Genomic DNA, 57156 nt, shown 5'->3' with positions numbered 1-57156 from the left:
TGGCCATGAGGCCCCCCGCGAAAATGTGCTGTCGCCTTCCACCCTTTCCCTGGAACGGCACCGCCTGCTCTGGCTCTACCTGCAACGGGAAACGGATTTTTTCAGCCGGCCGCTCCGCGTCTTGCATTTTGCCCCGGAACAGGCGTTCTATCACCGTTTCAGGGCCAGCAAAAACCTTGAATACACCACCACAGACCTGAATTCCCCCCTGGCCGAAGTCCATGCCGATATTTGCGACCTCCCTTTTGAAGACCACTCCTTCGATGTGATCCTTTGCAACCACGTCCTGGAACATATCCCCGACGACCGCAGGGCGCTGGCCGAATTGCGGCGGGTCATGAAGCCGGGGGGCTGGGGCATCTTCCAGGTCCCCCAGGACCTCGGGCGGGCAGAAACCCTGGAAGACCCCGGCATCACCGACCGGGAGGAACGCCGCAAAATCTTTGGGCAATACGACCACGTTCGGGTCTACGGGAGGGATTATTTCGACCTCCTCAGGGAGGCCGGCTTCCAGGTGCAGGCCATAGACTACACGAAAAAGTTCAGCCCTGAAGAAGTGGACCGGTACCGCCTGGCCCCGGGAGAGCTTATCCCCCTGGTGGTTAAACCCCCGGCAACAAATCCTTAGCGCAACAGGGCCTCGAAGCCCGGGGTCATGAATTCGCGGGTTTCCCCCTCCCCATCCAGATAGATGAGATACCCCTCCAGTTCGGGGCTTTCCGACAGGAGTTGGCGGGAAGCCTCCAGGTCCATGGCCATAAAGGCGGTGGCGTAGCCATCGGCCACCATGCAGGTTGGCGCCAGTACTGTGGCCGCCAGGATGTTGGCGTTTCGGGTAAAGCCCGTATGGGGGTCCACGGTGTGTACGTACTTCTGCCCGGTAAGGGAATCGATCCGAAATTTTCGGTAATTGCCCGAGGAAGCCATCGACTGGTCTGCAAGCACAATAATCCGCTTGATGGCACGGCCCTGTTCCACCTGCGGGTCATCAATGCCCACCCTCCAGTCCTGTCCTTTGTCCAGGTTGCCGCCCCGCGCCCTTAGCTCCCCCCCAACTTCCACCAGGTAATCGCGAATGCCCTGCTTCTCGATCATAGCGGCCAGGCGGTCAATGGCATACCCTTTGGCGATGGCGTTAAAATCGAGGCGGATGCCATGGCGCTGCTTCACTACCCGATGGTCGGGGGTAAGGCGGACCTTGTCGAACCCGACGTACTGCAACAGGCTGTCTGCCCGGAGGCTGTCCATCTCAAGGGCCGGCCCCGGCCCAAAGCCCCAGGCGTCCACCAGCACCCCCACGGTAGGGTCAAAATAGCCGCCGGTGCGCCGGTAAATGAGTCCGGAGGCCTCAAAGACTTCCCGGAACTGGGCGTCCACGGCCACAGTCGTATCGCCCCGGTTGATGCGGCTGATGTCGGAATCGGGGAGGTAGGTGGAAAGCGACTGGTTGATCACCCGGAAGACGGAATCGATTCCGGGCTGGAGGTCCATGGTGCCGGGGGCATACAATTTTATGGCATAGGAAGTGCCCAGGGCACCTCCCTGATAGACCTGTTCCCTGAGGAGATCCCCGGGGCGGCACCCCAAAAGGAGCCCCGTTGCGATAAAGGCAAGGAAAAGCCTAAATTTCGATAAGGCCGGCATATTCTACAAGGTATTCCTCGTTGAGGTAAACAGGCAGGCGGCGGTCACGGGCATTGGACAACCCGACTCCGGCGTAGTAGGTACGCGCTTCAAATTTCCCGGCATGTCCCTTTACCCGTTCCATCAGGGAGGCGTCAAACTTCGTGGGGTCCTCAGGAAAGGCTACGGATCGCACCACGATAAAATGCAACTGCTTCTCCCGGAGGCATACAAACTGAGGGTTTTTACCAGGTTTGCTATTCACCCCCATGAACTCAAACCCCTCCTCCTGCAATTGCCTCCCCACGATATTCATGGCCAGGTTATGCAATTCTTGTTCTGTCAGGGGTTTCATAGGATTGCTTTGGATAAAAAAACCGATAGTAAACTACCGGTTTTTGAATTTATTAGGGCAGGTTACCCGCCAAAGTCGTCGAATCGGATATTTTCATCGGGGATTCCAAAGTCCTCGCCCATTTTCTGGACCGCCTTGTTCATCAGGGGCGGGCCGCAGAAATACAGTTCGATATCTTCGGGGGTATCGTGGTGGTTCAGGTAATTTTCGATGACGCAATTGTGGATGAAGCCCACAAACCCGTCGCCGGGCGCATCGATGTTTTCCTTAACCTTCCAGTTATCCTCCTCAAGGGGCTCCGAAAGGGCCATGTAGAATTTGAAATTCGGGAACTCCCTTTCGAGCTCCTTGAAATGGTCTATGTAGAACAGCTCCCTCTTGGAACGCCCCCCATACCAGAAAGTCACCTTCCGGTCGGTCCTGAGGGTTTTAAAGAGGTGGTAGAGGTGGGAACGCATCGGTGCCATCCCGGCCCCTCCGCCCACATAGAGCATTTCCGCCTGGGACTCATTGATAAAGAATTCCCCGAAAGGCCCTGAAATGGTTACTTTGTCGCCAGGCTTGCAGGCGAAGATGTACGAGGAGGCGATTCCGGGGTTAACATTCATCCAGGCGTTCTTGCTCCGGTCCCAGGGCGGGGTGGCAATACGCACGTTCAGCATGATCTCCCGTCCTTCAGCGGGGTACGAGGCCATGGAATAGGCCCGTTCCACGGTTTCGGTATTCTTCATCACCAACGGCCAGAGGTTGAATTTGTCCCACTCGTTGCGAAACTTCTCCGGGTCGTTGTGTTCCTTGGGGTGGGCGGTGATGTCGATATCCTGGTAGCGGATTTCGCAGGGCGGGATTTCGATCTGAATATAGCCGCCCGCCTTGTAGTTCATGTCCTCAGGGATCTCCACCACGAATTCCTTGATAAAGGAGGCCACGTTGAAATTCCTGACCACTGTGGCTTCCCACTTCTTGATCCCGAAGACCTCCTCTGGGATGGTGATGTCCATATCCTGTTTAACCTTCACCTGGCAGGCCAGGCGGGCCCCTTCACTGAGTTCGCGCTTGGAAAAATGTGGCGTCTCGGTGGGCAAAGCTTCCCCGCCCCCGGAAATCACGTGGCACTCACACTGGATGCAGGTCCCCCCGCCCCCGCAAGCGGAAGGAAGGAATATCTTTTGGTTTCCCAGGGTTGCCAACAGGGAATTCCCGGAAGGCACCTGGATTTTTTTCTCCCCATTGATGGTAATGGTCACCGGCCCGGACGGGGCCAGTTTTTCTTTGGTGAACAACAAAAGGGCCACCAGGGCCATGACCAGCACCAGGAAGGCAATGATCGTGATTACAATGGTACCAACCGTAGTTGTAGCTAAAATCATTACTGCTTGTTTAATGCGTCGTTATAGGAAAGGACGGTTTCCTTTGCCTCTTCTTTTTCTTCCTTCATTTCGGGTTTGGCCCCGGCGATAGTGGCTTCTTTCGGTTGCAGCGCTGTTTCAGGAGCCGCCTCGGAACCGCCTTCATCCCCTCCGGTCAGCATCCCCCCGAAACTCTGGAAACCGATGCCCATCAGGCCCGTGATGATAAAGGTGATACCCAGTCCGCGCAGGGGGGGCGGCACATTGGAATACCGGATTTTTTCGCGAATGGCTGCGATAGCCAGGATGGCCAGGAACCAGCCGATACCCGAGCTGATCCCGTAGTTCAGGGCAAGCCCCAGGGTAGCGATTTCCCGGGCCTGCATGAACAGGGAGCCCCCAAGGATCGCGCAGTTTACCGCGATCAGAGGCAGGAAGATCCCGAGGCTGTTGTAAAGGGCCGGGGAAAAGCGCTCCACCACAATTTCCACCAATTGAACCATGGTGGCTATGGTGGCGATAAACATGATAAAGGACAGGAAGCTCAGGTCGTACTCTGCGTACTCCGGGCCCAGCCAGGAGAGCGCTCCCGCCTGCAGGATGTACTGGTCGAGCAACCAGTTCAGGGGCACGGTTACCCCGAGGACAAAAATCACGGCAGCCCCAAGGCCCACCGCGGTCGCCACCTTCTTGGAAACGGCCAGGTAGGAGCACATCCCCAGGAATACGGCGAACACCATATTGTCTATGAAGATCGACTTAAAGAATAATTCTATATGTTCCAACATAATCCGAGGTTTCGTTTAATTCGACTGGTGCTAATTTTCCTCAATCAGGGCCTGGTTGCGTGAACGTTGCACCCAGATGATGAGCCCCACGACAATCAGTGCTGCCGGGGGAAGGATCATAAATCCATTATTTTCGTAGCCTGTGGCGTACAGGCCTGTCCTGGCGATGGGGTCCCCAAGGACCTTGATGCCAAAAAGGGAGCCGGAGCCGAGGAGTTCCCTGAAGAACCCGACGATAATCAGGATGACCCCATAACCGAGGGCATTCCCGATGCCATCCAGGAACGATTTCCAGGGGCCGTTGCCCAGGGCAAAGGCCTCAAAGCGGCCCATGATGATACAGTTGGTGATAATCAGCCCCACGAAGACTGCCAGGGTCTTGCTCAGCTCATAGGCGAAGGCCTTGAGGACCTGGTCGACGATGATCACCAGGGTGGCAACCACCACCAGTTGAACAATAATCCGTATTTTGGAGGGGATGATGTTCCGCATCAGGGAAATCACCACGTTCCCCAGGCCCAGTACAAAGACCACCGACAGGGCCATCACCACGGAGGCCTTCAGTTCAGCTGTAATGGCCAGGGCGGAGCAAATCCCCAGCACCTGTATGGTGATGGGGTTATTGTCCGCAAGGGGATCCAGGATCAGGTTTGCGTCTTTCTTGGATAACAGTCCCATATTATTTCGTGCTTATTGATTGTAGATAGTCCTTGTAGAGGTTCAGGCTTTCGGAAATCATGGCCGTGACCCCGTTTCCGGTAATGGTGGCTCCTGCCAGGGCATCGACCTGGTTGTCCTGCTTGTCGTTGTTCACCGGGTCGTTGTTTCCCTTGACCACCCCGATACCCACAAGGCGTCCGTTGTTGACAATGGATTCCCCAATGAAGTCATCCATAAAAAAGCGTTCCTTGATGTTGGACCCGAGCCCCGGGGTCTCCCCCTTGTGGTCAAAATAAACCCCCTGGACCACCATGTTCTCATCAAGGGCCATAAAGCCCCAGATAGCGTCCCATAGGCCCTTGCCGTACATGGGCAGGATATGGTAGGTCTTCCCGTCCTTCTCCCCGATAAATACCGGCAACCTGGGGGTTTGACCGCTTTTCTTCGCAGCCAGCTCCTTTTTAATGTCGATCAGGTACGCCTGGTCGTCGCGGGTGATCTGGTCGCCACTGATTACCAGCTGTTCCCTGATGTGCTGGGAGAACACCTCTTCAACCCGGTCGGTAGGGATAAAATCCACGGAACCCGGGCCCTCGTTTTCATTCACACCAAGGGCATAGAGGATGTTCTGCTGCTTTTCAAACCGCTCGTTCTCGCGAATCAGCGGTTTCAGGCCGGAGGCCAGGTACGCCAGGATGGAACCCACCACGACTACCATGAGGGTGGCAAATAGTACCGTATAAACGTTCTTATCCGTATTGACAGCCATAATTAAACGGTTTCTGCTTTGAGTTGTTCAGCTTTGTCATCCGTAGCCTGCGGGTATACCGTGGCTGTTTTGAATCGCTTCAGCCGCTTCTTTACGTTGGCCCGGATCACATAATGGTCGATGGTCGGGGCAAATACGTTCATCAGCAGGATGGCCAGGAACACCCCTTCCGGGTAGGCGGGGTTGAAGACCCGGATCATCACGGAAAGGAACCCGATTAAAAACCCGTAAATCCATTTCCCGCGGTGGGTCTGGGATCCCGTGACCGGGTCGGTGGCCATATAAACGATCCCGAAGGCAAGACCGCCGGCAATCAGGTGCTTCCAGTATTCAAAACTCATAAGGCCGTAAAAGCGGCTGCTTTCGCCCACCCAGCCCAGGTCGACCACCCAGTTAAAGATCAACCCCATGGCCAGGGACCCGAGGACTGCGCTGACCATGATGCGCCAGCTGGCGATTTTGCTGAAGATCATAAACAAGCCGCCCAGGAGGATCAGGAAGGCTGAGGTCTCTCCCACCGAACCGGGTATAAAGCCAAAAAACATGTCGGCGGTGCTGTACTCAAAGGTATTGTTCTGTGCGAGGTAGCCCAACACGGTTTCCCCGGAGATGGCATCAGGGGTCCCGGCCCGGTCCACGGCCCCGTGGACCCAAACCTTGTCACCGCTCATCCAGGTCGGATAGGCGAAAAACAGGAATGCCCGGATCGTCAGGGCGGGGTTGAGGATGTTCATCCCCGTGCCACCAAACACTTCCTTTCCGATAACCACACCGAACACCACGGCCACCACCAGCATCCACAGGGGAGTATCCACAGGGATGATCAGGGGGACGAGCATCCCAGTCACCAGGTATCCTTCCTCCACTTCATGGCCCTTGATAATGGCAAAAATGAATTCCACCCCAAGGCCCACGGCGTAGGAGATGATCACCAGGGGCATAACCTGGACAAAGCCGAGCCAGAAGTTCTCCCAGGTGAGGAAGTTCCCAAAAAGGTCAAGGGTACGGGGAGCGCCGCTGGCGGCATCGATAGCAGCAAAGTGCTGGTAGCCCGTGTTGAAAAAAGAAAACAGCAATACCGGCAACAGCGCCAGGATTACCATGTTCATGGTCCGTTTCAGGTCATCCGCAGCCCGGACATGGCTTCCGCTGTGGGTGGTCTCGTCCGGGGTGTACAGGAAGGTATGGAAGGCGCCAAAGGCCGGCGCAATCTTTTTGCCCTTTAACCGGTGCTTGATTTCGTGCAGGCGCTTTTTCAGGGTGAGTTTATTCTCGCTCATAGCTTATCCTATTTCTTTTTGAAGCAAATCCAGTCCTTCACGGATAATCTGCTGGTGTGGTTGCTTGGAAATACAAATGAATTCTGTAAGGGAAAAATCCTCCGGGGCCACCTCGTAAAGGCCCAGTTGTTCCATTTCATCGAGGTCCTTATACATACAGGCTTTCAGCAGCTGCATGGGGTAGATATCCAGGGGGAAGACCTCCTCATAAAGCCCTGTGACCACAAAGGCCCGGTGCTCTCCGTTGGTATTGGTGTCCAAATCGTACTTCTTCTTCGGGTTGAGCCACGAAAACGTAAGGGAACGGGTCGAGGAGATTTTGTTAAATACCGGCCTGGTCCAGCCGAAGAGCTCATAATCATCTCCTTCGGGGATGACCGAAACGGTGGTGTTATAAAACCCGAGGTGCCCGTCAGGGGACGTTTTGCTACCGGTTAGCACATCGCCGTTGATCACGCGGATATTCTTCTGTTCCACCCCGCTGGCATAGAGAAAGGTGGAGATCTCTGCCCCGATCCGGGTAAGGTAGTACTTCGGGGATTTCACACAGGAACCCGCCAGGGCCACCACCCGCTCCGGGTTGAATTTCCCAGTCAGCAGGGTTTCGCCGAGGATCACAAGGTCCTGGGGGGACAGGGTCCACACGCGCTCCCCTTTGCTGATCGGGTCTACCCGGTTGATCAGGGTGCCCACCAGGCCAGCCGGGTGCGGGCCGCTCACCTGGTGGCGGGTAATGCCTTCCAGGCCCGAAAAGGGTGAATTTTCCCCTTTTCCCACCCCAACATGGATGGGGCCGGGAGTCAGTTTGGAGAGGGCGTCGATGGCAGCCTGCAGCTGTTTTTCCTTTCCCTTAAGGGTGTAGTTGATATCGGCCGCCAGGGGGGCGGTGCTATAGGCCGAAATGAAAATGGCCTTGGGGACGTCGTCGGGATTGGCGATTACGTCGTAAGGGCGTTGTTTGATAAACGGCCAGCACCCCGACTCCAACAGGAAGGCCCGCACCCGGGCTGCATCAGCCTTTTTGAGGTCCGGGGGCTGGTGCTCAAGGGTTTTCTGTTCTTTGTCGGCCAGGATCTTTATGCTTAGGATTTTCCTGCGGGCACCCCTCTGGATTTCCACCAGCTCCCCGCTGGCGGGGGAGACGAACTTCATCTCGGGATAATTCTTGTTGCAGAAAAGGGGTTCCCCGACTTTCACCTCAGCGCCTTCCCTGACGATCATTTTGGGGACCAGGCCGTGGAAATCACTCAGATTAATCGCGTAAACATTACTCGAAACGGCCCTGGAAGTGGTGGGTTCTGCAGCTCCGACAAGGTTGATATTCAATCCTTTTTTGATCCGGATGTCAGTGGACATAATAGGGTAGACCTTAGGTTAAAAATACGGCCAAAAATAGCACTTAAAAGAAAGTTTTCATAATTATTAACCCTTTTTTTGGACGGTACATCGATGGGAATTCCGGGGGGTCGGTTTTTGTTTACCTTTGCATCCGATAACCGGAGGAGAATGCGTCTGAAACTTAAACAACTGCCTGTATTCCTTTGGGTGCTTGGCACCATGGCCCAGGTTCAGTATGAAGTCGCCCCCCCGGAATACATCCGCAGCGTGATCTTTCGCGGCCCCACGGAAGACCAGTTTCCCCTGGTCCGCCTCGGGGAATCCATGACCCTCGAATTCGACGACCTCTCCGCCAGCGAACAGGATTACTACTACCGCATCGTGCATTGCGACTATACCTGGGAACCTTCCCAATTACTCAAGTCCCAGTACCTGAGCGGCATGGACAACCAGCGCATCATTTTTTACGAGAACAGTTACACCACCCTCCAGCCGTACTCCAATTACCAGCTCACCCTGCCCAATGCGCAGGTAGGGCTGCGGGTAAGCGGAAACTATATGCTGGAAATCTATACGGCCGGAAACGAATTGCTGTTTTCGCGCAGGTTCGTGGTGTACCAGGACCTGGTGCAGGTGGCTGCCACGGTACGCCGCTCCCGCGACTTTGAATTCCTGGAGCAAAAGCAATCGGTACAGTTCAGCATCCGCCCTTCCGGGATCCAGCTGATCAACCCCAAACAGGAGGTCAAGGTGGCCCTGCTTCAAAACCACCACTGGCCCACCGCCCTGTACAACATCCCCCCTCAGTTCACCCTGGGCACCGAACTGGTATACCGTTATGACCAGGAAACCGCCTTTTTCGGGGGCAACGAATTCCTGAACTTCGACACCAGCGACCTGAGGGCGCCCACGGCAGCCATCTCCCGGATCGAATTCGGCGACCTGTACCACCACTACCTCTTCCCCAACCGCTACCGGGACAGGGAAGCCTACACCTACTTCCCCGACATCAACGGGGATTTTGTCATCCGCACCCTGCAGGGCCGGGAAGAATCCCGGGAAGCGGAGTATACCTGGGTGCATTTCAGCCTTCCCTACACCGAGCGACTGGGGCTCGACAGGGTATATGTTTTTGGCAAATTCAACAACTACGAACTGGAGGACCAGAACCGCATGGCCTTTAACCGGGAAACCGGCAACATGGAAGCGCGCATCCTTTTGAAGCAGGGATTCTACAATTTCAAATACGCCGTGGAACAGGAAGACGGCACGGTGGAACTGAACACGGTTTGCGGCAACTTCCACTTTACGGAAAACAACTATACCATTCTGGTATATTATCGGGATTTTGGCGACCTTTACGACAAGGTCATCGGCATTGGCAGCGTAAATTCAAGGAATATCAGCAATTAGGTCATTCCCCGGGGCATGGAACAAACACCGGTCAAACACGGCGGCAGGTACCAGGTAAAGTACAGGGGGAACGAATGCCTGAACTGCGGGCATCCCCTGGAACTCAGCGACCGGTACTGCCCGAACTGCTCCCAGGCCAACAGCACAAAACACCTTACCATAAGGGACTACTTCGAGGAGTACTTTTCTGACCTGGTTAACCTCGATACCCGGCTGATGCGCACCCTGCGCGTTATGCTTTGGCAACCCGGAAAAATCACCCTGGACTTTATCGCCGGGAAAAGGCTTTCGTACGCCAACCCCTTCCGGTTGCTGCTCAGCCTGGCCATCGTATATTTCCTGATGTTGAACTTTACCAAGGATTTCGACCGGCTTGACCGTTATGGCAGCAGCCCTTCTGAACGGATCAACCTGATTCCGGACCTCAACCTGGATCCTGACGACCCGCAGCAGCAGGAAGCCATTGCCCAACTCGACAGCCTCCCCAAAGGCGTACTGGACAGCCTGGGGGTAAAGCTTCCCGACAGCCTCGGCCTTAAGGGCCAGGAGGGCCTTGGGTTCAAGGAAACGATCAAGGAGACCAAAAGACAGAAGGATTCCACCATCCTTTCAAATCCGTTGGCCTACCTCGAAAACATTAAAGAAACAGGGCGGCTGAACCGCATGCTGAAAAAAGCTGATTTCTTCCTGACCTTAATCGACAAAGACAGCGTGTACACCTATGAGGATGCCGTTGAAAAACACGGGCTTCCTTACCGGCAGGAAGACCGGTTTTCGTTTGGGTTCGCCGACAGCATCGACCACCTGAACCGGCAGCCGGGGAGCTTTGTAAGCCAGTTGATCTCCACGATCCCATTCGCCATTTTCCTCTTCCTGCCGCTGTTCACGATCTTCCTGCGGTTGGTCTACATCAGGAAAACCTACACCTACACCGATAATCTGATCTTTTCCTTTCACAGTCAGTCGCTCTTCTTTATCTTGCTGATCATTAGCTTTTTGGTGGACGCGGCATTTGGGGTAACCTCCATTGGCTGGTTCCTCCTGGTTTTTTTGGTCTACCTCTACCTTTCCATGAGGCGCTTTTATGGGCAGGGATGGCTGAAAACCACGATTAAGTATCTGTTTCTGAACACTATTTTTGTAATTTTAGCGAGTGTGGCGGCCGCTATTTTTCTGATCGGCAACGCCCTTACCTACTAGGGAATGAAAATGATAACGCAAGTCACCAAAGGGATCAAGGTCTCGGTTAAGACCAGTTTTGAAGGCACCTTCTTCAAGAACTACAAGATGCACTTCGCCTTCGGGTACACGATTACGATCGAAAACCAGAGTAAGGATTCGGTGCAGCTCACCTCCCGCCACTGGGACATCTACGACGCCCTGAACGACATGGAGGTCCTCGATGGGGAAGGCGTGATAGGCAAGAAACCCGTCATCCGCCCGGGGGAATCGCATACCTACAGTTCCGGATGCCTGCTGGCTTCGCCCATCGGGGCCATGAAAGGGTACTATAACATGGTGAATTTTTCGTCTACCGAAAAATTCAGGGTCTACGTCCCCACTTTCCGCCTGAATGCGCCCTTTGCCCTGAACTGAGGGCACTCCCTGCAAACGCTTCCATTTTTTTAAGGCAGGGGCATTTCGTACCTTTGGCAGAACATTCGTAACGCCATAAATCTTCGTCATGGGTAAAGGATTTTTTCAAGTCCCCCCGGCCGTAAATGAGCCGGTAAAAAGCTATGCCCCGGGTTCCCCGGAGCGCGATGCTGTGTTAAAGCAATACCGGGCCTACTACCAGGGGTCCGAAGACATTCCGATGGTGATCGGCGGGAAAGAAGTTCGCACCGGGAATACCCGGCGCATCGCCCCTCCCCACGACCACCGGCATCAGGTAGGCCAGTACCACCTGGCTACCCAAAAAGAGGTGGACCTGGCCATCAGCACTGCCCTGGAAGCCCGTAAGGCCTGGGCAGCCCTGGCGTGGGAGCAACGCGCTGCCGTGTTCCTGAAGGCAGCCGACCTGCTTGCCGGGCCCTACCGGTCCAAAATCAATGCGGCCACCATGATGGCCCAGTCCAAGACCATCCACCAGGCCGAGATTGATGCGGCCTGTGAGCTGATCGATTTCCTCCGTTTCAATGTGGAATTCATGGCGCGCATCTACCAGGAGCAACCCGAATCTTCGGAAGGCATCTGGAACCGGGTGGAGTACCGCCCCCTGGAGGGGTTTGTCTACGCCATAACCCCCTTCAATTTTACCGCCATTGCGGGCAATTTACCCGCTTCGGCAGCCATGATGGGCAATGTGGTGGTCTGGAAACCCAGTGACCACCAGATTTTCTCAGCCAGGGTGATCCTCGACGTTTTCCGCGAAGCAGGGGTGCCCGGGGGCGTCATCAACGCCATTTACGGCGACCCGGTGATGATCACCGAGACCCTGTTGTCGCATCCTGACTTCTCGGGCATCCATTTCACCGGCTCCACCGATGTGTTCAAAGGGTTATGGAAACAGATCGGGGAAAACATCGGGCGCTACAAAACCTATCCCCGCATCGTGGGCGAAACCGGGGGAAAAGATTTTATCATCGCCCACCCCACCGCCAGGCCCAGGCAGGTAGCCACCGCCATCACCCGCGGGGCTTTTGAACTGCAGGGGCAAAAATGCAGTGCGGCCTCACGGGTCTACCTCCCGAAATCCACGGCCGATGAAATCCTTAGTCTCGTAAAGGAAGACCTGGCCTCGTTCAACAAGCCCGGGTCGCCTGAAGACATGGGTAATTTTGTTACCGCCGTGATCCACGAAGGGGCTTTTGACAAGCTGGCCGGGTACATCGACCGGGCCCGGGAAGCCAGAGATGCCGAAATTATCGCAGGGGGCGGGTATGACAAGTCGAAGGGGTATTTCATCGAACCCACAGTGATCCTTACCACCAACCCGAAATACACCACCATGGAGGTGGAGCTCTTTGGCCCCGTGGTGACGGTTTACATCTATGAGGACGCCGAATGGACCAATACCCTCCGGCTGGTGGACGAAACCTCTGAATACGCCCTTACCGGGGCCGTAATGGCCACTGATCGCTATGCCCTGGAAGAGGCCACAAGGGCCCTGGAAAACTGTGCCGGGAATTTCTATATCAACGACAAGCCCACCGGGGCCGTAGTGGGCCAGCAACCCTTCGGAGGCGCCAGGGCATCGGGCACCAACGACAAGGCAGGCTCTGCCCAGAACCTCATGCGGTGGGTTTCACCCCGGTTGATCAAGGAGACCTTTGTCCCGCCGGAAGACTACCGCTACCCCTTCCTTGGATAGTAGTTAAAAGGCCCCGCGTGCGGGGCTTTTTTTACGGGCGTTTCCGATGGGGGTCAGGCAGGTAGACGACCTTTTTCGTCTCAAAAAAAGGTTCTGAAAAGTACTGGTCCAATGGGTAGACCCGGGCTTCCGGGAAGTCGGCCAACTCTTCCGACAGATCGCCCCCCTTCAGGTAAAAGATCCCGTTGGGGACGCTGCCTTTGGATTGCGCCTTCAGGCGGCCCCGGGTCCAGTGGACAAAAGTGGGCATGGCTGCCACGGCACGGCTGACGATAAAATCGAATTGCCGGTCCATCTCCTCCACCCGGGTTTGCCGGGCCAGGGCATTTTCCAGCCCCAGGCCCTGGATGACCTCTTCCACCACCCTGATCTTCTTGCCGATGGAATCGACCAGGGTGAACTGGACGTCGGGAAACAGGATGGCCAGGGGGATCCCCGGAAAGCCGCCCCCGGTACCCACGTCGAGTACCTCAGCCCCGGCCCCAAAGGTGTAGACCCGCGCTATCCCCAGTGAATGCAGCACATGCCGCAGGTAGAGGTCTTCAATATCCTTTCGGGAAACCACGTTGACTTTGGTGTTCCAATCGTGGTAAAGCGCCCCAAGGGCAAGGAAGCGCTGTCGCTGGCGGTCGGATAAATTGGGAAAATATTGGAATACTGTTTCGGCCTGCATGCGTATCTTTGTACTTTGCCCGCAAAAATAGTACTTTTAAAACGCAGGCATTCAACCCGGAACCCGGTGTTCCATTAGTTTTATCAAGTTATTTTTCTATGCAACAACAAGCTATTCGATTTTCCAGGACGGAATCCGTTCACTTCTTCAGGACCCTCAACAAACGCGTCAACGATTATTTCAAGGAGAACGGGATCAAAAAAACCGGAAACTGGAAACTATACCTGAAATCAGCCCTGATGTTTTCCATGTTTTTTGCCCCCTATTTCCTGATCCTGACCATGGGTCTTCCGAACTGGGCAAACCTGCTGCTGACCATGCTCATGGGCGTGGGGATGGCCGGGGTGGGCATGAACGTCATGCACGACGGGAACCACGGGACCTTTTCTTCCAAAAAATGGGTCAACAAACTCATGGGAGGAAGCATTTACATCCTGGCCGGAAACGTCTATAACTGGCAGGTACAGCACAACGTGCTGCACCATACCTACACAAACATACAGGACCACGACGAGGACCTTGAAGCGGGCCGCATCCTGAGGTTTTCACCCCATGCGAAATGGCACCGCTTCCATCGCTTCCAGCACTATTACTCCATCTTCCTCTACGGGTTGCTGACCTTCAACTGGGCCATCACCACAGACTTCGCCCAAATGTACCGGTATACGAAGCGCAAGCTCTCCTATGGAAAATTCCCCAACCCGGTGATCAACTGGAGTGTACTGGTAATCACCAAACTGATCTATGCCACGGTGTGGATCGTGGTACCCATGCTCGTCCTCGACATCGCCTGGTGGAAGGTCCTTCTGGGCTTCTTTGTGATGCACTACGTGGCCGGGGTAATCCTGAGCGTGGTATTCCAGCTGGCCCACGTGGTGGACCATGCGGAAATGCCCCTTCCCCAGGAAGACGGCACTATGGAAGACAGCTGGGCGATACACCAGCTGCGCACCACGGTGAATTTCGGGACCCGAAACCGGATCGTCAACTGGTTCACCGGGGGGCTCAACCACCAGGTAGAGCATCACATCTTCCCGAACATCAGCCACATCCATTACACAAAAATTGCCAAAATTGTGAAACAGACGGCCCGGGAATTCAATTTGCCCTACAACGAGTATAAAACTACCCGAAAAGCCATAATTTCGCATTTCCGTCACCTGAAGGAGCTGGGGAAAAAACCTGCCCTGCAGGTCCAGTAACCCGTTTTTCACATGAAGGAATATTTGTCTGACCGGATCAACAGCATGGCCACTTCGGCTACCCTGGCCATGGCGGCCAAGGCCCGGGAATTGAGGAATGAAGGCAGGGACATCATCGGCCTGAGCCTGGGGGAGCCCGATTTCAACGTCCCCGATTTTATCAAGGTGGCCGCCAAGCAGGCCATCGACGACAACTACAGCAGCTACTCCCCAGTAGACGGCTATGGCGACCTGAAGGAAGCGATCTCCCGAAAGTTCCGGCGCGATAACGGGTTGGAGTACTCCCCCGAACAGGTCGTGGTCTCCACAGGGGCCAAACAATCATTGGCCAATGTGGCCATGGTATTGCTCAACCCCGGGGATGAGGTCATCCTTCCCGCCCCTTACTGGGTGAGTTACCGCGATATCGTGAAACTGGCCGAAGGGGTTCCGGTGGAGGTCCCCACCGGCATCGAATCGGATTTCAAAATGACCCCCGCCCAGCTACGGGCGGCCATCACCCCAAAAACCAAGATGCTGTGGTACAGTTCCCCCTGCAACCCGAGCGGGTCGGTTTACAGCCAGCAGGAACTCGAGGGGCTGGCAGCAGTCCTGAGGGAACACCCGGGGATCTTCGTGGTCTCCGATGAAATCTACGAACACATCAATTTCCGCAGCCGCCATGCCAGCATCGCTTCCATACCGGGCATGTACGACCGGACCATCACCGTCAACGGGGTTTCCAAGGCCTTTGCCATGACAGGGTGGCGGATTGGGTATATCGGGGCTCCGGCATGGATTGCCAAAGCCTGCACCAAGTTCCAGGGACAAATTACCAGCGGGGCCAACGCGATCGCCCAGCGGGCGACCATTGCCGCCCTGGACGCCCCGGTGGAGAACATCCGCTACATGATTGACGAATTCCATAAAAGGAGGGACCTCATCCTGCAACTGCTCGGCGAGGTGGAAGGGTTCCGGGTAAATGTGCCCGAAGGGGCCTTCTATGTATTTCCCGACGTTTCCTATTTCTTCGGGAAGGAATTGAGGGGAAAGACGATCGGAAACGCCTCTGACTTTGCCCTGTACCTGCTCGAAGAAGCCGGGGTGGCGACAGTGACCGGGGAGGCTTTCGGCAGCCCCGACTGTATCCGCCTGTCGTATGCGGCCTCAGAATCGGAGATCCGCGAGGCGATCCGCCGCATCAGGGAAGTCCTCTGATCCCCCGGGGAAATCCCGTCCATCTCAGGTACGCTTCCAGAAATACGGGGTCAGTAAAATGAGGACCGTAAAAAGCTCCAGCCTTCCGGCCAGCATCAGGAAGGCACACCACCACTTCCCTATAGCCGGCAGGCTGTTGAAATTGCTCAACGGGCTCAGGGTGCCGAAGGCAGGGCCCACATTGCCGAGTGAAGAAGCTGCCCCGCCTATGGCCGAGACAAAATCGAGCCCCAGCAGCCCCAGGACCAGTGCCCCGATGATAAAAAGGAGCATGTAGAGGACGAAGAAGGCGATGATGTTATACACGATGTGCTCGGTAACCGTTTTGCGGTTGTACCTCACCGGGATGATGGCACTGGGGTGGAGGGTCCGCTTGAACTCCAGCAGGCCGTTTTTGATGATCAGGATATGCCGCATTACCTTGATGCCCCCTGCTGTGGAACCGGCTGAACCCCCGGCAAACATGAGGCCAAAGAAGAAAATGGTCAGGAAGGGGGTCCAGGCCGTAAAATCGGCGGTGACAAACCCGGTGGTGGTCACCACGGCCAGCACCTGGAACAGGGCATGCCTGAAAGCGCTCTCGGCCGGACCGAGTACCATGGGATGGTAATCCGAAACCGGCACATCTGCCCTGAAATAGACCACCACGGCTACCAAAACCGCGAAAATGGCCAAAAACGCGGCATAGAATTTGAACTCCTCGTCCATGAGCACCTTTTGGACCTTCCCCTTAAACGCGAAATAGCTCAGCACGAAATTGGCCCCGGCCAGGAACATAAACAGCATGATGATGTACTGGATCAGGGGCTGGTCATTCCAGTACGCGATACTGGCATTTTTGGTGGAAAAGCCCCCGGTCGACAACGTGGCAAGGGCATGGTTAAGGGCATCGAAAAACGACATGCCGGCCAGCTTCAGCAGGAGGGTTTCCGCGGCGGTATAGCCCACATAGATGAACCACAGCCGCTTGGCCGTATCCGTAATCCGCGGGTGGAGCTTGTCCCCTGCAGGGCCCGGGGCTTCAGCTGCAAAGAGCTGCATGCCGCCAATCCCGAGTAAAGGCAGGATGGCGATGGCCAGCACAATGATCCCCATCCCCCCAATCCAGTGGGTCATGCTCCTCCAGAACAGGATGCCTTCCGGAAGGCTTTCGATATCGTCCAGGATAGAGGCCCCCGTGGTGGTGTACCCCGACATGGTCTCGAAAAAGGCATTGGTCAGCCCCGGGATGGCCCCGGTGAGGATATAGGGCAATACGCCCGAGGCCGACATGACGATCCAGCCGCAGGTTACAATGATATACCCTTCCTTTCGCTTGACCTCCTTTTTGTGGCCCCGGGTAAGGAGCATCGCTGCAAACCCCACGAAAAGGGTGAGAAGGGCCGCCATCCCAATCCCGTAGGTTGCCCCGTCGGAATAGAGCCCGCTAACCAGGGTGGCCAGCAGCATGAACCCGCCATTGAAGAGCAGGAGCAGGCCCATGAGGTGGATGATTATTCTGGAATTCAGCGCCATCTTACAAAAAAAGCTTTTCTACCCGTTTTATGGCGCTGGGCAGGCAGCAAACCACCACGCGGTCCCCTTCGAGGATCGTAAAATCGCCCAGGGCGATGATCCCCTTGTTCTCGCGGATCACCCCGCCGATGATGGCTTCCCTCGGAAAATTCAGCTCCCGGATCAGTTCCCCATTGACCTCGGAGGTGGGCTTTACCACAAATTCCAGGATTTCCGCATTCAGGTTGTTCAGGCGGGTGAGGGCCACCACCTCCCCCCTGCGGATGTACCGGAAGATGTTGTTGGCCGCCAGCAGCTTTTTGTTGATCAGGGTATCGACCCCTATAGACTGTGAAATCTGGAAATAGTCCATGTTTTCCACCAGGGCGATCGTCTTTTTCACATGCCTGGATTTGGCCACCAGGCACGACATGATGTTGGTCTCTGAATTCCCGGTCACGGCGATAAAGGCGTCCATGGATTCCAGGCTTTCCTCTTCAAGGACTTCGACATTGCGGCAATCGCCGTTGATCACCAGGGCATTGGGCAGCATTTCGGCGATTTCGAACGCCTTGTTCTTATCCTTCTCGATGATCTTAACGTTAAACCGCAACTCACAGAGATCCCTGGCCGCTTTGGTACCCACCTTGCTCCCGCCCAGGATCATCACGTTGCGGATCTGCTCCTTCTTCTTCCCGGTTAGCTTATAAAGTTCTTCCATCCCCTCCGCGTCGGTGATGAAGTAAACCTGGTCTTCCTCTTTGAACGGGGTATCGCCCCGGGGGATAATGGTATACTGGGTGCCCCTGCGCTGCATGGCCACGGGCATGAAGTGCAGCCCCGGAAAAACCTCGGCGGCTTCCCGCACCAGTTTCCCCACAAACGGAGCACCCTTGGGCAGGGATACCCCTACCATGATCAGGCGCCCGCCTTCGAACTCATAGGTGTCGTTGAAAGCCGATTGCCCCAGCAGCAGCTTGATTTCCGTGGCGGCCAGTTCTTCCGGAGAGATCAGTTCGTCAATCCCCAGCTCATGGAACTTGATCACGTCGCGGTGCTCCACGAATTCGGTGTTCGAAATCCGCGCTATGGTCCGTTTGGACCCCAGCTGTTTGGCCAGCAGGCAAAGGGTGATGTTGGTGGTTTCAGACGAGGTAACCCCGATAACCAGGTCGGAGTTGGCCACCCGTGCATCCTTTAACAGGGAAATGCTGGTAGCATCGCCCCGAAGTACCCGGATGTCGAGGTGGCTTTCGGCATAGGCCAGGCTCTCTTTATTGGTATCGATCAGGGTAATGTCCTGGGATTCGTAGGACAGCAGTTTGGCCAGGTGAAACCCCACCTCCCCTGCCCCGGCAATGATGATTTTCATGCAGTATCTTATTGATTCGGGGCAACGAAGGCGGTGGCATTTCGCGGTTTCCCGCAGACTTTCCCCGGTTGCGGCCCATTACAGAAAGGGCGGCGCGACAAAATTACGGAAATTTATGCTTCCCTATGTCCGCACCGGCCAAATAGCGCCACCCCTGCCGACAACCGGTTTCCTTTGGCCGGGAAAGTGCTATCTTTGCGCCCTAATCCAGCATCCCATGGACAGGGAGGTCCTTCCTTACAAAGATTCGAAGTTGAACAAAAAAGCCCAGGTACGGCAGATGTTCGACTCCATTTCCGGACGTTACGACGGGTTGAACCGGGTGATCACCCTGGGGGCCGACCTGCGGTGGCGCAAACGGCTGATCCGCATGGTGGCGGAACGCCGGCCCGAATCCATCCTGGATATCGCGACCGGTACCGGAGACCTTGCCCTGGCCTTTGCCCGTACCCCTGCGCAGCGGATTGTAGGCCTGGACCTTTCCCCGGGTATGCTGGAAGTGGGCCGGCGCAAGGTGGCCCAACAGGGATGGGAGCAAAAAATCGAAATGGTGGAAGGCGACAGCGAGGCGCTGCAATTCCCCGACAGTAGTTTCGACGCCGTTACCGTGGCTTTTGGGGTGAGGAACTTCGAGCACCTCGAGCAGGGGCTTTCGGAAATTTACCGGGTGCTCAAACCCGGGGGGATCCTGGCGATCCTCGAAACCTCCGTCCCGGGGAAACAGCCCTTCAAATGGGGGTACCACCTTTATGGGAAATACCTCCTCCCGGTACTCGGGAAGGTGTTTTCAAAAGAGGCGTCGGCCTATGCCTACCTTTCCGAATCGGCAGCCGCCTTTCCCTATGGCGAACGCTTCAACAATATTTTGGGCAAAATCGGGTTTATAGGTATGGATCACAAACCCCAGACATTCGGGGTGGCCACTATTTATACCGCCACAAAATAGGCCTATGAGACAGTTCTGGTTGCTTTGTATTGCCATGGCCGCGGCATCTTCCGCAGTGGCCCAATTCAATGAAAAGCCTGTCCTGAACCTGCAAACCGAAGACCAGAAACTGGTGAACTGGGGCTACTTCCTGGGATTTAACCAGTACGATTTCAAGTTCGAATACAAAAACGACCTCCCTGACGTGCTGGTCAGCAAATCCTTTGGGTTCAATGTGGGCCTGATCGGGGAATTGCGGCTGAACGAATTCCTGGACCTGCGGTTCGAACCCGGCCTGTTCTACACCGGGAGGGAATTGGGGTTCCCCGGATTCGCCACGGAAAACGAAGCCATTCGGGAAGTCCGCTCCACCTATATCAGCTTTCCCCTGTTGCTGAAGGTAAGTGCCCGCCGGCTGGGGAACTGGAAGCCCTATGTCATCGGAGGCGCAGGGATGGCCCTGAACCTGGGAAGCAACGAAAATTCCCCGGATGACAACAGCAGTGGCACCTTCCGTATGAAGCGGCAGGTTTACAATTACGAAGTGGGCTTCGGCATCGATTTCTACCTGGAATACTTTAAGTTTTCCCCTTCCATCCGCGGGGTTTTTGCCCTGACCGATGAACTCGTCCGCGATGAGGATCCGGCAAGCCCCTGGACCAGCAATATCGCCTCCATGAAAACCCGCGGGATCTTCGTGAACTTTACTTTTGAATAGTCGGGCCGGGGGTCCCCCTCCGGATTTCATAGAGGAAAATGCCCGCAGCGGTGCCTACGTTCAGGCTTTCTGCGCCCGCATCCCCCCAGGTTGGAATAGCCAAGGTGGCCCGGAGTAACGCCCGTACCGGAGCGCTGACTCCATGCGATTCGCTGCCCAGCACCAGGACCCCTTCTGCGGGAAGGGACGCCCCAGGAAGGGGATTTCCCTCCATGCTCGCCCCGTAAACGGGCAGCCCGCAGGCAGGAAGGACCTCCTCAAGGGGCAGGTAGTGGACCCGCACCCTGGCGATGGAGCCCATGGTAGCCATCAGGGTCTTGGGGTTATAGCAATCGACCGTATCGGGGGAACAGAGCAGGTCCCTGACCCCGAACCAGTCGCAAAGCCTGATGATGGTACCCAGGTTCCCGGGGTCCCTGACCCCGTCGAGCGCCAGCAGCCATCCATTGAACCGGGGCGGGGCGGCTTCCGGGACTTCGAAGACCCCCAGTACCTTATTGGGTTGCACTAGGGTGCTTACCTTTTTCAGTTCTCCAGGGGAAATCGGGGTTGTCTGAATCCCGGGGGGGCCCGGGTCGGTACTGTAAAGGCTGTGTACCCCGAACCCGGCACCGAGGAGTTCCCCAACCAGCTTCACCCCTTCCGCCAGGAACAACCCGTGCCGGGCCCGGTTTTTTTTTTGGTGAAGGCTTTTTATAAATTTTAAATCTTTTTTAGCAACCATCCAAATAGTGTAATTTTGAGCCTTATGAAGGCCCGAAGGCACGTTTTGCAACTCCCCGCAAAAATAGGATTAATCCTGGTGGGGCTCAGTTTTTTCTCCTGCAACGTGCTGAAACGGGTGGAACCGGACGAGCTGTTGCTGACCGATTTCGAGGTGATTGCCGACAGTGCAAAAGTTTCGGATGAAACGGTCAACAGCCTGGTGGCCCAAAAGCCCAACAGCAAATTGCTCGGCATCCCCCTGAAACTCCACCTCTACAACCTGGCCAAACCCAATCCGGATTCCTCCTACCAGGCCTGGTTGTATCGCAAAGAAGGCCGGTACGAGCGCCTGGAAGCCCTCCTGTCTGACAAGCAGGTAAGCCGGTTGGGCGAATCCTTCCTGGTGGCTGGGCTTAGCAATTGGTTGAAAAAAGCCGGGGAAGCCCCGGTGGTCATCGACAGCGCCCGGACGGAAAAAACCCTGGAGCGGCTGCAGGCCTATTACAAAACCAAGGGATATTTCAACAACACCGGAACCTACCACTTCGATTCCACCGGGAACCAGCGGGCCACAGTACGCTATTCCCTGGAGCTGGGTGAGCCCTACCTCATCGACACGCTCACCTTCGAGATCGCCTCCCCTGAAATCGACTCGATCTTACGGCTTCACCGCAAGGAATCCCTGGTGCACCAGGGCGACCAGTTCGACCTGGAGCGCTTCACCCGGGAGCGGGAACGTCTCACTCAACTCTTCCGGAATTCGGGGATCTGGAATTTCCAGGAAAGCTCCATCACCTACGACATCCTCCGCGATACCCTCCCCTCCCACGACGACCAGCTGATGGACGTGGAACTCAACATCGACAACCCGCGCAGCCGGGCTGAGGGGGAGCAGGACCGCCCCTACAGGGTACACCGCCTCGATTCGGTGAACATCTTTGCCGGGATTACCCCGGGCACCCCCCCGGAAGAACTGGAAAAACTTTCCTATGAGGACTTCACCATTTTTTACAGGGGAACCCTGGACTACAAACCCAAGGCCCTGACGGATGCCGTCTTCCTGAGGAAAGGCAACGTCTACCGGGACCTCGACCGCATCAGGACCTACCGGCAAATCAACAACCTGAACACCTTCAGGTACCCGAACATCCAGCTGGTGGAAACAGGGGAAGACCAGTTGGTATCGAACATCTACCTCTCCCCGAGGCCGAGCAACTCCCTGAACCTCGACTTCGACGTGACCCACTCGAACATCCAACGCATAGGGATCGGCCTGGGGGCCTCCCTCATTACCCGGAACGTGTTCGGGGGGGCGGAAACCCTGAGCCTTTCGGGCCGGGGGACTTTCGGCCTGTTGAGCGATGAATCGCTTCCGGAGGATTTCTTCACTGAAATCACCGCCGACATCAACCTGACCTTTCCCCGGATTTGGGGCCTTCCTTTTGTAAATGACCAGAAGATTATCCCAAATTATATGCTCCCCCAAACAAGGGTTTCCCTGGGGACGAGCTTCCAGAAAAACATCGGGCTCGACAAACAAACCTTCAACTCCATCCTATCCTATAACTGGACGCCTAACGATTTTTCCAGGAACATCCTGGAACTACTCAATGTGCAGTTTGTCAGGAACCTGAACCCTGACCGGTATTACAACGTATACCAGAGCTCTTACGAGCAGCTTGACGAGCAGGCGGACCCCTTCCAGGACGACCCGGCCCTGCAGGAGTTCTTCCAGCCCACGGACAACCCGGACGACCCGTTGCGCCTGATCATTCCCGAGGGGACAACCGGGTTTACCGAAGCCGTGCTCACCGGGGGGCTCGTCCCCGGGGATTCCGATACCTTTACCCAGGTATTCCGGATCGAGGAGCGCAGGCAGCGGCTCACTGAAAACGACCTGATCTTTGCCACCAACTACACCTTTGTTGAAAACAACAAGGAAAACATCAATGACAACAATTTCCACCAGTTTCGCTGGAGGCTCGAAAGTGCAGGCAACCTCCTTTCCCTGGCATCCCGCGTCATCCCTTTCATCGAAAATGAGCGCGGGCAGGGGTTGGTGTTCGGGGTGCCCTATTCCCAGTATGTCAAGACCGAACTGGAATACATCAAGCACTGGCAGCTGCCCGGCTCGAATGTGCTCGCCTTCCGGTCCTTCGTGGGGATTGCCGTACCCTATGGAAATGCCGACAACATCCCCTTTGTGCGAAGCTATTTTGCCGGTGGGGCCAACGACAACCGGGCCTGGTTCCCGTATTCCCTCGGGCCGGGGAGTACGCGGAACATAAATGACTTCAACGAGGCCAACTTCAAGCTCGCCTTCAACCTGGAGCACCGGTTCCCCCTCTTCGGGGACCTCAGGGGCGCCCTCTTTGCCGATGTGGGCAATATCTGGAACGTCTGGGACCGGGAAACCGACCCCGACGCCATCTTCCAGGGGTTCCGTTCCCTGGAGGACATCGCCCTTGGGACAGGGTTTGGGCTTAGGTATGATTTCTCCTTTTTCGTCTTCCGGGCCGACCTCGGATTCAAGACTTACAACCCCGCGGAAATCCCCGGGGAAAGATGGTTCCGCGACTACAATTTCGCCAATTCCGTGTTGCAGATCGGGATAAATTATCCGTTTTAACGGGGATTATTTATTACTTTTGCCACAACCATTCAACAACTCAACACCATCGAACCTATGGCCCATTCAATCAAACCGGGGGTTGCCACCGCGGATGAAGTACAGGAAATCTTCAGGCATGCCAAACAACACGGTTACGCCCTGCCGGCAGTTAATGTAATCGGTTCAAACAGCATAAATGCCGTCCTGGAAACTGCTGCTTCCCTGAGGGCGCCCGTGATCGTGCAATTCTCCAATGGGGGGGCTCATTTTAACGCGGGCAAGGGCCTTTCCAACGAAGGACAGCAGGCGGCCATTGCCGGGGCCATCGCAGGGGCCAAACACGTCCACCAGCTGGCTGCCGCCTATGGGGCCACCGTCATCCTGCATACCGACCACTGCGCCAAGAAACTCCTCCCCTGGATCGACGGCCTGCTCGAAGCCAGCGAAGCCCATTACCGGGAACACGGGAAATCGCTGTTCAGCTCGCATATGATCGACCTTTCCGAAGAACCCCTGGAAGAAAACATCGAAATCTGCAAACAGTATATGGAGCGGATGCACCGCATGGGGATGACCCTGGAGATCGAACTGGGCATTACCGGGGGCGAAGAAGACGGGGTTGATAATACCGATGTCGATGACTCCCGCCTGTATACCCAGCCGGAGGAAGTGGCCTATGCCTATGAGGAACTCTCCAAGGTGAGCCATCGGTTTACCATTGCTGCGGCCTTCGGGAACGTCCACGGGGTGTACAAGCCGGGGAATGTGAAGCTCACCCCGAAAATCCTCAAAAACTCCCAGGAATTCGTCAGGGGGAAATTCGGTTTGGGGGAAAACCCCATTGATTTTGTCTTCCACGGCGGGTCGGGTTCCACCGTAGAGGAAATACGGGAAGCCATCGGTTATGGCGTCATCAAGATGAATATCGATACCGACCTGCAATACGCCTTTATGGAAGGGGTTCGGGATTATGTCCAGAAGAAGGGGCCTTACCTGCAGTCCCAGATCGGGAACCCGGAAGGGGACGACCAGCCCAACAAAAAACACTACGACCCGCGCGTATGGCTCCGGGAAGGCGAAAAAACCTTTATCCAACGGCTTACAAAGGCCTTCGAGGACCTCAACAACGTGAACACGTTATAGCCCCCCACTGTTTTGAATAATCCTAACCCCAACAGTATGTCTTCCTGGTTCAAGAGAAAAGAGAAGGGAATCCAGACCGCTACCGATCAGAAAAAGGACACCCCGAAAGGATTATGGTACAAGTCTCCCACGGGAAAAATCGTGGAGTCCGAGGAACTGGCCAGGAACTACTGGGTGAGCCCTGAAGACGATTACCACGTGCGCATTGGGAGCAAGGAATATTTCCAGATCCTCTTCGACGAAAACCAGTTCAGGGAACTGGACCCGAACCTTACTTCCCGGGACCCCCTTAAGTTTACAGACACCAAGAAATACACCGACCGGCTGAAAGAGGCGGAGAAAAAGACCGGGCTTAAAGATGCCGTTCGCACGGCCGTAGGCCCTTCCATGGGAAAAGACGTGGTGATCGCCTGCATGGATTTCGCCTTTATCGGCGGGTCCATGGGAAGCGTGGTCGGGGAAAAAATCGCCCGGGCCATCGATTACGCCATCAGCAAGAAACTCCCCTTTGTGATGATCTCCAAATCGGGGGGGGCACGCATGATGGAAGCGGCCCTTTCGCTGATGCAACTGGCTAAAACCTCAGCGAAGCTGGCCCAGCTGGCAGAGGCCAAACTACCCTATATCTCCCTTTGCACCGACCCCACCACCGGGGGGACCACCGCGTCCTACGCCATGCTGGGGGACATCAACATCGCCGAACCAGGTGCCCTGATCGGGTTTGCAGGCCCCCGGGTGGTAAAGGAAGCCACGGGAAAGGACCTTCCGCCCGACTTCCAGACCTCGGAATTCGTGCTGGAACACGGGTTCCTCGATTTTATAGTCCACCGGAGCGAATTGAAAAAGAAAATCAACCTCTATCTGGACCTGATCCAGAACCAGCCCCTGCGGAAATAGACGGGAACCCGAAAGGTACCGGGGAACGGATTTGCGCTGCCTGAGCCCGGCAGGGTTTCATTTAATGGTTCGCCGCCCTGCTTTGAGGAATAAATTTATCGGCTGGTATTAAATGGGAAAATAATTCTTATCTTTGCGCCCTGGTTGAAAACCAACCGGATACATAAAAATCATTTACAACAATATTGGCATGTATTTAACCAAAGAAATCAAGACCGAGCTCTTCAAGAAGCACGGCGGCTCGGAAACCAACACCGGGTCCACAGAAGGGCAGATTGCGCTCTTCACCCACAGGATCAACCACCTGACCGGGCACCTGAAAAATAATCACAAAGATTACAACACGGAGCGTTCCCTGGTAAAGCTGGTAGGAAAGCGGCGCAGCCTGCTCGATTACCTGAAAAAGAAGGATATCGAAAAATATCGTAGCCTGATTAAAGAACTCAATATCAGAAAGTAATGGATTCAGGGGAGCTCGGCTCCCCTGTTTTTATATAGCCCGGCCCTGCCGGGCCACCCAAAAGCCCCTGCCCCGGCAGGGCAACATAAAAAGCTCACTTCCGGTTTTTCATTGGTCGACCTGCACAACAACACAACCCAGACCGCCCGACCGGGCGGCCGGCCATTGTTTAATCCCCTGCCCCTGGCAGGTTTTAATTCCATTGTATGATTCCAAAGACTTTTAAAGAGGTCATCGACCTCGGTGACGGTAGGCAGATTTCTATCGAAACGGGTAAACTGGCAAAACAAGCCCATGGTTCCGTAGTGGTCCAATCGGGCAAATGCATGCTGCTGTGCACTGTGGTTTCCAACTACAAGGCCAGCGACGTGGATTTCCTGCCCCTCACGGTGGATTATCGTGAGAAATTTGCCGCTTCGGGGCGTTATCCCGGAGGGTTCTTCAAAAGGGAAGCGCGCCCCAGTGACGGGGAGGTGCTGACTATGAGGCTGGTAGACCGGGTGCTGCGTCCGCTTTTCCCCAAGGACTACCATTGCGAGACCCAGGTGATGATTCAGCTGATGTCTCACGACGAAAATGTTATGCCCGATGCTATGGCAGGCCTGGCGGCCTCAGCGGCCATCCAGCTGTCTGACTTCCCTTTTGAGTGCCCCATTTCGGAGGTACGCGTAGGACGGGTCGACGGGGAATTCATCATCAACCCAACCCGCAGCCAGCTGGGGGAATCCGATATCGACATGGTCGTGGGGGCCTCAGCAGACTCCGTGATGATGGTTGAAGGGGAAATGGGCGAGATTTCCGAGGAAGAAATGGCCGATGCCATCCGTTTTGCCCATGACGCCATCAAGGACCAGATCGCTGCCCAGAACCGCCTTGCCGATGCGGTGGGCCGCAAGCCGGTTCGGGAATACGAAACTGCCCCGTCCGATGGGGAACTGGAACAACAAGTGCGAGACATGGCCTACGACAAAGTGTACGCCATTGCCCGGGCAGGTTCCTCCAAACAGGAACGCAGTGAAGCCTTTGCCGCACTGAAAGAGGAAATCCTCGCGTCCTTCGGGGAAGAAGAACTGGCAGAAAAGTCAGACCTGATCAAATCCTATTACTACAAGGCAGAAAAAGACGCTGTTCGCAACCTGATCCTGGATGAAGGATTGCGCCTGGACGGCCGGAAGACCGATGAGATCCGCCCGATCTGGTGCGAGGTGGAATACCTCCCCTCCACCCATGGCTCGGCCATTTTTACCCGTGGGGAAACCCAGGCCCTGGCCACGGTAACCCTGGGCACCTCCAGGGAAGCCAACATCATCGACATGCCCTCCTTTGAAGGGGAGGAAACGTTTTACCTCCATTATAACTTCCCGCCCTTTTCCACCGGGGAGGCACGCCCCATCCGGGGTACCTCCCGCAGGGAAATCGGCCACGGGAACCTGGCGCAACGCGCCCTGAAACGGATGATCCCCAGTGACTGGCCCTACACCATCAGGGTGGTTTCGGAAGTGTTGGAGAGCAACGGGTCTTCTTCCATGGCCACGGTTTGCGCCGGGACCATGGCGCTGATGGATGCCGGGGTAACCCTGAAAAAACCGGTTTCCGGGATCGCCATGGGGCTGATCACCGACACCGGGACCGGCAAATTCGCCGTGCTGTCCGATATCCTGGGGGATGAAGACCACCTGGGCGATATGGATTTCAAGGTAACGGGCACTGCAGACGGGATTACCGCCTGCCAGATGGACATCAAGGTAAAGGGCCTGTCTTACGAAATCCTGGTAAAAGCCCTGCAACAAGCCCGCGCGGGGAGGTTGCATATCCTCGGAAAACTGACCGAGACCATCCCGGCGCCGAACCCGGATGTAAAACCGCACGCGCCGAAAATGGTGAACGCCGTGATCCCGAACGAATTTATCGGGGCGCTGATCGGGCCTGGCGGCAAAGTGATCCAGGAACTCCAGAAGGAGACCAAAACCACCATTGTCATCAATGAGGACCCGATAACCGGGGAAGGCATCGTGGAAATCCTCGGTACCGACCAGGAAGGGATCGACAAGGTCCTGCGCAAGATCGATTCCATTACCTTCAAGCCGGAGGAAGGGAACATCTATGAAGTCAAGGTGATCAAAATCCTGGAATTCGGGGCCGTGGTGGAATACCTGGATGCTCCCGGAAACGAGGTACTGCTCCATATTTCAGAGCTGGCCTGGGAACGCACCGACCAGGTGACCGATGTGGTCAAGATGGGCGAAGTGTTCGAGGTGAAATACATCGGGGTGGACCCGCGCACCAAGAAAGACAAAGTCTCCCGCAGGGCGCTGATCCCAAAACCGGAAGGTTATGTGGAACGCCCGCCGAGAAGGAGGGATGACGGCAATGGCCGGGGTCGCGACCGCGACCGCGACCGGGGACGTGACCGCGACCGTAGGCCTCCTCGGCGTGATCGTGACTAATTTCTCTATATTTTGTAGGAAAAACCCCTGTTTCAGGGGTTTTTTTATGCATTTTAACCAAAAGGGAGCGTTTTTTTAACCCCCTTGTAACTTTTCCCCAAATACTACGTATAACTAAAGGCAGTGCCCAAACTGCCATAACTTAACATGAGGAAAGGAAATCAATGAGACAGTTAAAAATCACCAAACAGGTAACCAACCGGGAAACCGCTTCCCTGGACAAATACCTCCAGGAAATCGGCAAGGTGGACCTGATTACTGCAGATGAGGAAGTGGAACTCGCCCAACGGATCAAAGCCGGGGACCAGGCAGCTTTGGAGAAACTTACCAAGGCCAACCTCCGCTTTGTGGTTTCGGTAGCCAAACAGTACCAGAACCAGGGGCTTACCCTGCCCGATTTGATCAACGAGGGGAACCTGGGACTCATTAAGGCCGCACAGCGCTTTGATGAAACCCGCGGGTTCAAATTCATTTCCTATGCCGTTTGGTGGATCCGGCAATCCATCCTGCAGGCCCTGGCGGAACAGTCGCGTATCGTGCGCCTGCCGCTGAACAAGATTGGCTCCATCAACAAGATCAACAAAACCTTCGCCTATTTGGAACAGGCCCATGAGCGGGTGCCTTCGGCCGAAGAAATTGCCCAGGAGCTCGACATGACCGTGGAAGATGTAAAGCAGTCGCTGAAAAACTCAGGGCGCCACGTTTCCATGGATGCCCCCCTGATCGACGGGGAAGATTCCAACCTTTACGATGTGCTTCGCAGCGGGGAATCCCCAAACCCCGACAAGGACCTGCTCCACGAGTCGCTGCGCACGGAAATCGAACGTGCCCTGGAAACCCTGACCCCGAGGGAAGCGGATGTGATCCGGTTGTATTTCGGGTTGGCCGGGCAGCATTCCATGACCCTGGAAGAGATCGGCGAAACCTTTGACCTTACGCGGGAACGGGTGCGGCAGATCAAGGAAAAGGCCATCCGCAGGCTGAAGCATACCTCCCGAAGCAAGATCCTGAAGACCTATCTCGGGTAAGCCGGGGTACGCCCCCTGCATTTTTGTATTGCAATTTTGGTATACTTATTGTATATTGTTCCCTGACAGCAGTTATCATGACTGTTCGTTTTTTGATTGATGAATAAACTCCGGCTGATTACCGGAGTTTTTTCATTTCAGGCACCCTGTCATCCCTTTACTATTCGGGGGCATTCCCTACCTTTGCAGTACCAAAGCCTCCCGAGATGCGCACCGCGAAAATTGCCCCTTCCCTTCTGTCCGCTGATTTCGGAAACCTCCAAAGGGATGTCGAAATGGTCGAAAACAGCCAGGCCGCCTGGCACCACCTGGACGTGATGGACGGCGTATTTGTCCCCAACATTTCCTATGGGATGCCTGTGATCAGGGCAATACGAAAGCACGCCAGCAAACCCCTGGACGTGCACCTGATGATCGTGGACCCTGACCGGTACATCGAGGCCTTTGCGGAATTGGGCTGCGACCACCTGACGGTGCACCTGGAAGCATGTACCCACCTTCACCGTTCCCTGCAGACCATCCGCGGATGCGGGATGAAATCCGGCGTGGCCCTGAACCCCCATTCCCCCGTATCCCTGCTGGAAGATTGCCTCGATATGGCGGACCTGGTGTGCCTGATGGGGGTAAACCCCGGGTTTGGCGGGCAGAGCTTTATACGCAATACCTATAAAAAAATAATGGAACTCCGTACCATGATCGACTCGCGGGGGCTGGAAACCCTGATTGAGGTAGACGGGGGGGTCAACCTGGACAATACCGCCCACCTCCTCGAAGCAGGGGCAGACGTACTGGTAGCCGGGAGTTTTGTTTTCGGGTCAGAAGACCCGGTTGCAACCATCGCCCGCCTGGCCGCCGTAGAGGCCTGTTAATACTGGCTCAGGAGGTACCGGATCAGGTCCGTGGTAGTGACGATCCCCACCAGGTCACCGTCCTGTACTACAGGCAGGGCGTGGAATTCTTCTTTTGCCAGTAGTTCGGCCACCTCCCTGATGGTCGTTTTCGGGGAAACCGATTTGACGTTCTTGGCCATCACCTGGGGGAGGGTAAACATATCGTAGATCACGGTTTCGATGTCCTCCTCATCCTCGTAGGCCCCGTCGGCAAAACTAATTCGCAACAGGTCTGTCAGGCTGAGCATCCCCACGATTTTTTTGTTCCTTTCGATCACCGGGATATGCCTGATGCGGTGCTTTTTGAATAACCGTTCTGCCTTCTCCAGGCCATCGGTGGTGTTGAGCACTACCAGCTGGGTACTCATAATCGTGGATACGGGGATGTTTGCGGGGAGGTTCATGGCTCGGCGTATTAGAAATTCTCAGGATTAAAGTTCTCGATTCCTCCGCCGAAAAAGTATGATATATATCATTCTGCCCGCAGATCCTTTCACTTCCCGGGGGCCGCTGTTTAGGGATTATTGGCTAGTTTTGCAGCAAAGGCGGAAGATGCAAACGGAAACTGGCATGGAACTGATGATCATAGGGGGAGGGCCCATAGGGATCGCCTGCGGGCTGGAAGCCCATAAGGCCGGTATTTCCTACCTCATCCTGGAAAAGGGGCCTATTGTGAATTCCCTCTACAACTACCCCGCCAACATGCAGTTTTTTTCCTCTTCCGAACGCCTGGAAATAGACGGCATCCCCTTTATCAGTAAAGAGGCCAAGCCCAAACGGGACGAAGCCCTGGAATACTACCGCCGGATTGTAACCTCCAACCAGCTCAATATCAACCTCTTCGAAAAAGTAACCTCTGTCAGGCGGGAGGGGGAAGGGTTCACTGTGGAAACGGATAAGGCCCGGTACCATCCCGGCAACGTGGTTATCGCCACCGGGTTTTACGACCTGCCCAACCGGTTGGGCGTGCCCGGGGAAGACCTCCCCAAGGTTTCGCATTATTACAAGGACCCGCACTACTATGCCTGCCGGAAGGTGGCCGTGGTGGGCGCCAGCAATTCGGCGGTGGATGCCGCCCTGGAGTGCTGGCGGAAAGGGGCTGAGGTGACCATGGTCGTGCGGGGGCCGGAAATCGGGCAACGGGTAAAATACTGGGTGCGACCCGACATCATAAACCGTATCGAAGAAGGTAGTATCAGGGCCTTCTACAATAGCACCGTCACGGAAATCCGGGAAGGGGACATCAGGCTTCAAACCCCCGAAGGCCCCCGGGTGCTCCCCAACGATTTCGTCCTGGCCCTTACCGGTTACCGGCCGAACTTTGATTTCCTGGAAGCCGCGGGCATTTCCCTTTCGGAAGATGAAAAGCGGCTGCCGGCCTATAATCCGGAAAGCATGGAAACCAATGTTCCCGGCCTGTACCTGGCAGGGGTGATTTGCGGGGGCATGGAAACCCACAAATGGTTTATCGAAAATTCCAGGGAACATGCCCGACTGATCATCGCAGACCTGCTGAGGAAAAAGCAGGCAGACCCCACCCAAAAGCCAACCCGATGAATCCTATGGAAAACCCCTATAAATCCCTCTTCCAGGGGCAACTCGAGCGGTATCCCGAGATCGGCCGACAGGACCATAAACAGCGGCTGGCCAAGCTCGGGGCCCTTGAAAAGGCCCTCGAACACGACTACCGGCAGGCCCTGAGGGAAGCCCTGCAAGCGGATTTCAAAAAACCCTTTCTGGAAACCGACCTGACGGAGATTTACCCGGTACTGGCTGAAATAAAATATGTCCGCCGCAACCTTCGCGACTGGATGCGCCCAAAACGCGTGGGAAGCTCCCTGCCCCTGCTTGGTTCCCGATCGTACATCCGGTATGAATCCAAGGGGGTCTGCCTGATCCTCTCCCCCTGGAATTTCCCGGTCAACCTCACCTTCGGCCCCCTGGTTTCAGCCATTGCTGCGGGGAATTGCTGTATCCTGAAGCCCTCAGAACACACCCCGGAAACCAGCCGGCTAATGCAGGAAATCGTGGAAACCCTTTTCGACCCGACCGAGGTTGCCCTGGTACAGGGAGAAGCAGAAACGGCACGCGCCCTTCTGGAACTCCCATTCAACCATATTTTCTTCACCGGTTCCCCCGGGGTTGGAAAAATCGTCATGAAGGCTGCCGCTGAACATCTCAGCTCCATTACCCTGGAGCTGGGTGGAAAATCGCCTGCCTATGTGGACGGCACAGCCTCCATGGATCGCACAGCCCGAAGGATTGCCTGGGGCAAGTGCACCAATGCAGGCCAGGTATGCGTGGCCCCGGACTACCTCCTGGTCACCCCGGAGGCCCGAACCCCCCTTGTGGAAGCCCTCAAAAAGCAATTCGACGCCTTTTACCCCGGGGGCGCTGAAACCTCTCAAAGCTTCGCGCGCATCATCAATGACCAACATTTTCAGCGCCTCCGGTCAGCCCTGGAGGAAGCCACTTCCAGGGGAGCCAGGATCCTGCATGGAGGAAGGTGTATGGAGGGGGATCGCTTTCTGGAACCCACACTGATCGAAGGGGTACCTGAAGATGCCCGCCTGTTGCAGGAGGAAATTTTTGGCCCGGTGCTCCCTTTAGTTACGGTAGCCGATGCCGGGGAGGCCATTGCCTTTATCAACCGCAGGGAACGGCCTTTAGCCCTCTACCTCTACAGCAGCAACCGGAAGCATATCCGGCAAATAATGGCGGCCACACGCGCAGGGAGCAGTTGCATCAACCATAACGTGGTACAGTACTCCAACCACCACCTCCCTTTCGGGGGCGTGAACCACAGCGGCATCGGCAAATCGCATGGGCATTACGGATTTCTGGAATTCTCCAACCAGCGGGCCATGCTCCGTCAGTATACCCCAAGCAGCGTGGAACTCCTGCTCCCCCCGTACACCGGCCTGAAACAAAAAATGGTTGATGCCACCCTGCGCTGGTTCAAATAGCCCATGGCTCTACCCCCAGATACGCTTCACTAGGGTAATTTTGTTTAATCTTTAACACACTTTATTAAACATTATGCCTAATTTCGTCTGAAACAAATCGGGTAAAACGATGTTCGGACGCTTCAGAAAAAAAACACAGGCAGAAAAACTGCAGGCACAGTACGAGAAATTGATGGGGGAAGCCCATAAGCTTTCCCAGGTAAACCGGTCCGCGGGGGATGCCAAATACGCCGAGGCCCAGGCCGTTCTCGACCAGCTCGAATCGCTGAGCAACGAGTCCTGAAACCTGGCAACGCCAGGATTTACCCACCCTTTTAAATCCCATAGCATGATCGATAACCTATTAAAGCAAACCCAAAAGGTAAACGGATACCACCACGAGGATTTCGGGGACGACCACCTGCTCACAGGTATGGAGACCCCGCTTCGGGAGGACGCTTTCGAGATGGGGGACTCAGAGAAAAAAGCCCTGATTGCCCACCATTTTGGGAAAATCATGGAAGTGCTTGGCCTCGACCTCAGCGATGATTCCCTGAAAGGAACCCCCATGCGCGTCGCCAAAATGTATGTGGAAGAGATCTTCTCGGGCCTGAAACCCGCCAACAAGCCCCGGGCTACCCTGTTTGAAAACAAATACCGGTACAACCAGATGCTCGTGGAGAAAAATATCACCTTCTACTCCAACTGCGAACACCACTTTGTGCCGATCTTTGGGAAAGCCCATGTGGCGTATATCTCTTCGGGTAAAGTTATCGGGCTGTCCAAATTAAACCGCATTGTCCAGTATTACGCCCGTCGCCCACAGGTACAGGAGCGGCTGACCAACCAGATCGGGACGGAATTGCAGCGGGTATTGCAGACGGAGGATGTGGCGGTGATCCTGGATGCCAAACACCTGTGCGTCTGCTCCCGGGGTATACAGGACGACACCTCTGCCACGGTAACCGCCTTTTACGGTGGGGCTTTCGACCACCCTCAAAAAATAGCGGAATTGCACAATTACCTTCAGGGCTAAGCGGATAGCGACCCCCAAGGCCCGGCGATGTCGAGAATGCACGACTTCTTCCTGTTCGCAGACGCGGTAATGGTGGGGATCATCTGGGCGGTGCAGTTAATCGTCTACCCCGGTTTCTCCTATTTTTCCCGCGAAAGACTTCTGCGCTGGCATGACTCCTATTCCCGCCGGGTCACCATCCTGGTTGCCCCCCTTATGCTCACCCAACTGGGGTTTGGGGTTTTCTGGGCCTTCTCGGAACCCGGAATAGCTTCCCTTGGCTATGTGGGGGTGGCGGGGCTGCTTTGGGCCATTACCTTCATGGCATTTGTCCCGATACACCGACGGATCGGACAGGGTACCGCTACACCCCATGTACTCGCCCGCCTGGTTTCCCTTAACGCAATACGCACCTTCCTGTGGACCCTGCTGCTGCTCTGGCACCTTTATTTTTCATGTTTCCCCCTGGCCTAATCATACCCGAAAAGCCACCCGGCATCTAAAATACTGGCTTTCCAAAAGGCGAAAACCGAGATTCCTGCGTTAAGTACAAACAAATTCCAACGCTTATGAAATGGTTTAAGATGGCTTTCGTCCTGTTCTTCCTGGTCATTGGGGTTAGGGCGCAACAAGGTTTTAAAATAGGCCTTCACGGGGGCATCCCCATCCAGGGGGAGGTCAATGAAGTGGTCAGCCTGGTGGCCGGGGCAGACCTGGGTTACCTTTTTGCCCTGGGCGAGGTGGTCGATGCCGGGATAATGACCGGGTTTGTGAACGGGTTTCCTGAAAAATTCGACTCCGGGGGGGCAGACCTGCCCCATGTGCAATTCCTGCCCCTGGCAGCTTCCTTCCGGATCTGGCCTTCCAATTCCTTTTCTTTCGGGGCAGATGCCGGATATGCCCTGGGGCTCAACCCGGGCAACGACGGGGGGGTGTACTACCGCCCGGTAATCGGTTACCTGATGGGTCCCCGCACCGAGGTCAACCTTTCCTACACGGGAATCGATACGCCCGGGCAGCCCTGGGCTACCGTGACCCTGGGGGTCCTGTATACGTTTACGAAGAACCTGAGGCGGTAAAAAAAACAGGCATGCCGGTAGGGTATTGCGGCGCTGAGTTGTTCTATTACCAAACCCAACGAAAATACATAACCCTAAAAACTAAAATGACTATGCACCATTCCATGAAATCATTGACCCTGGCGTTGCTTACCCTGGCCCTGGGCACAAGTTGTTCAGACGACCAGGACGACAACCCGAACGGCCAGCTCCGCCTTAGCGCTAAAGCGACCTTTACATCGGGCAGCGCTTCCAAATCGCCTTCCGCGGGAAAAACGATCAATGCTGACCTGGAAGTTTCTGAATTCCTGATAAACCTCAAGGAATTTGAACTGGAACTCGATGACGACGCCTTTGAATTTGATGATGATGATTTTGAGGGCGACGACGACCTGTGGGATGACGACGGCTACCTGGATTTCGACGACGAAATAGAACTGGAAGGCCCCTTTGAGCTCGACTTGATGGCCGGCCAGATAACCTTCATCAATACCACCCTGCCTAACGGGAAGTTCGAAGAACTTGAATTTAAATTCGACCGCAGTGACGACCCGCAGAGCGAACTTTTTGGAAAATCGGTTTTGATACGGGGAACGATTTCTCAGATCCCTTTTGAATTCTGGCATGACTTCGAAGACGAAGTGGAAATCGATTTTGACGACCCCACGATGGACATCGTCATCAGCACCGGTGTGGAAAGCCTGGTACTCGACTTTGACCTTAGTCTGCTGTTCAATTCGATTTCCGGGATCGACCTCACCCAGGCCACCGATGGGAACGAAGATGGTGTGATCGAAATCAGCCCTCAGGACCCCGACGGGAACAACGCCCTGGCCAATGAAATCCGGAACCGGATGAAAGACCTGATAGACCTGCTGGATGACTAGAGGGATCCCCCTTTCCCTTTCATCCATACCATGCGCGGCCCCGGCCGCGCATTTTTATTTACGGGCTTTTCCAGGCGCCGGGTCAGGACAGGCTCCAATACGCGACCGGGCCCTTCGCGGGCAACGGGAAATTCCCTACATTTAGGCAAGCGTTCAGACCTGGGGCAAAACGGCCATGCAGGGCTTGCCTGGACCAGAACTCCCTCGCCATGAGAGTAGCCTATCTGATCCTTCTGGGAATCCATACCATCATTCACCTTCTTTGGTTTGCACATGCATTCGGTTGGGTGGAACTGGAGTATTTTTCCAAGGAAATACCCGGGACCGTCGGATTCAGCTGGCTCCTTACCGCCCTGATCTTCTTATGGGCGGCCATAGCCCTGGGGCGGAAAAGGCCCTTATGGTTCCTTCCGGCCGTTTTGGGGATTTTGCTCTCGCAGCTTTGGATTTTTTCGGCCTGGGAAGACACGAAATTCGGGAGCCTGGCAAATCTGCTCCTGCTTCCGGGGATCCTGGTGGGATATGCCCGCTGGGAATTCGAAAACCGATTCCGGGATGACGCCAGCCAGGTTTTCCATATCCTTTCCTCCACAGAAGGGATACTAGAGGAATCAGCGCTTGAGGACCTGCCTGACCTGGTAGCCGGGTATATCCGCAAGAGCGGGGCGGTTGGAAAACCACGGATCAGGAACTTTCACCTGGAATTTGAAGGCGAAATGCGGGAGAAGGGTAAGGCCTGGTTTCCCTTTACTTCGGAGCAGTACAATTTCATCCCTGTTCCGGCCCGCCTTTTTTTTATGAAGGCCCGCATTAAGGGGGTTTCCGTCTGGGGGTACCATTCTTACCGCCCGAAACTGGCCAAAATGCTTATAAAACTGCTTTCCCTGATCCCTGTGGTACGGGTGGAAACCCCGGAGCTCTATCCCACGGAAACTGTAACCTTTTTCAATGACCTGTGCCTGTTCGCCCCCGGGGCCCTGGCCGATCCGCGTATCCGTTGGGAACCCCTTGACCAAAGCAGTGTGATGGGTACTTTTACCCTTGGGGAGCTAACGATCTCGGCACAACTCTATTTTGATGCGGAAGGGCGCCTGGTGAATTTCCGGTCCGAGGACCGGTGGGCGGTTTCCGACATGCGCCGCCTGCCCTTTACGACCCCGGTTGGGCCTTATCGCAATTATGATGGCTATATGTTGCCCTCCGGGGGGGAGGCCATTTGGCACTATCCGGATGGGGAGTTCACCTACGGGAAGTTCCGGTTGAAGTCAATTGCCTACAACCTGGAAGGTCTGCTGCCCCCGGCGCGATAACCGCAGCCCGGATAACAGCGCCAGAACCCGGGACCCAAAGCCATATATTTCCCTTCAGGATGCGCAAAAAACAGGGAGATACCCCCTTTGATAAAAAAGCTGGCCCCGGGGTGCCCCCCATCTGCAAGATACGGCCAAACCGTGCATAGCCCTTGCGGGCCGGGGTCCTATCACAAACAATTTCAGGCAGGTTTGGCCCCGTAGTACTTCTCCCGGAGCCAAAAAGAGACCCTGACCAACAGGATCAGGGCCGGCACTTCAACCAGGGGGCCGATTACCCCGGCAAAGGCCTGCCCGGAATTCAAACCGAATACGGCAATGGCTACTGCAATGGCCAGTTCAAAATTGTTGCCTGCAGCCGTAAAGGCAATGGAAGCATTTTTGTCGTATTCAGCCCCCATCGCCTTGCTCAGGAAGAAAGCGATCAAAAACATGGCCGTGAAATACAGTAAAAGCGGGATGGCAATCCGCAACACATCCATGGGGATCTGGACAATCAATTCGCCTTTCAGGGAAAACATGACCACGATGGTAAAGAGCAGGGCGATAAGGGTGATTGGCGATATTGCAGGGATAAATTTTGTCCGGTACCATTCTTCCCCCCTGATCCGGACCAAAATCAGGCGACTCAAGAGGCCCGCAATAAAGGGTATGCCCAGATATATGGCCACGCTTTCGGCGATTGTGGAAATGGAAATATCCACAATTGCGCCCTCAAATCCAAACAACGGGGGAAGCCTGGTGATAAACAACCAGGCGTAGAAGCTATAGGCGAACACCTGAAAAATGCTGTTGAGGGCGACCAGCCCCGCCCCGTACTCGCTGCTGCCTTCGGCCAGGTCATTCCACACCAGCACCATGGCAATACAACGCGCCAGGCCAATGAGGATTAGCCCTACCATGTATTCGGGATATTCCCGCAGGAAAACCAATGCCAATAGAAACATGAGCAGGGGGCCGATCACCCAGTTCAATACAAGGGACAGCGACAACACCCTGACGTTCCTGAAAACCGCAGGCAGCAATTTATAATCGACCTTGGCCAGGGGCGGATACATCATCAGGATCAGCCCTATGGCAATCGGGATATTGGTACTTCCCCGGCTAAAGGAATTGATAAAGGTTGATCCCGAGGGGAAAAAGTAACCAATCGCCACCCCCAGCGCCATGGCCAGGAAAATCCAGAGGGTGAGGTAGCGGTTGAGGAAACCTAGTTTTTTGGGTTGGGAGGCCATCAGGTCATTCTGATTTTGGAAAACACGTAAAACAGCTCAGAGGCAATCTGAAGGGAGCGCTCATCGTATTTGGCTGCTTCCTGCGGAAGGCCATCGAATTCCTTTGGGTCTTCGTACCGGACGGGGATCCGGATTTCGGCCCCTGGGATAAACGGGCAATTCTCATCGGCATGGGAACAGGTCATCACCGCGGCAAAGGGGCCTGACCCGTTTTCCGGGTCGTCAAAGAGCTTCGAGAAGGCCCGTACGGGTTGATGGCCTCCTTCCGAATGGAAAACCTCCACCATCGGATTGGTGCCAGCAGTTGGGACAACGCGGAACCCACCCCGCTGCAGGGCCGCTATGGCCCGCTCATTGAAGGCAGTTACTTCCACCCCCCCGGAATAACACAGTGCCGGGATCCCAAAATAGGCCGCGGCAGTCTGTGCCCAAACCTGGGATAGCTGGCTGCGGCGGGAATTATGGGTGCAGATGAAATTAAGGCGGGCTATTTCCGCCCGGTCCACTTTATCCTGGATGTAGGCGATAAGGGGGTCCAGGACCGATTTCCGCGCTTCGGGTACTACGAGTTGCCTGGCCCGGGCTACGGTCTTCTCAAGTCGCGGATACAGGCTGGTGTTGGGTTGCATAGGCTCCATGGCAAAGGCAGTTAACAACAACCGGTGCCCGGTTTGCAATCGCCTTCGGCTAAAGACGAGAGCCTGACCCTTGGCTTTGTGGGTTTACTGCCGGGCTTTTCCGCGTACACGGTGACGCTGAAAATCCCCGTCCCCCCAGAGTTAAAGTCTGCCGCCTCAACAGGGGGCAGGTATTTAGACAGGATATCCTCAGGGATATGGATTGGCTTTTCCTTTTGCAGGGTGATCTGGGTAAAACCCGCATGTTGAATAAAATCGAGGTAGGTCGCCTTCTGTATGGCCCCGGCCACACATCCGGCGTACATCTCGGCATCTTCCCGAAGGGCTTCTGGCAGGTCACCGACCAGCACGATATCGGAAATACTGAAATGGCCCCCTGGCTTGAGCACCCGGAAAATTTCCCGCAGAACCTTTTGCTTGTCAGGTACCAGGTTGAGCACGCAATTGCTCACCACCACATCGGCTACCCCGTCGCTGACCGGCATTTCGTCTATGTCCCCTTCCCGGAACTCCACATTGTTATAACCCAGGTTTTCGGCATTCAGGCGGGCCTTTCGGATCATGGCCGGGGTAAAGTCAATGCCGATCACCTTCCCTTCGGGCCCCGTTTCATGGCGGGCCACAAAGCAATCATTGCCGGCGCCGGACCCTAAATCAATCACCGTGTCCCCGGGTTGTATCCGGGCAAAATGGGTAGGCAACCCACAGCCCAGGCCCAGGTCAGCGTCTTCCACATAGCCCTGGGTTTCGGAGTAGTCATCCATCATGATGTTGTATACCTTGTTGGAAGGGTTGGTGGCCCCACAGCAGGATGCGGCATTTTCGGCCCGGCCCTGATCGGCGATCCGGGCATACCGGTCCCGGACGACATTTTTAAGTTCCTGTTCGTTTTTCATAAGGGGTTATGGTGTTCTGTTATGGTTAAGATTCCGGTTTTAGCAGCATCCTCCGGGCGACCCGGGCAGGTACTGGTCAAAAACCCCGAGGAACAGGGCCCTGACCTCCTCCCAACGGGCAGGGTTGATACAATAATTCATACGGGACCCCTCTATGGTGCCCTGGATGATCCCAATATCTTTGAGTTCCCGAAGGTGCTGGCTGATCGTCGCCTGGGCCAGCCCCAGTTCCTGTACCAGGTCGCTGTTGATGCATGCGTTGGTCTTCAGGATATAGTGCAGGATGGCCACCCGTGCCGGATGCGCAAAGGCCTTTGCGGCCAGGGCAATTTGGTTGTCGACCTCCGAAAAAAGTTCCGTCTTGGTAATTCCCATATAGTCAAATTACATTATTGCAATATTACGATGTATAATTATACAGTCCCATAACTTTATTGATTTTTTTCACCCCCGGTTATAAAAATAACCCGGCACCCTGAACAAACCTGGCAGGATTCCAAAACACCGACACCCTCCGCCGTAGCCAATGACCCTGTAACGGGCCGGGAGATTTACTGGCCCAGCTGGCTCCGAACCAGGGCGGCAATCAGCTTCCCATCGGCACGGCCGGCCAGGGTCCGGGTCACTTCCCCCATCACCCTGCCCATGTCCTTGAGGTCCTTTGCCCCGAGGGAGGCAATGGCGCGGGCGACTTCCTGCCCCACCTCGGCTTCAGAAAGCTGTTCCGGTAGGAAACGCTCCATAACAGCAATCTGCTGCAATTCAGCTTCTGCCAGGTCTGCCCTGCCCTGCTCCTGAAAAATAGAAGCACTTTCGCGTCGCTGTTTGACCAGTTTTTGTACCAAAGCAATCTCTTCGGCCTCCGACAGGGTTTTGACCCCCCCTTTATCGGTTTGCATTAACAGGAGTGCAGATTTAATCGCCCTCAGGGATTCCAGGGAAACAGTATCCCTGGCTTTCATGGCAGCCTTGATCTGTTCCATTACCTGTTCTTGTAAGCTCATGATACGCGCGGATTGATTCTGGTACAAAGATAAAAAATAAACCCGGCAGGCGCGTGGGCCTGCCGGGTTTCCCCTGGCTGCGGACCTGGTATTCCGCCCTTTAATCCACGTTGTCGTGGAGGAAGGAATTGTTCGAACGCAGGCGCAACTCTTCATTGCTGTCCTCGCTCAGCGTGGTACGGGATACCTTACCGCCTTTTGCGGAGGTGGGGTTCAGGTCGACCCCCTGCCGCCTGTAGGCCGGTTCCTTTTCAATTTCATCAATGCTGGAACGATTGTGCTGGAATTTGTAATTGAAGTCCTTCAGCTTGCGGCGGCGCTCATCGGCCCGCTCCCTCAGGATTTCCTCGATGGGACGGTCTGTTGGGTCCCCGGTTTCAGTAGTCGGGGCGGTAGCCGTGGCCGTTTCGGTTACCGGGACCACCCGCTTTTCAAATACCAGTTCATCGCCCGATAATTTCGGCTCGTAATGCTCTGCCCGGGAGGTAGCCCCAGTCAGTTTGCGCTCCAGTTCCATGTATTCATCCAGGCTGTAGCGGGTTTCGCCTTCTTTGCGGTATTCCAGGATAGGGGTAATCTCCACGTGCTCCTGTACTTCGATCTCCCGGATGTCCTCGTCCAGGTCGAAAGTGATCACATGTTGTTGTTCTTCTTCTTCGGGCACTTCCTCCCTGGAGGTCTCTTTAAGCGGCATGTCAAAGGCCAGGGAAAACTGGTCTTCCCGGGCTGTGGGCGACACCACCTGGGGATCAACCACCTCTATTTCATTGAGCAGTTGCCGGGAGTCCACAATAATGAATTCCTCTTCCAGGGGTTCGGCAACCACTTCCTCATAAAACACATTGAAGCTCCTGATATAATGGGTAGTGGGTACCAGGTCCATCTCCGGGCCGGGAGTCGATTCCGCTTCAGGCTCCCCCAGGTCGAGGGTGTGCACTACGGAAGGCTCGCCCAGATCGAGCGATTGCATCACCGAAGGCTCGCTCAAGTCTTGCTGTGCCTTTTGTTCGTCTTCCAGGGTGTGGATGATCTTTTTCGATTCGGTGTTCACGATTTCATCCTGCTGATCCACATTGAAGCCGGTGGCAATCACCGTAACGGCAATGGCCTCCCCAAGGCTTTCGTCTTCCCCTACCCCCATGATGATGTTCGCACTATGGCCGGCCTCGATTTGAATATGGTCGTTGATCTCCCCGATCTCATCAATGGTGATTTCCTGGGTACCGGAAACGATCAGCAGGAGTACGTTTTTGGCCCCTGTGATCTTGTTGTCGTTCAGCAGGGGGGAGTCCAGGGCCTTCATGATCGCCTCATGGGCACGGGCAGAGCCGGTGGACATGGCAGACCCCATGATGGCGGTCCCGCTGTTGGAAAGGACGGTTTTGGCGTCGCGAAGGTCGATGTTCTGGGTGTAGTGGTGGGTAATAACCTCTGCAATGCCCCGGGCTGCGGTGGCAAGGACTTCATCGGCTTTGGAGAAACCGGCCTTGAAACCCAGGTTCCCATATACTTCCCTCAGCTTGTTGTTGTTGATTACGATGAGGGAATCCACGTTGCCGCGCAATTTTTCTATCCCCCGTTGCGCCTGCTGGCATCGTGTTTTGCCCTCAAATTGAAAGGGGATGGTCACAATTCCCACCGTAAGGATATCGAGCTCCTTGGCCTGCCTGGCAATAATGGGCGCAGCACCTGTACCGGTGCCCCCACCCATTCCTGCAGTGATGAAAACCATCTTGGTATTGGTAGCGAGCATGCGCTTGATCTCCTCCATGCTCTCCAGGGCAGCCTGTTCCCCTACCTCGGGGTTTGCGCCGGCACCCAGCCCTTCCGTAAGGGAGACGCCCAACTGGATTTTATTGGGGACGGCGCTGTTCTGCAAGGCCTGGGCATCCGTGTTGCAGATTACAAAATCCACGCCGTTGATCCCGGCCTGGAACATGTAGTTGATGGCGTTGCTTCCCCCGCCCCCAACACCGATGACCTTGATCACGTTGCTCTGGTTTTTAGGTAGGTCGAAGGTGATATTATCCATTTCCATGTGTTCGCTCGTTTTTGTTCTTTTTTTGATTGATTATGGGTACCCTTATTCGGCGTTGTCTAAAAATTCCTTTAGTTTATCCGCCCAGCGATCAAAGACCGATTTGCGTTCCTTCTGGCGGGAGGTTTCCCCTTCCTGCCGCCCCACTTCCTCCAGCACCATCTCCCCGGCCGCTGCCGCCTGCTGTTGCGACTCCCGAACCCTGGGGAACCTGTGGCTGTTCTCCACCGCATTCATCAGCAACCCAACAGCCGTGGCATAGGTGGGGCTGGCGATCTCAGCGTCGGAATCCCCGGCCATGTGCTCATTGGGGTATCCGATACGGGTATCCATGCCCGTGATGTACTCTACCAGCTGTTTGAGGTGCTTCAGCTGGCTGCCGCCCCCTGTCAGGACAATGCCGCCGATCAATTTCTTTTTCTGTTCTTCATGCCCGTAATTCTTGATCTCCAGATAGACCTGTTCGATGATTTCCACCACCCGGGCATGGATAATCTTGGAGAGGTTCTTCAGGGTGATTTCCTTGGGTTCCCTTCCCCTGAGTCCCGGGATGGAGACGATCTCGTTGTCTTTGTTCTCGCCGGGCCAGGCAGAACCAAATTTGATCTTGAGCAGCTCGGCCTGCTTTTCGATTATGGAACACCCTTCCTTGATGTCCTCGGTAATCACGTTCCCCCCAAAGGGGATCACGGCCGTATGCCTGATAATGCCATCCTTGAAAATCGCCAGGTCAGTGGTCCCGCCCCCGATATCGATCAGGGCCACCCCCGCTTCCTTTTCCTCCTGGCTGAGGACGGCATTGGCCGAAGCCAATGGTTCCAAAGTAATGTTGTCGAGGTTCAGGCCAGCGCTTTTGATGCACCTGCCGATGTTCTTTATGGAGGATACCTGCCCGACCACTACATGGAAATTGGCCTCCAGACGGCCCCCGTACATGCCGATGGGCTGTTTTACCTCCGCCTGTCCATCCACCCTGTACTCCTGGGGCAGCACATGGATGATTTCCTCCCCCGGCAGCATGACCAGCTTATAGACCTGGTTGCAAAGGGTTTCAAGGTCTTCTTCCCCGATCACCTCCTCGGAATTCGGCCGGGTGATATAGTCGCTATGCTGCAGGGAGCGGATATGCTGCCCGGCAATCCCCACCGTCACAGAACCGATTTTCAGGCCGGAATTGGCCTCGGCCTGTTCCACCGCCTGCTGGATGGACTGTATGGTCTGGGTAATATTGTTCACCACCCCGCGATGCACCCCCAGGCTCCTGGACCTTCCGATCCCGAGCACCTCGATTTTGCCATACTCGTTCTCCTTCCCGATAATGGCGACGATCTTCGTGGTACCGATGTCTAGACCTACTGAGTATTTCGTTTGTTCCATGCTGGATTAAATTTTAGTACACACTACCTGGTTCTTGAATTCCAGGCTTACCACCTGGTATGACAAAAGGGTCTTATCCTGTAACGCCTTAGCGTAAAACGCTTTAAAATTCCTGAATTTTGATTCCAGGTCCTCCACATCCCCCAGGCGGACCACAAAGTGTTCCAACCGGAATTTCAGGTGGTAATCGGAGGGACCTTCGATGTGGATCCCAATCACATTCTTGCTCAGGAACGGATCCTGGTTGATGTATTTCAGGATCGCATAGGTATCCTCCAGGGTTTCCCCTGTAATCTTGCCCGTAATGATAGGGACCCGTGCAGAATGGATGGGGGAAAGGGGCATCTCAAGGCCCTGGTCGTCCAGATAAAACGACCGTTCGCCCCCTACACGTCCAATGGGTTGCCGTTGCGCGATATTTGTATTGAGCTTACCATCAATAGTGAGGTATACCTGCGCATCTTTCACCATTTCATGGGCCTGCAGGACCGATTCCATTGCATTCAAAACTACCTTTTCCCTGGGCATATTCGGGAGGGGGCCATAATTTTGTATTAACAATTTATTAACCATCGCCTCCGTCAGAAAGAGGTTATCCCCTTCCTGAAAATGGATCTGCACCTCCCTGATCCGGCGCAGGGAACTTCGGGCATCTGCAAAGGCATAAAGCCCTGCAATGCAGCACCCCAACACAACCAACTTTATCGTATCTCTATTCAATTTCATGGCATAACGCGTTTTTGATGGGCCCGGCCTGCAAACCGATATCCCCGGCCCCCAGGGTAAGCAACACCTGGGGCCTGGCCCCTTTGATTTCTTCCAGCAGCCGCTCCCCGGAAACCCATTTTTTACGGGGGTTTTCAATCTGTTCCAACAACCAGTGGGAATCGATCCCTTCCAGTGGCAGTTCCCGGGCCGGATAAATGTCCAGCAGCCATACCTGGTCGAACCTCGAGAGGCTTTGTGCAAACTCCCTCCCGAAATCGCGGGTCCTTGAGAACAGGTGGGGCTGGAACACGGCAAGGATTTCCTTTCCGGGATGCATCTCCCGCACGGCCTGGTGGACCGCATCGATCTCCGCAGGGTGGTGGGCATAATCATCGATATAGACCAGGTCTTCGGTATTTACCCGGTAGGTAAACCGCCGCTGTACCCCCTTGAACGTCGCAAGGGCGTCGGCCAGGCGCTGTGATGCGGGCACCACCTGTAAGGCCATGGCAAAGGCGGCCAGCCCGTTAAGCAGGTTGTGGCGCCCTGGCTTGCAGAACCGGAGCCCCTTGAATTCCTGCCCCGGGGCAACAAGGTCGAAATGGTAACACCCTGCCTCCACCTTAAGGTTTTTGATGCAATAGGTTGCCCCCCCTTCCGTACCGTAGGTAAGGCCGACAACCGGGAGTCCGTGGCGCACCAGCAGGGTGCCTTCCGGCCGAAGCCTTGAGGCGAATTCCTGAAAGGATTCCACCAGCGCTTCAGCTGTCCCGTAGATGTCGAGGTGGTCTGCATCCATGGAGGTGATGCAGGCTACCTCAGGGCGCAGCCACAAAAAGGAGCGGTCATATTCATCGGCTTCTACCACCGTAAATTCATCGCCCTCCATAAGGAAGTTGCTCTGGAAATCCTCGGACACCCCACCCAGGAAAGCGGTTATCTTATGGCCCGCCTCCCGCAGCAAATGGGCAAGGATACAGGAGGTGGTGGTCTTCCCGTGGGTTCCCGCCACGGCCAGGCACCGACCTGAATTGCTGATGATACCGAGTACCTCAGCCCGTTTTTTTATCGTAAAGCCCTGCTGGCGGAAGTAGGCCAGTTCCTTATGGCCCGCTGCCACCGCCGGGGTATAGACCACCAGGGTGTGTGCAGGGTTCAGGAAATCCATGGGGATTTCTTCAATCGCCTCGCGAAAATGCAGGGCGGCCCCTTCCTGCTCCAGGGCCAGGGTAAGTGGGCTGGGCGTGCGGTCGTAGCCGGCAACCGGTTTCCCCAGGCGCAGGAAATAGCGCGCCAGGGCAGCCATGCCTATGCCGCCGGCACCGATAAAGTATACCCGGTGTATCTGCTCAGCTTCCATACGTTTCCTTCAGCACCTGTTCAAGTTCATCGACGATCTGCCGGGTGGCATCAGGCCGGGCAAGGGCCTTCATGTTCGTCCCTAGCCGCTGCATGCGCCCGGGATCGCAGACCAGTTCGGAGAAAGTGGCTTCAAAGGCCCCCTCCAGTTCATCTTCTGTAAGCATTACGGCTGCTCCCTGCCGGGCAATGGCTTCCGCATTCTTCCGTTGGTGGTCCTCCGCCACATTCGGGGATGGGATGAAAAGCACCGGCTTTCCCACCAGGCAAAGCTCTGATACGGAACCGGCACCCGCCCGGGAGAGGATCAGGTCAGCGGCACAATAGGCCGCCCCCATATCGCTTATAAATGGTCGTATCTCCACCCCATCGGAGGCCTGTCCCCGATACTGCTCGAAATACCCCCGGCCACATTGCCACAGCACCTGGAAGCCCATCTCCCTGAAAAAATCCAGTTCTTTAGCCACCAGTTGGTTGATCCGCCGGGCACCCTGGCTCCCTCCCAGCACCAGCAGGGTCTGGCGTCCGGGCTCCAACCCAAAGGCTTCCCGCGCCCTGCCAGGTTCCGCAGTCCCTTCCATTAAGGTGCTTCGCACGGGATTCCCGGTAAGGCGCAGCGACTTCTCAGGGAAAAACTGTTCCATCCCGTCATAGGCGACAAAGATGCGCCTGGCGTAGCGGGCCAGCCATTTGTTGGTCTTCCCGGCAAAGGAATTCTGTTCCTGGAGCACGCAGGGAATGCCCCGGGCGGCGGCGGCCCGCAACGTAGGGCCACTGGCAAACCCCCCGGTACCGATGACCAGGTGCGGCCTGAATTTCCCTATTATGGTATTGGCCTTTAACAAACTGGAAAGCAGCTTTATGGGAAAAAGCAGGTTTTTAAAACTGAGTTTCCGCTCCAGGCCACTGATCCACAACCCTTTGATGGGATACCCTGCCTGCGGCACTTTTTCCATTTCCATCCGGTCGCGAGCCCCAACGAACAGAAAGGCGGCCTCCGGAAACCTGCGTTTCAGTTCATCCGCAATCGCCACCGCCGGGTAGATATGCCCCCCGGTTCCGCCTCCCGATAGTAAAAACCTATAGTTGCCCACTTAATATCTCCAGAGGGTGTTCCTCCTTGTTTTTATCCGTTTGTACTTCTTCTTTAGCCGGCTTGCGGCTGGCGCTGAGCACCACCCCTATAGCCAGGCAGGTCATCCAGATGGAGGTGCCCCCGCTGCTGATCAACGGCAGGGTCTGCCCTGTTACCGGGAACAATTCCACTGCCACCCCCATATTGATCAGGGCCTGAAAGACAATGGGCAGGCCCACCCCCATTACCACAAGCTTGCCAAAAACCGATTCGTTGGCGTTGGCCACCACCACAATTCGGAACAGCAACAGCAAATAGAAAAACATCAGCAAAAAGCCGCCTACCAGGCCGTATTCCTCTATGATGATCGCATAAATGAAATCCGAGGAGCTTTGGGGGAGGAAATGCTTCATCACGCTTTTCCCGGCCCCGTTGCCCACCAGCCCGCCGCTGGCAATGGCGATTTTGGCCTTCTCGATCTGGTAATCCCCCTCGCTGTCGGTCCGGTCCCAGAAATTTTCCACCCGGCTGATCCAGGTATCCACACGGTTGGGGAACACCCCGGGCATGGCTTTGGCCAACAGGACAAAAAGCGCAAGGCCTGCCACTCCTGCCGCGACCATGCCCAGCAGGTATCTCAGGGGGAAGCCCCCCAGGAAACACAGGATCAGCACCATGGCGAACAAAATGGCCGCCGTGGAGAAGTTGGCGGGAAGGATCAGGACCACCACCAAAAAAACAGGGGCCCACAGGGGAATGATACTCTCAGAGAACCGGATTTGGCGGTCTTTGATTTTAGAGAGGTAGCGGGCTGTATAGATCATCAGCACCACGGCTGCCAGGTTGGAAGTCTGGAAGGTGATGCCCACAAGAGGCAGGCGGATCCACCGACTTGCATTGGCCCCATCGATGGTGGTGCCCTGGGCCAGGGTATAGACTAAAAGGACGATGACCCCGGGGAGGGCGATAATGGAAAGGCCCTTGAAATAATGGGCCGGAATCCGGTGGACCCCGTAGATGATGCCAAACCCAAGCAGCAGTAACAGGCCATGCTTAAGCAAATGGCCCATAGTGGTCCCGTTGCCCACCACATAGACCAGATTGCTGCTGGCGCTGTAAACCGGCAGGAAGGAAAACAGGCCCAGGAGGGCCACTACGGCCCAAATGGTTTTGTCGCCTTCCAGGTTTTGCAAAATCTCCCTGATCTTCATAATGTCTTTACCGCTTCTTTAAACTGGTCGCCCCTGTCCTCGTAATTCCTGAAGAGGTCAAAACTCGCGCAGGCCGGGGACAACAGCACGGTATCTCCGCGCTCCGCAATTTTATAGGCCACCTTTACGGCCTCCGACATGGCGTAGGTCTCCACGATCAGGTCCACCACATTGCCAAAGGCCTGCACAATCGGGGCATTGTCGACCCCGAGGCAGATGATGGCCTTTACCTTTTCGCGTACCAGGGGCAAAAGGGTCCTGTAATCGTTCCCTTTGTCGACCCCGCCCACAATCCAGACCGTCGGGGTTTTCATGCTCTCCAGGGCATAATAAGTGGCATTGACATTAGTGGCCTTGGAGTCGTTGATATACTGCACATGGTGGATCTTCAGGACTTTTTCCAGCCGGTGGGGCGCCCCCTGGAAATTGGCCACGCTTTCGCGTATGCTCTCCTTGCGGATACCCAGGAGCCGGGCCACGGTAGCCGCCGCCATGGTGTTTTTTAAATTGTGACGCCCTTCCAGGGCCAGGGAATCCGTATTCATCTTTAGTTCGGTATTATCTGTTTTAATACATAGTTCATTGCCATCCATAAATGCCCCCGTTTCCAGGGGTCTTTCCAGGGAGTAGGGCCAAACCCTCGGCCGGAGTTCCCCGGGCCTGATCCATTCCGACAGCACCGGGTCGTCGAGGTCATAGAGGAAGTGGTCTTCTTCCCCCTGGTTCTCGAAGATCCGCAGCTTGGATCGGATATACCGCTCCATCTGGTAGCCATAGCGGTCGAGGTGGTCGGGGGTAATATTGGTGATCACCCCGATATGGGGCCTGAACGCCAGGATCCCGTCCAACTGGAAGCTGCTCACTTCCAGTACATATACCGCCCTTTTTTCCCTGGCCACCGCAAGGGCAAAACTGTCGCCGATATTGCCGGCCAGGCCTGCGTCGAGCCCCCCTTCCTTCAGGATATGGTGGGTCAGCAGGGCCGTGGTGGTTTTGCCGTTGCTCCCCGTAATGGCCACCAGGGTGGCATCGGTAAACCAGCTCGCGAACTCGATCTCCGAGATCACCGGCACCCCTGCTTCCCTGAGCCGGACCACCAGGGGTGCCGAATCCGGGATGCCCGGGCTTTTCACACAGAGGTCTGCCCGCAGGATCCGCGAGGCGGTGTGCCCGCCTTCCTCCCATTCTATTTCAGTCTCTTTAAGAACGTCCCTGTAGGTTTGCTTTATCTGGCCCTGGTCCGACAGGAAGACCCCGTAGCCCTGTTTTTTTCCAAGCACGGCTGCCCCGACCCCGCTTTCGCCTCCGCCGAGGACCACCAGGAGCCCCCCGCGCTTCAATTCCGCAACCATCTCAGCCGCACCCCTCCCAACTCCCATAATCATCGGATTTTCAGGGTAACGATGCTGACCACAGCCAACAGGATGCCCACGATCCAGAAACGGGTTACAATCTTGCTTTCATGGTAGCCCTTCTTCTGGTAGTGGTGGTGCAGGGGGGCCATCAGGAAAATACGCTTCCCCTCCCCCAGCCGGCGGCGGGTATATTTGAAATATCCTACCTGCAACATCACCGATAGTGATTCGGCAAAAAAGACCCCGCACAGCAGGGGGATCAGCAATTCTTTCCTGACGATCAGGGCAATTACCGCAATGACCCCGCCTATAGTGAGGCTGCCGGTATCGCCCATAAATACCTGGGCCGGATAGGCGTTGTACCAGAGGAATCCCACCAGGGCCCCGACAAAGGCGGCGATAAATACCACCAGTTCCCCGGCCCGGGGGATAAAGAAAATATCCAGGTAATCGGAAAAAATAACATTCCCCGAAACCCAGGCGAATATGCCCAGGGTGAGCACGATGATGGCTGAGCTCCCGGCTGCCAGCCCGTCAATCCCGTCCGTGAGGTTCGCCCCGTTGGAAACGGCGGTTACTATAAAGATGACGATCGGGATAAAAAGCACCCAGGCGAACTTCTCGGCCCCTTCGCCCAGCCAGCTGATCCATTGGGCATAATCTAGCTGGTTGTTCTTGAAGAAAGGAACATTGGTCATCAGCGATTTCATTTCCCTGCCTTCTTCCCGGGGTTCTTCAACAGTCTCGACGGCTATCCGCGTACCGGGTTCCTTGATGGTCACCTCGGGGTGGAAGTACAGGGTGGCCCCGACGATCAGGCCCAGGACCACCTGTCCGAGGACTTTAAAACGCCCTTTCAGCCCCTGCTTGTTCTTTTTGAATATCTTGATGTAGTCGTCGATAAAGCCAATAGCCCCCATCCACAGGGTGGTGGTGATCAGCAGGACGACATAGATATTGTCCAGACGGGCGAATAGCAGGGTGGGGATCAGGGTGGAAAGGATAATGATCAACCCGCCCATTGTAGGGGTCCCCGCCTTTTGGTTTTGTCCCTCCAATCCGAGGTCGCGAATGGTTTCCCCTACCTGCCGGCGCTGCAACAACAGGATAATGCGTTTGCCGAAAACCGTGGCGATAAAAAGGGAAAGCAGTACCGCAACGGCCGCGCGGAAGGTCAGGAACTGGAACAGGGTCGCCCCCGGGAATTGAAATTCCTTTTCCAGATACTCAAACAGGTAATATAACATGCCGTGTCCGTGTTTGTCCCTTTCAGGGGTTTGCTTCCTGTTTTTCCAGTTCTTCCCGCACCCTTTCGAAATCGTCAAAATGCTTCCGCACCCCCTTGATTTCCTGATAGGTTTCGTGCCCCTTTCCGGCCACCAGGATGATGTCGCCCGGGGCGGCAAGCCTGCAGGCCGTGCGGATGGCTTGGGCCCTGTCTTCATTGGTGAGCACTTTGCGCCGGTTCTGGGGTTCCACCCCGGCTTCCATTTCCCGGATGATCTGCTCAGGCTCCTCCGATCGTGGGTTATCGGAGGTGAAAATCACCGTGGTGCTCAATTCGCTTGCGATATGCCCCATGACCGGACGCTTGGACTTGTCGCGATCACCACCACACCCCACTACGGTGATGACGCTTTCATTTCCAGTCCTCAATGCATTGATGGTTGTCAATACATTTTTCAGAGCGTCCGGCGTATGGGCATAATCAACTATTGCTGTAACTTTTTGCCCGGATATAAAATACTGGAACCTGCCGTCCACGGTGGTAAGGCCGCTGATCCCCCTGAGGATTTCAAGGGTTTCCAGGCCCAGCAACTCCGCCACGGCATAGACCGCCAGGATATTATAGGCGTTGAATTCCCCGATCAGCGTGGTCCACACCTGTTGCTCGCCGATTTTGAGCAATTGCCCGTCGAGTTGTTGCTCCAGTACCTGGGCGCGGAAATCGGCGTATGACTTCAGGGCATAGGTGTATTTGCGGCCCGGGGTGTTCTGTATCATGACCAGCCCGTTTTTGTCGTCGATATTGGTCAGGGCAAAGGCCGACTTCGGAAGGCCGTCAAAAAGTTTTTTCTTGGTGTCGCGGTACTCGGCAAAGGTCTTGTGATAATCCAGGTGGTCGTGGGAAAGGTTGGTGAACACGGCCCCGGCGAAATGCAACCCCTCGGCCCGCCGCTGTGCAATCCCGTGGGAACTGACCTCCATAAAACAAAACTCCACCCCGGCTTCGCTCATCAACGCCAGATACTTGTTGATGGTAAGGGCATCGGGGGTGGTCAGGCGGGTTTCATATTCGACTTCATCGACCAAAATCCGTATGGTCGACAGCAACCCCACCTTATACCCGGCCTGGCGGAAGAGTTGGTACAGCAGCGTAGTCACCGTCGTTTTCCCGTTGGTACCCGTAACTCCCACCAACCTGAGGTTATGCGAGGGGTTGCTGTAATAGTTGGCCGCCATTACTGCAAGGGCCTTCTGGCTATCTGCCACTTCGATATAGGTGGCCCCGTCGCGAAGGGACTCCGGAAGGACCTCACAGATAACCGCTGCAGCCCCCTGATCCAGGGCGCCTTCAATAAAGCGATGCCCGTCTGCCTGCACCCCGTGGATTGCGATAAACACATCGCCGGGTCCGACTTTTCGGGAGTCGAAGCACAGCTCCTTTACCTGAAGGGAAGTGGTGCCACTTACCGCTTTCAAGGAAACCCCGTACAACAAATCCTTTAGCAGCTTCATGAAAGTTCCAGGATGATTTTTTTGACGTCCTTCAGGTCTGTTCCGCGGGAGACGGATTGCCTGCGCACTTTTCCATTGCCCCGTACTTCTACCTGTACCCCGAGGTTTTCCAGCAGGGCAACGGCATCCATGCCGCTCATCCCTTCCAGGTCGGGCACCTGCCTAATGGTCTCGCGTACCATCCTGAAGTAGGCCTCATAATCCTCCTCGAAGTGGGCGGGATCCACCTCCAGGCTTGCAAGGCGCTCCAAAACCGGCTTGTTGGAAATAATTTTCTGGGCTACCGAGCGGAAGACAGGCCCTGCCACGTCGGCCCCGTAGTACCCCACGCTTTTATCGGGCTCGTGGATGACCACGATGCAGGAATACTGGGGGTCCTCGGCAGGGAAGTACCCGGCGAAAGTAGAGATGTACCCCAACTTGTCGGGGTCGCGTGATGCATAGTTCTTTTGGGCAGTTCCGGTCTTCCCGGCCAGGGAGAGGTGGGGGGTCTCCAGGCGGTGCCCGGTACCGTGTTTTTTGGCCACCACATTGCGCAGGAGTTGCCGGACCTTGGCCGCGGTTTGAGGGGAACAAATGGAAGGGTTCAGCACTTCCTTGTCAAAGCGTTCCACGGTGCGGTCCCATTCGCGGACTTCCTTGATAAGCCTTGGGCGCAGCAATTCCCCGTTATTGGCAATTGCGTTATAAAAAGCGAGGGTTTGCAGGGGTGTCAGGGATACTTCGTACCCATGGGACATCCAGGCGAGGGAAATCCCCGACCAGCCCTTTTCACCCGGGCTCCTCAACACCGGCGTGCCCTCTCCCTTGATCGGCATCCCGAGTTCCCGATGCAACCCCATTTTTTTAAGGCGGTCCACAAATTGTGCGGGCCGGTCCTTGTACTGCTCATGGATGGTCCGGGCAAAAGCCGTATTGGAGGATACCTCAAAGGCCTCGCCCATGCTGATCTCGCCGTACCCCCCATGGCGCGAATCCCGTACCACCCGGTCATAGACCCTCCAGATTCCCTTTCCGGTATCGACCACCGTACTGGTATCGACCACCCCGTCTTCCAGGGCAGCCACCAGCGACATTAGCTTAAAGGTGGAACCGGGCTCATGGGATTCCCCTATGGCGTAATTCAGGCGCTCGTAATAAGCCCCCTCCTCGGTGCGGCCCAGGTTGCTGATGGCTTTGATTTCCCCCGTGCGGGTCTCCATCACAATCACGCAACCGTGCTCGGCTTTATAATGTTCCAGCTGCTTCAGCAGGGCGTGGTGTGCGATATCCTGGATATTGATATCGATGGTGGAAACCACATCATAGCCATCACGGGGCTCGATGATATTATCCAGGCCAATGGGCTTCCATTGCCCCTTTGCGATCTTTTGCTTCAGGCGCTTCCCCTCAAGGCCCCTCAGGTACCGGCTAAAGGCGCCTTCCAGGCCAACCCGGGTGGCATAGCCATTTTCGTCGAACCGTTCATAGCCAACACTCCGTTCTGCGATCTTTCCCAGGGGGTGTTCCCTCACGGTCTGTTGTTCCACGATGAGGCCCCCTTTATAGGGGCCCTTTTTAAATAAGGGGAACCCTTTTATGGCCATGTATTCGGAATACTCCAGGTTTCGGGCGACAAGGGCATACCGGTTCCTGCTGGCGCGGGCCTTTCGCAGGAGGGTTTCATAATGGTCGGGGGTACGGCCGAGCAATCCGGAGAGGGCGCGGGAGAGGGCGCCCACTTCGGCCTCGAAATCCCCGGTGGAGACGGTTTCCGCATCAAAACGGATGGTGTATTTGGAAACAGAGGTGGCCAGCAGGCTGCCGTCGTCGGAATACAGGTTGCCCCTGTTGGGGGCAATGGTGAACAATTTTTCGGTGCGCTGCAGGGCGAGCTGGCGGTATTTGTCACCATCCGTGGTCTGGATGTCGACCAGCTTGACCATTACCCCCAGGGCAAAAAGGAACATCCCCCCTGCGACGAGGTACAACCTAATCAATATGTTCCTTTGGGTAATAGCCACGGTTAGTCCGAATTTTTTTCCACAATGATTTTACGGGGCGGGGTTTCCGCGGGAAGCAACCCGGCCTCTGCCACCGCCTCCCTTATGGTCGATTCCAGTTTCAGCCGTTGCGCTTTTGATCGCATTTCGACAAATTCACTCCTCAACTCCTTCACCTGCTCATTGAGGGCGGCAATTTCGTGGACCTTCCGGTCTGCAGAATGCGAACTGGCGATCATGATGGTTGCCAGGACCGAGGCAAATACAATAAACAACCAGTTTCTGGGGGCATCCCCGCTAACCAGAAACTTTCCTTTCAACAAGGCTACCAAACCTTTCCTCATACCTTATAGTATATCATCCCTTATTGGGTTCCACCCGCCGGGCCACCCGCAACCGGGCACTCCTGGCCCTTGGGTTCCCAGAAATTTCCTCTGCTGACGGAACCATCAACTTACCCACAGGCCTGAACGGCGCCTGGGGGTTCCCGAAAAAATCGGTTTCCACTTCGCCCTCAAACTTGCCTATGCGCATGAACCGCTTCACCAGCCGGTCTTCCAGCGAATGATAGCTGATCAGGCTCAGTCGCCCACCTGGCCGGACCAGGTCAACGGACTGGTGCAGGAACTCCCGAAGGGCTTCCAGTTCCTGGTTGACCTCCATACGGAGGGCCTGGTACACCTGTGCCAGCCCCTTATTTTCCTTCCCCCGTTGCAAGAACGGCCTGAGCACTTCGTTAAACTGCCCGGTGGTTTCTATGGGAGCCCTGTCCCGGGCCTTAACAATGGCCCCTGCAATAGCCCCTGCCCTGCGGAGCTCCCCGTACTGGTGGAGGAGGAGCCTGAGTTGTTCCAGCGGATAGGTGTTGACCACCTCACGGGCCGTCAGGGCCTCCTTTCGGCTCATCCGCATGTCGAGCACGGCATCGAGCCGGGTTGAAAACCCCCGTTCTGCCTGGTCGAACTGATGGGAGGACACCCCGAAATCCCCAAGGATTCCATCAACTTTCAGAATGCCATAGAACTTCAAGTACTGCTTTATGAACCTGAAGTTGGCGTTGACTATTTGTATCCGCGCATCCTCAGGCCGGTTTTTAAGGGCTTCTTCATCCTGGTCAAAGGCGATCAACCTTCCGCCAGGGCCCAATCGTTCCAAAATTTCGCGGCTGTGTCCGCCGCCGCCAAAAGTAATGTCCACATAAACCCCGTCCTCGCGGACAGCCAGCCCGTCTACGGACTCCTTCAGCAAAACAGGCCTATGGTAACTCATCCCCATCTTCCCCCATCACCTCTTCGGCCAGGTCGGCAAAATCTGCCGCGGTTTCTTCCAGCACCCCTTCATAGGCCTCCTTGTCCCAGATCTCGATGATGTTGATCCCGGAACTGAGCACCACCTCCCGGTTTATGCCAGCCACATCCATCAGGTTCCTGGGGATCAGCAACCTTCCGGTGGCATCGATTTCAACCAGCTTTACCCCCGCAGTGAAGCGGCGGATAAAATCGTTGTTCTTTTTCTTGAAGCGGTTTTTGCGGTTCATCTTTTCCATCAGCTGGTTCCATTCGGCCATGGGGTAGAGTTCCAGGCAGGAATGGAAGACGGACCGCTTGATGACAAACCCCTGGCTCAGGATGGGGGCCATCTGGTTCTTCAGCGCCACAGGGAGCATGACACGAC

General features: G+C 55.6%; 55 protein-coding genes (2 of these 55 only partly in view). 24 read left to right on the top strand and 31 right to left on the bottom strand.

From position 1 onward, the window contains the following. Positions 1–628, top strand: the 3' portion of a protein-coding gene (locus NG653_RS08095; protein ID WP_252741190.1) for a class I SAM-dependent methyltransferase. It extends 155 nt beyond the left edge of the window; 628 of the gene's 783 nt are visible here — the last part of the coding sequence; its start codon lies off the left edge, out of view; its stop codon occupies positions 626–628. Here NG653_RS08095 and NG653_RS08090 read toward each other — a convergent pair. The 8 genes from NG653_RS08090 to NG653_RS08055 all read right to left on the bottom strand — a co-directional run bounded on the left by NG653_RS08090 (position 625) and on the right by NG653_RS08055 (position 8180). Then, the gene (locus tag NG653_RS08090) at positions 625–1644 is read right to left on the bottom strand and encodes an FAD:protein FMN transferase (protein ID WP_252741189.1); all 1020 of its coding nucleotides are present in this window, start codon (positions 1642–1644) and stop codon (positions 625–627) included. The two genes, NG653_RS08095 and NG653_RS08090, sit on opposite strands and share 4 nt — an antisense overlap. Continuing rightward, entirely contained in the window at positions 1622–1978 is a 357-nt protein-coding gene (locus NG653_RS08085; protein WP_252741188.1) for a DUF8840 domain-containing protein, read from the bottom strand. The genes NG653_RS08090 and NG653_RS08085 overlap by 23 nt, the downstream gene beginning before the upstream one ends. Positions 1979–2040: 62 nt before the next feature. Continuing rightward, a complete protein-coding gene (nqrF, locus tag NG653_RS08080; RefSeq protein WP_252741187.1) occupies positions 2041–3348 on the bottom strand; it encodes an NADH:ubiquinone reductase (Na(+)-transporting) subunit F in 1308 nt (435 codons plus the stop codon). Next, a complete protein-coding gene (nqrE, locus tag NG653_RS08075; protein WP_252741186.1) occupies positions 3348–4115 on the bottom strand; it encodes an NADH:ubiquinone reductase (Na(+)-transporting) subunit E in 768 nt (255 codons plus the stop codon). The genes nqrF and nqrE overlap by 1 nt, the downstream gene beginning before the upstream one ends. A gap of 30 nt (positions 4116–4145) precedes the next feature. Further along, positions 4146–4793: an NADH:ubiquinone reductase (Na(+)-transporting) subunit D gene (locus NG653_RS08070; RefSeq protein ID WP_252741185.1), complete on the bottom strand. Its 648-nt coding sequence runs from the start codon at positions 4791–4793 to the stop codon at positions 4146–4148. A 1-nt stretch (position 4794) separates the two neighbouring features. Then, positions 4795–5544: a Na(+)-translocating NADH-quinone reductase subunit C gene (locus NG653_RS08065; RefSeq protein ID WP_252741184.1), complete on the bottom strand. Its 750-nt coding sequence runs from the start codon at positions 5542–5544 to the stop codon at positions 4795–4797. Positions 5545–5546: 2 nt separating this feature from the next. Continuing rightward, on the bottom strand, positions 5547–6824 hold the full coding sequence (locus NG653_RS08060; protein WP_252741183.1) for an NADH:ubiquinone reductase (Na(+)-transporting) subunit B: 1278 nt from the start codon (positions 6822–6824) through the stop codon (positions 5547–5549). 3 nt (positions 6825–6827) lie between these two features. Then, on the bottom strand, positions 6828–8180 hold the full coding sequence (locus NG653_RS08055; protein ID WP_252741182.1) for a Na(+)-translocating NADH-quinone reductase subunit A: 1353 nt from the start codon (positions 8178–8180) through the stop codon (positions 6828–6830). 150 nt (positions 8181–8330) lie between these two features. On the opposite strand from NG653_RS08055, the gene NG653_RS08050 reads away from it, so the two are divergent. The 4 genes from NG653_RS08050 to pruA all read left to right on the top strand — a co-directional run bounded on the left by NG653_RS08050 (position 8331) and on the right by pruA (position 12888). Continuing rightward, positions 8331–9575, top strand: coding sequence for a type IX secretion system plug protein (locus NG653_RS08050; protein ID WP_252741181.1), 1245 nt, complete (start codon positions 8331–8333; stop codon positions 9573–9575). 15 nt (positions 9576–9590) lie between these two features. Then, complete coding sequence (locus tag NG653_RS08045) at positions 9591–10775, top strand: DUF3667 domain-containing protein (RefSeq protein ID WP_252741180.1); 1185 nt, start codon at positions 9591–9593, stop codon at positions 10773–10775. 9 nt (positions 10776–10784) lie between these two features. Continuing rightward, positions 10785–11171 carry a Co2+/Mg2+ efflux facilitator ApaG/CorD gene (gene apaG, locus NG653_RS08040; protein ID WP_252741290.1) on the top strand — a complete coding sequence of 129 codons (387 nt, stop codon included), beginning with the start codon at positions 10785–10787 and terminating at the stop codon, positions 11169–11171. A gap of 88 nt (positions 11172–11259) precedes the next feature. Further along, positions 11260–12888 carry an L-glutamate gamma-semialdehyde dehydrogenase gene (pruA, locus tag NG653_RS08035; protein ID WP_252741179.1) on the top strand — a complete coding sequence of 543 codons (1629 nt, stop codon included), beginning with the start codon at positions 11260–11262 and terminating at the stop codon, positions 12886–12888. 31 nt (positions 12889–12919) lie between these two features. On the opposite strand, the gene rsmG is transcribed toward pruA, so the two are convergent. After that, complete coding sequence (gene rsmG / locus NG653_RS08030; RefSeq protein WP_252741178.1) at positions 12920–13561, bottom strand: 16S rRNA (guanine(527)-N(7))-methyltransferase RsmG; 642 nt, start codon at positions 13559–13561, stop codon at positions 12920–12922. Positions 13562–13659: 98 nt separating this feature from the next. Here rsmG and NG653_RS08025 point away from each other — a divergent pair, with 98 nt between their 5' ends. Both NG653_RS08025 and NG653_RS08020 read left to right on the top strand, forming a co-directional pair. Continuing rightward, positions 13660–14763, top strand: coding sequence for a fatty acid desaturase family protein (locus tag NG653_RS08025; protein WP_252741177.1), 1104 nt, complete (start codon positions 13660–13662; stop codon positions 14761–14763). A 12-nt stretch (positions 14764–14775) separates the two neighbouring features. After that, positions 14776–15960, top strand: coding sequence for a pyridoxal phosphate-dependent aminotransferase (locus NG653_RS08020; protein WP_252741176.1), 1185 nt, complete (start codon positions 14776–14778; stop codon positions 15958–15960). A 24-nt stretch (positions 15961–15984) separates the two neighbouring features. On the opposite strand, the gene NG653_RS08015 is transcribed toward NG653_RS08020, so the two are convergent. Both NG653_RS08015 and trkA read right to left on the bottom strand, forming a co-directional pair. Beyond that, positions 15985–17475 (bottom strand): TrkH family potassium uptake protein, encoded by a 1491-nt coding sequence (locus NG653_RS08015; RefSeq protein WP_252741175.1) that lies wholly within the window; start codon positions 17473–17475, stop codon positions 15985–15987. 1 nt (position 17476) lies between these two features. Further along, the gene (gene trkA / locus NG653_RS08010; RefSeq protein WP_252741174.1) at positions 17477–18826 is read right to left on the bottom strand and encodes a Trk system potassium transporter TrkA; all 1350 of its coding nucleotides are present in this window, start codon (positions 18824–18826) and stop codon (positions 17477–17479) included. A 217-nt stretch (positions 18827–19043) separates the two neighbouring features. Here trkA and ubiE point away from each other — a divergent pair, with 217 nt between their 5' ends. Both ubiE and porT read left to right on the top strand, forming a co-directional pair. Next, a complete protein-coding gene (gene ubiE / locus NG653_RS08005; RefSeq protein WP_252741173.1) occupies positions 19044–19772 on the top strand; it encodes a bifunctional demethylmenaquinone methyltransferase/2-methoxy-6-polyprenyl-1,4-benzoquinol methylase UbiE in 729 nt (242 codons plus the stop codon). Between the two features lie 4 nt (positions 19773–19776). Next, positions 19777–20469: a type IX secretion/gliding motility protein PorT/SprT gene (gene porT, locus NG653_RS08000; RefSeq protein WP_252741172.1), complete on the top strand. Its 693-nt coding sequence runs from the start codon at positions 19777–19779 to the stop codon at positions 20467–20469. Here the strand turns inward: porT and NG653_RS07995 are convergent. Continuing rightward, positions 20456–21124, bottom strand: coding sequence for an RNA methyltransferase (locus NG653_RS07995; protein WP_370281102.1), 669 nt, complete (start codon positions 21122–21124; stop codon positions 20456–20458). The genes porT and NG653_RS07995 overlap by 14 nt on opposite strands. 93 nt (positions 21125–21217) lie before the next feature. Between NG653_RS07995 and tamL the strand changes: the two genes are divergently transcribed. The 7 genes from tamL (at position 21218) to rpe (ending at position 30629) form a co-directional block, all read left to right on the top strand. After that, positions 21218–23803, top strand: a complete 2586-nt coding sequence (gene tamL, locus NG653_RS07990; protein ID WP_252741170.1) for a translocation and assembly module lipoprotein TamL — start codon at positions 21218–21220, stop codon at positions 23801–23803. Between the two features lie 57 nt (positions 23804–23860). Further along, positions 23861–24928: a class II fructose-bisphosphate aldolase gene (gene fbaA / locus NG653_RS07985; protein WP_252741169.1), complete on the top strand. Its 1068-nt coding sequence runs from the start codon at positions 23861–23863 to the stop codon at positions 24926–24928. 36 nt (positions 24929–24964) lie between these two features. Further along, a complete protein-coding gene (accD, locus tag NG653_RS07980; RefSeq protein WP_252741168.1) occupies positions 24965–25825 on the top strand; it encodes an acetyl-CoA carboxylase, carboxyltransferase subunit beta in 861 nt (286 codons plus the stop codon). A 190-nt stretch (positions 25826–26015) separates the two neighbouring features. After that, on the top strand, positions 26016–26285 hold the full coding sequence (gene rpsO / locus NG653_RS07975) for a 30S ribosomal protein S15 (RefSeq protein ID WP_252741167.1): 270 nt from the start codon (positions 26016–26018) through the stop codon (positions 26283–26285). Positions 26286–26491: 206 nt separating this feature from the next. Beyond that, positions 26492–28732: a polyribonucleotide nucleotidyltransferase gene (locus tag NG653_RS07970; RefSeq protein WP_252741166.1), complete on the top strand. Its 2241-nt coding sequence runs from the start codon at positions 26492–26494 to the stop codon at positions 28730–28732. Between the two features lie 164 nt (positions 28733–28896). Further along, positions 28897–29760 (top strand): sigma-70 family RNA polymerase sigma factor, encoded by an 864-nt coding sequence (locus tag NG653_RS07965; protein WP_252741165.1) that lies wholly within the window; start codon positions 28897–28899, stop codon positions 29758–29760. 206 nt (positions 29761–29966) lie between these two features. Beyond that, entirely contained in the window at positions 29967–30629 is a 663-nt protein-coding gene (gene rpe / locus NG653_RS07960) for a ribulose-phosphate 3-epimerase (protein ID WP_252741164.1), read from the top strand. On the opposite strand, the gene NG653_RS07955 is transcribed toward rpe, so the two are convergent. After that, complete coding sequence (locus tag NG653_RS07955; protein WP_252741163.1) at positions 30626–31054, bottom strand: CBS domain-containing protein; 429 nt, start codon at positions 31052–31054, stop codon at positions 30626–30628. The two genes, rpe and NG653_RS07955, sit on opposite strands and share 4 nt — an antisense overlap. Before the next feature lie 166 nt (positions 31055–31220). Here NG653_RS07955 and NG653_RS07950 point away from each other — a divergent pair, with 166 nt between their 5' ends. From NG653_RS07950 to NG653_RS07915, 8 genes are all read left to right on the top strand, one after another. Next, the gene (locus tag NG653_RS07950) at positions 31221–32207 is read left to right on the top strand and encodes a YpdA family putative bacillithiol disulfide reductase (protein WP_252741162.1); all 987 of its coding nucleotides are present in this window, start codon (positions 31221–31223) and stop codon (positions 32205–32207) included. Then, positions 32204–33616 carry an aldehyde dehydrogenase family protein gene (locus NG653_RS07945; RefSeq protein WP_252741161.1) on the top strand — a complete coding sequence of 471 codons (1413 nt, stop codon included), beginning with the start codon at positions 32204–32206 and terminating at the stop codon, positions 33614–33616. Before NG653_RS07950 ends, NG653_RS07945 begins: the two co-directional genes overlap by 4 nt. A 109-nt stretch (positions 33617–33725) precedes the next feature. Continuing rightward, positions 33726–33899 carry a Lacal_2735 family protein gene (locus tag NG653_RS07940; protein ID WP_252741160.1) on the top strand — a complete coding sequence of 58 codons (174 nt, stop codon included), beginning with the start codon at positions 33726–33728 and terminating at the stop codon, positions 33897–33899. A gap of 45 nt (positions 33900–33944) precedes the next feature. Continuing rightward, the gene (folE, locus tag NG653_RS07935; protein WP_252741159.1) at positions 33945–34631 is read left to right on the top strand and encodes a GTP cyclohydrolase I FolE; all 687 of its coding nucleotides are present in this window, start codon (positions 33945–33947) and stop codon (positions 34629–34631) included. Between the two features lie 27 nt (positions 34632–34658). Beyond that, positions 34659–35084, top strand: coding sequence for a hypothetical protein (locus NG653_RS07930; RefSeq protein WP_252741158.1), 426 nt, complete (start codon positions 34659–34661; stop codon positions 35082–35084). A 95-nt stretch (positions 35085–35179) separates the two neighbouring features. Beyond that, on the top strand, positions 35180–35689 hold the full coding sequence (locus tag NG653_RS07925; RefSeq protein ID WP_252741157.1) for a hypothetical protein: 510 nt from the start codon (positions 35180–35182) through the stop codon (positions 35687–35689). Positions 35690–35793: 104 nt separating this feature from the next. Then, positions 35794–36555 carry a hypothetical protein gene (locus NG653_RS07920; RefSeq protein WP_252741156.1) on the top strand — a complete coding sequence of 254 codons (762 nt, stop codon included), beginning with the start codon at positions 35794–35796 and terminating at the stop codon, positions 36553–36555. A 209-nt stretch (positions 36556–36764) separates the two neighbouring features. Continuing rightward, positions 36765–37865: a DUF6544 family protein gene (locus NG653_RS07915; protein ID WP_252741155.1), complete on the top strand. Its 1101-nt coding sequence runs from the start codon at positions 36765–36767 to the stop codon at positions 37863–37865. Between the two features lie 182 nt (positions 37866–38047). Here the strand turns inward: NG653_RS07915 and arsB are convergent, their stop codons facing one another. From arsB to mraZ, 18 genes are all read right to left on the bottom strand, one after another. Beyond that, positions 38048–39100 (bottom strand): ACR3 family arsenite efflux transporter, encoded by a 1053-nt coding sequence (gene arsB, locus NG653_RS07910; protein WP_252741154.1) that lies wholly within the window; start codon positions 39098–39100, stop codon positions 38048–38050. After that, positions 39100–39738, bottom strand: coding sequence for a low molecular weight phosphatase family protein (locus tag NG653_RS07905; RefSeq protein ID WP_370281099.1), 639 nt, complete (start codon positions 39736–39738; stop codon positions 39100–39102). Before NG653_RS07905 ends, arsB begins: the two co-directional genes overlap by 1 nt. Positions 39739–39749: 11 nt before the next feature. After that, on the bottom strand, positions 39750–40634 hold the full coding sequence (locus NG653_RS07900; RefSeq protein ID WP_252741153.1) for an arsenite methyltransferase: 885 nt from the start codon (positions 40632–40634) through the stop codon (positions 39750–39752). A 39-nt stretch (positions 40635–40673) separates the two neighbouring features. Beyond that, positions 40674–41009 (bottom strand): ArsR/SmtB family transcription factor, encoded by a 336-nt coding sequence (locus NG653_RS07895; protein ID WP_252741152.1) that lies wholly within the window; start codon positions 41007–41009, stop codon positions 40674–40676. A 176-nt stretch (positions 41010–41185) separates the two neighbouring features. Then, positions 41186–41638: a GatB/YqeY domain-containing protein gene (locus NG653_RS07890; RefSeq protein ID WP_252741151.1), complete on the bottom strand. Its 453-nt coding sequence runs from the start codon at positions 41636–41638 to the stop codon at positions 41186–41188. 100 nt (positions 41639–41738) lie between these two features. Continuing rightward, complete coding sequence (ftsZ, locus tag NG653_RS07885) at positions 41739–43676, bottom strand: cell division protein FtsZ (RefSeq protein ID WP_252741150.1); 1938 nt, start codon at positions 43674–43676, stop codon at positions 41739–41741. Between the two features lie 45 nt (positions 43677–43721). Then, positions 43722–45053: a cell division protein FtsA gene (ftsA, locus tag NG653_RS07880; RefSeq protein ID WP_252741149.1), complete on the bottom strand. Its 1332-nt coding sequence runs from the start codon at positions 45051–45053 to the stop codon at positions 43722–43724. Positions 45054–45059: 6 nt separating this feature from the next. Then, complete coding sequence (locus NG653_RS07875) at positions 45060–45779, bottom strand: cell division protein FtsQ/DivIB (RefSeq protein ID WP_252741148.1); 720 nt, start codon at positions 45777–45779, stop codon at positions 45060–45062. Then, entirely contained in the window at positions 45766–47121 is a 1356-nt protein-coding gene (locus tag NG653_RS07870; RefSeq protein ID WP_252741147.1) for a UDP-N-acetylmuramate--L-alanine ligase, read from the bottom strand. Before NG653_RS07870 ends, NG653_RS07875 begins: the two co-directional genes overlap by 14 nt. Next, positions 47111–48214, bottom strand: coding sequence for an undecaprenyldiphospho-muramoylpentapeptide beta-N-acetylglucosaminyltransferase (gene murG / locus NG653_RS07865; protein ID WP_252741146.1), 1104 nt, complete (start codon positions 48212–48214; stop codon positions 47111–47113). Before murG ends, NG653_RS07870 begins: the two co-directional genes overlap by 11 nt. After that, entirely contained in the window at positions 48201–49406 is a 1206-nt protein-coding gene (locus NG653_RS07860) for an FtsW/RodA/SpoVE family cell cycle protein (RefSeq protein ID WP_252741145.1), read from the bottom strand. The genes murG and NG653_RS07860 overlap by 14 nt, the downstream gene beginning before the upstream one ends. Further along, on the bottom strand, positions 49403–50785 hold the full coding sequence (gene murD / locus NG653_RS07855; protein WP_252741144.1) for a UDP-N-acetylmuramoyl-L-alanine--D-glutamate ligase: 1383 nt from the start codon (positions 50783–50785) through the stop codon (positions 49403–49405). The genes NG653_RS07860 and murD overlap by 4 nt, the downstream gene beginning before the upstream one ends. 2 nt (positions 50786–50787) lie before the next feature. Continuing rightward, positions 50788–52008: a phospho-N-acetylmuramoyl-pentapeptide-transferase gene (gene mraY / locus NG653_RS07850; protein ID WP_252741143.1), complete on the bottom strand. Its 1221-nt coding sequence runs from the start codon at positions 52006–52008 to the stop codon at positions 50788–50790. Positions 52009–52030: 22 nt separating this feature from the next. Continuing rightward, positions 52031–53500: a UDP-N-acetylmuramoyl-L-alanyl-D-glutamate--2,6-diaminopimelate ligase gene (locus NG653_RS07845; RefSeq protein WP_252741142.1), complete on the bottom strand. Its 1470-nt coding sequence runs from the start codon at positions 53498–53500 to the stop codon at positions 52031–52033. Beyond that, positions 53497–55503 (bottom strand): PASTA domain-containing penicillin-binding protein, encoded by a 2007-nt coding sequence (locus tag NG653_RS07840; RefSeq protein WP_252741141.1) that lies wholly within the window; start codon positions 55501–55503, stop codon positions 53497–53499. Before NG653_RS07840 ends, NG653_RS07845 begins: the two co-directional genes overlap by 4 nt. A 2-nt stretch (positions 55504–55505) precedes the next feature. After that, positions 55506–55826, bottom strand: coding sequence for an FtsL-like putative cell division protein (locus tag NG653_RS07835; RefSeq protein WP_252741140.1), 321 nt, complete (start codon positions 55824–55826; stop codon positions 55506–55508). Between the two features lie 13 nt (positions 55827–55839). Beyond that, positions 55840–56751: a 16S rRNA (cytosine(1402)-N(4))-methyltransferase RsmH gene (gene rsmH, locus NG653_RS07830; RefSeq protein ID WP_252741139.1), complete on the bottom strand. Its 912-nt coding sequence runs from the start codon at positions 56749–56751 to the stop codon at positions 55840–55842. Beyond that, positions 56738–57156, bottom strand: partial view of a division/cell wall cluster transcriptional repressor MraZ gene (gene mraZ, locus NG653_RS07825; RefSeq protein ID WP_252741138.1) — the 3' portion only. Its footprint extends 46 nt past the window's final position; the window shows 419 of its 465 coding nt (coding positions 47–465); its start codon lies beyond the right edge, outside the window; its stop codon occupies positions 56738–56740. Before mraZ ends, rsmH begins: the two co-directional genes overlap by 14 nt.

This window comes from Robiginitalea marina (genome assembly GCF_024006985.1).
GTDB lineage: Bacteria > Bacteroidota > Bacteroidia > Flavobacteriales > Flavobacteriaceae > Robiginitalea > Robiginitalea marina.
This window is presented reverse-complemented; position numbering and strand designations above follow the sequence as displayed.

What these genes read in the sequence shown, in the direction of transcription:
- NG653_RS08045 (WP_252741180.1), top strand. Translation starts at nt 9,591, where the DNA reads ATGGAACAAACACCGGTCAAACACGGCGGCAGGTACCAGGTAAAGTAC.
- NG653_RS07930 (WP_252741158.1), top strand. Translation starts at nt 34,659, where the DNA reads ATGTCGAGAATGCACGACTTCTTCCTGTTCGCAGACGCGGTAATGGTG.
- tamL (WP_252741170.1), top strand. Translation starts at nt 21,218, where the DNA reads ATGAAGGCCCGAAGGCACGTTTTGCAACTCCCCGCAAAAATAGGATTA.
- nqrF (WP_252741187.1), bottom strand. Translation starts at nt 3,348, where the DNA reads ATGATTTTAGCTACAACTACGGTTGGTACCATTGTAATCACGATCATT.
- NG653_RS08020 (WP_252741176.1), top strand. Translation starts at nt 14,776, where the DNA reads ATGAAGGAATATTTGTCTGACCGGATCAACAGCATGGCCACTTCGGCT.
- NG653_RS07900 (WP_252741153.1), bottom strand. Translation starts at nt 40,634, where the DNA reads ATGAAAAACGAACAGGAACTTAAAAATGTCGTCCGGGACCGGTATGCC.
- NG653_RS07915 (WP_252741155.1), top strand. Translation starts at nt 36,765, where the DNA reads ATGAGAGTAGCCTATCTGATCCTTCTGGGAATCCATACCATCATTCAC.
- arsB (WP_252741154.1), bottom strand. Translation starts at nt 39,100, where the DNA reads ATGGCCTCCCAACCCAAAAAACTAGGTTTCCTCAACCGCTACCTCACC.
- NG653_RS08025 (WP_252741177.1), top strand. Translation starts at nt 13,660, where the DNA reads ATGCAACAACAAGCTATTCGATTTTCCAGGACGGAATCCGTTCACTTC.
- NG653_RS07970 (WP_252741166.1), top strand. Translation starts at nt 26,492, where the DNA reads ATGATTCCAAAGACTTTTAAAGAGGTCATCGACCTCGGTGACGGTAGG.
- NG653_RS08090 (WP_252741189.1), bottom strand. Translation starts at nt 1,644, where the DNA reads ATGCCGGCCTTATCGAAATTTAGGCTTTTCCTTGCCTTTATCGCAACG.
- pruA (WP_252741179.1), top strand. Translation starts at nt 11,260, where the DNA reads ATGGGTAAAGGATTTTTTCAAGTCCCCCCGGCCGTAAATGAGCCGGTA.
- NG653_RS07895 (WP_252741152.1), bottom strand. Translation starts at nt 41,009, where the DNA reads ATGGGAATTACCAAGACGGAACTTTTTTCGGAGGTCGACAACCAAATT.
- apaG (WP_252741290.1), top strand. Translation starts at nt 10,785, where the DNA reads ATGATAACGCAAGTCACCAAAGGGATCAAGGTCTCGGTTAAGACCAGT.
- folE (WP_252741159.1), top strand. Translation starts at nt 33,945, where the DNA reads ATGATCGATAACCTATTAAAGCAAACCCAAAAGGTAAACGGATACCAC.
- NG653_RS07870 (WP_252741147.1), bottom strand. Translation starts at nt 47,121, where the DNA reads ATGGAAGCTGAGCAGATACACCGGGTATACTTTATCGGTGCCGGCGGC.
- NG653_RS07890 (WP_252741151.1), bottom strand. Translation starts at nt 41,638, where the DNA reads ATGAGCTTACAAGAACAGGTAATGGAACAGATCAAGGCTGCCATGAAA.
- NG653_RS08055 (WP_252741182.1), bottom strand. Translation starts at nt 8,180, where the DNA reads ATGTCCACTGACATCCGGATCAAAAAAGGATTGAATATCAACCTTGTC.
- accD (WP_252741168.1), top strand. Translation starts at nt 24,965, where the DNA reads ATGTCTTCCTGGTTCAAGAGAAAAGAGAAGGGAATCCAGACCGCTACC.
- NG653_RS07905 (WP_370281099.1), bottom strand. Translation starts at nt 39,738, where the DNA reads ATGGAGCCTATGCAACCCAACACCAGCCTGTATCCGCGACTTGAGAAG.
- NG653_RS07955 (WP_252741163.1), bottom strand. Translation starts at nt 31,054, where the DNA reads ATGAACCTCCCCGCAAACATCCCCGTATCCACGATTATGAGTACCCAG.
- NG653_RS07920 (WP_252741156.1), top strand. Translation starts at nt 35,794, where the DNA reads ATGAAATCATTGACCCTGGCGTTGCTTACCCTGGCCCTGGGCACAAGT.
- trkA (WP_252741174.1), bottom strand. Translation starts at nt 18,826, where the DNA reads ATGAAAATCATCATTGCCGGGGCAGGGGAGGTGGGGTTTCACCTGGCC.
- nqrE (WP_252741186.1), bottom strand. Translation starts at nt 4,115, where the DNA reads ATGTTGGAACATATAGAATTATTCTTTAAGTCGATCTTCATAGACAAT.
- rsmH (WP_252741139.1), bottom strand. Translation starts at nt 56,751, where the DNA reads ATGAGTTACCATAGGCCTGTTTTGCTGAAGGAGTCCGTAGACGGGCTG.
- porT (WP_252741172.1), top strand. Translation starts at nt 19,777, where the DNA reads ATGAGACAGTTCTGGTTGCTTTGTATTGCCATGGCCGCGGCATCTTCC.
- NG653_RS08065 (WP_252741184.1), bottom strand. Translation starts at nt 5,544, where the DNA reads ATGGCTGTCAATACGGATAAGAACGTTTATACGGTACTATTTGCCACC.
- rpsO (WP_252741167.1), top strand. Translation starts at nt 26,016, where the DNA reads ATGTATTTAACCAAAGAAATCAAGACCGAGCTCTTCAAGAAGCACGGC.
- NG653_RS08015 (WP_252741175.1), bottom strand. Translation starts at nt 17,475, where the DNA reads ATGGCGCTGAATTCCAGAATAATCATCCACCTCATGGGCCTGCTCCTG.
- NG653_RS07860 (WP_252741145.1), bottom strand. Translation starts at nt 49,406, where the DNA reads ATGAAGATCAGGGAGATTTTGCAAAACCTGGAAGGCGACAAAACCATT.
- NG653_RS08060 (WP_252741183.1), bottom strand. Translation starts at nt 6,824, where the DNA reads ATGAGCGAGAATAAACTCACCCTGAAAAAGCGCCTGCACGAAATCAAG.
- ftsA (WP_252741149.1), bottom strand. Translation starts at nt 45,053, where the DNA reads ATGGAACAAACGAAATACTCAGTAGGTCTAGACATCGGTACCACGAAG.
- NG653_RS07965 (WP_252741165.1), top strand. Translation starts at nt 28,897, where the DNA reads ATGAGACAGTTAAAAATCACCAAACAGGTAACCAACCGGGAAACCGCT.
- ubiE (WP_252741173.1), top strand. Translation starts at nt 19,044, where the DNA reads ATGGACAGGGAGGTCCTTCCTTACAAAGATTCGAAGTTGAACAAAAAA.
- NG653_RS08050 (WP_252741181.1), top strand. Translation starts at nt 8,331, where the DNA reads ATGCGTCTGAAACTTAAACAACTGCCTGTATTCCTTTGGGTGCTTGGC.
- NG653_RS07925 (WP_252741157.1), top strand. Translation starts at nt 35,180, where the DNA reads ATGAAATGGTTTAAGATGGCTTTCGTCCTGTTCTTCCTGGTCATTGGG.
- NG653_RS07945 (WP_252741161.1), top strand. Translation starts at nt 32,204, where the DNA reads ATGAATCCTATGGAAAACCCCTATAAATCCCTCTTCCAGGGGCAACTC.
- murD (WP_252741144.1), bottom strand. Translation starts at nt 50,785, where the DNA reads ATGGGAGTTGGGAGGGGTGCGGCTGAGATGGTTGCGGAATTGAAGCGC.
- NG653_RS07845 (WP_252741142.1), bottom strand. Translation starts at nt 53,500, where the DNA reads ATGAAGCTGCTAAAGGATTTGTTGTACGGGGTTTCCTTGAAAGCGGTA.
- NG653_RS07835 (WP_252741140.1), bottom strand. Translation starts at nt 55,826, where the DNA reads ATGAGGAAAGGTTTGGTAGCCTTGTTGAAAGGAAAGTTTCTGGTTAGC.
- NG653_RS07875 (WP_252741148.1), bottom strand. Translation starts at nt 45,779, where the DNA reads ATGAAATTGAATAGAGATACGATAAAGTTGGTTGTGTTGGGGTGCTGC.
- NG653_RS07950 (WP_252741162.1), top strand. Translation starts at nt 31,221, where the DNA reads ATGGAACTGATGATCATAGGGGGAGGGCCCATAGGGATCGCCTGCGGG.
- mraY (WP_252741143.1), bottom strand. Translation starts at nt 52,008, where the DNA reads ATGTTATATTACCTGTTTGAGTATCTGGAAAAGGAATTTCAATTCCCG.
- rpe (WP_252741164.1), top strand. Translation starts at nt 29,967, where the DNA reads ATGCGCACCGCGAAAATTGCCCCTTCCCTTCTGTCCGCTGATTTCGGA.
- NG653_RS07940 (WP_252741160.1), top strand. Translation starts at nt 33,726, where the DNA reads ATGTTCGGACGCTTCAGAAAAAAAACACAGGCAGAAAAACTGCAGGCA.
- rsmG (WP_252741178.1), bottom strand. Translation starts at nt 13,561, where the DNA reads ATGCAGGCCGAAACAGTATTCCAATATTTTCCCAATTTATCCGACCGC.
- ftsZ (WP_252741150.1), bottom strand. Translation starts at nt 43,676, where the DNA reads ATGGAAATGGATAATATCACCTTCGACCTACCTAAAAACCAGAGCAAC.
- NG653_RS08070 (WP_252741185.1), bottom strand. Translation starts at nt 4,793, where the DNA reads ATGGGACTGTTATCCAAGAAAGACGCAAACCTGATCCTGGATCCCCTT.
- NG653_RS08085 (WP_252741188.1), bottom strand. Translation starts at nt 1,978, where the DNA reads ATGAAACCCCTGACAGAACAAGAATTGCATAACCTGGCCATGAATATC.
- fbaA (WP_252741169.1), top strand. Translation starts at nt 23,861, where the DNA reads ATGGCCCATTCAATCAAACCGGGGGTTGCCACCGCGGATGAAGTACAG.